Source organism: Rhizobium mulingense (assembly GCF_029194105.1).
GTDB lineage: Bacteria > Pseudomonadota > Alphaproteobacteria > Rhizobiales > Rhizobiaceae > Rhizobium > Rhizobium mulingense.
The window spans coordinates 228884-284874 of the sequence record NZ_JARFVE010000007.1 but is presented as its reverse complement, the minus strand read 5'-3'; the positions used below and the strand labels follow the sequence as shown (position 1 = coordinate 284874).

The 55991-nt window shown below is 61.7% G+C and carries 56 protein-coding genes, 1 other RNA gene and 2 pseudogenes (2 of these 59 running past the window's edge); 36 read left to right on the top strand and 23 right to left on the bottom strand.

Translation table 11 applies throughout. The features are described 5' to 3' along the window. The 8 genes from ybgF to ybgC form a co-directional block, all read right to left on the bottom strand. Window positions 1-882, bottom strand: partial view of a tol-pal system protein YbgF gene (ybgF, locus tag PYR71_RS18625; protein ID WP_183918118.1) — the 5' portion only. It extends 108 nt beyond the left edge of the window; 882 of the gene's 990 nt are visible here — the first part of the coding sequence; its start codon is at window positions 880-882; its stop codon lies beyond the left edge, outside the window. 159 nt (window positions 883-1041) lie between these two features. Further along, window positions 1042-1575: a peptidoglycan-associated lipoprotein Pal gene (gene pal, locus PYR71_RS18620; RefSeq protein WP_064683354.1), complete on the bottom strand. Its 534-nt coding sequence runs from the start codon at window positions 1573-1575 to the stop codon at window positions 1042-1044. 151 nt (window positions 1576-1726) lie between these two features. Beyond that, complete coding sequence (tolB, locus tag PYR71_RS18615) at window positions 1727-3034, bottom strand: Tol-Pal system beta propeller repeat protein TolB (protein ID WP_275620376.1); 1308 nt, start codon at window positions 3032-3034, stop codon at window positions 1727-1729. A gap of 22 nt (window positions 3035-3056) precedes the next feature. Continuing rightward, entirely contained in the window at window positions 3057-3494 is a 438-nt protein-coding gene (locus PYR71_RS18610) for a hypothetical protein (protein WP_275620375.1), read from the bottom strand. After that, window positions 3495-4640 carry a hypothetical protein gene (locus PYR71_RS18605; protein ID WP_275620374.1) on the bottom strand — a complete coding sequence of 382 codons (1146 nt, stop codon included), beginning with the start codon at window positions 4638-4640 and terminating at the stop codon, window positions 3495-3497. It lies immediately after the preceding gene. A gap of 8 nt (window positions 4641-4648) precedes the next feature. Continuing rightward, on the bottom strand, window positions 4649-5104 hold the full coding sequence (gene tolR / locus PYR71_RS18600) for a protein TolR (protein ID WP_003542730.1): 456 nt from the start codon (window positions 5102-5104) through the stop codon (window positions 4649-4651). Window positions 5105-5122: 18 nt separating this feature from the next. Continuing rightward, window positions 5123-5842, bottom strand: a complete 720-nt coding sequence (gene tolQ / locus PYR71_RS18595) for a protein TolQ (RefSeq protein ID WP_004671617.1) — start codon at window positions 5840-5842, stop codon at window positions 5123-5125. A gap of 374 nt (window positions 5843-6216) precedes the next feature. Further along, the gene (gene ybgC / locus PYR71_RS18590) at window positions 6217-6672 is read right to left on the bottom strand and encodes a tol-pal system-associated acyl-CoA thioesterase (RefSeq protein ID WP_275620373.1); all 456 of its coding nucleotides are present in this window, start codon (window positions 6670-6672) and stop codon (window positions 6217-6219) included. Window positions 6673-6812: 140 nt separating this feature from the next. Between ybgC and PYR71_RS18585 the strand changes: the two genes are divergently transcribed. The 6 genes from PYR71_RS18585 to PYR71_RS18560 all read left to right on the top strand — a co-directional run bounded on the left by PYR71_RS18585 (window position 6813) and on the right by PYR71_RS18560 (window position 12594). Next, window positions 6813-8033, top strand: a complete 1221-nt coding sequence (locus PYR71_RS18585) for an NAD-dependent epimerase/dehydratase family protein (RefSeq protein WP_275620372.1) — start codon at window positions 6813-6815, stop codon at window positions 8031-8033. Window positions 8034-8349: 316 nt separating this feature from the next. Further along, window positions 8350-9189 carry a glycosyltransferase gene (locus PYR71_RS18580; protein ID WP_275620371.1) on the top strand — a complete coding sequence of 280 codons (840 nt, stop codon included), beginning with the start codon at window positions 8350-8352 and terminating at the stop codon, window positions 9187-9189. Further along, window positions 9186-10103, top strand: a complete 918-nt coding sequence (locus PYR71_RS18575; RefSeq protein WP_275620370.1) for an NAD-dependent epimerase/dehydratase family protein — start codon at window positions 9186-9188, stop codon at window positions 10101-10103. The genes PYR71_RS18580 and PYR71_RS18575 overlap by 4 nt, the downstream gene beginning before the upstream one ends. Window positions 10104-10230: 127 nt before the next feature. Then, window positions 10231-10818, top strand: a complete 588-nt coding sequence (locus PYR71_RS18570; protein ID WP_183918105.1) for a 5-formyltetrahydrofolate cyclo-ligase — start codon at window positions 10231-10233, stop codon at window positions 10816-10818. A gap of 3 nt (window positions 10819-10821) precedes the next feature. Then, entirely contained in the window at window positions 10822-11646 is an 825-nt protein-coding gene (locus tag PYR71_RS18565) for a TIGR00282 family metallophosphoesterase (RefSeq protein WP_097604023.1), read from the top strand. Window positions 11647-11745: 99 nt separating this feature from the next. Continuing rightward, window positions 11746-12594: an MBL fold metallo-hydrolase gene (locus PYR71_RS18560; protein WP_275620369.1), complete on the top strand. Its 849-nt coding sequence runs from the start codon at window positions 11746-11748 to the stop codon at window positions 12592-12594. Between the two features lie 34 nt (window positions 12595-12628). Here PYR71_RS18560 and PYR71_RS18555 read toward each other — a convergent pair whose 3' ends face one another. Continuing rightward, window positions 12629-13132 (bottom strand): pyridoxamine 5'-phosphate oxidase family protein, encoded by a 504-nt coding sequence (locus PYR71_RS18555; RefSeq protein WP_275620368.1) that lies wholly within the window; start codon window positions 13130-13132, stop codon window positions 12629-12631. Between the two features lie 93 nt (window positions 13133-13225). Here PYR71_RS18555 and PYR71_RS18550 point away from each other — a divergent pair, with 93 nt between their 5' ends. Then, window positions 13226-13705: a DUF6636 domain-containing protein gene (locus tag PYR71_RS18550; protein ID WP_275620367.1), complete on the top strand. Its 480-nt coding sequence runs from the start codon at window positions 13226-13228 to the stop codon at window positions 13703-13705. Window positions 13706-13821: 116 nt separating this feature from the next. Beyond that, window positions 13822-14568, top strand: a complete 747-nt coding sequence (locus PYR71_RS18545; protein ID WP_097664114.1) for a YebC/PmpR family DNA-binding transcriptional regulator — start codon at window positions 13822-13824, stop codon at window positions 14566-14568. Between the two features lie 254 nt (window positions 14569-14822). Here the strand turns inward: PYR71_RS18545 and PYR71_RS18540 are convergent, their stop codons facing one another. Together PYR71_RS18540 and PYR71_RS18535 are read right to left on the bottom strand one after the other, a co-directional pair. Continuing rightward, window positions 14823-15824 carry an LLM class flavin-dependent oxidoreductase gene (locus PYR71_RS18540; RefSeq protein ID WP_275620366.1) on the bottom strand — a complete coding sequence of 334 codons (1002 nt, stop codon included), beginning with the start codon at window positions 15822-15824 and terminating at the stop codon, window positions 14823-14825. A gap of 125 nt (window positions 15825-15949) precedes the next feature. Then, window positions 15950-18265, bottom strand: coding sequence for a methyl-accepting chemotaxis protein (locus tag PYR71_RS18535; protein ID WP_275620365.1), 2316 nt, complete (start codon window positions 18263-18265; stop codon window positions 15950-15952). Window positions 18266-18504: 239 nt separating this feature from the next. Here PYR71_RS18535 and ruvC point away from each other — a divergent pair, with 239 nt between their 5' ends. The 8 genes and pseudogenes from ruvC to PYR71_RS18495 all read left to right on the top strand — a co-directional run bounded on the left by ruvC (window position 18505) and on the right by PYR71_RS18495 (window position 23523). After that, complete coding sequence (ruvC, locus tag PYR71_RS18530) at window positions 18505-19014, top strand: crossover junction endodeoxyribonuclease RuvC (RefSeq protein WP_275620364.1); 510 nt, start codon at window positions 18505-18507, stop codon at window positions 19012-19014. A 57-nt stretch (window positions 19015-19071) separates the two neighbouring features. Further along, complete coding sequence (locus tag PYR71_RS18525) at window positions 19072-19323, top strand: AbrB/MazE/SpoVT family DNA-binding domain-containing protein (protein WP_010004698.1); 252 nt, start codon at window positions 19072-19074, stop codon at window positions 19321-19323. Further along, on the top strand, window positions 19323-19736 hold the full coding sequence (locus PYR71_RS18520) for a type II toxin-antitoxin system VapC family toxin (RefSeq protein WP_064811280.1): 414 nt from the start codon (window positions 19323-19325) through the stop codon (window positions 19734-19736). Before PYR71_RS18525 ends, PYR71_RS18520 begins: the two co-directional genes overlap by 1 nt. A gap of 13 nt (window positions 19737-19749) precedes the next feature. Next, window positions 19750-20364, top strand: coding sequence for a Holliday junction branch migration protein RuvA (ruvA, locus tag PYR71_RS18515; protein WP_004669783.1), 615 nt, complete (start codon window positions 19750-19752; stop codon window positions 20362-20364). A gap of 82 nt (window positions 20365-20446) precedes the next feature. Further along, a complete protein-coding gene (gene ruvB, locus PYR71_RS18510; protein WP_183918093.1) occupies window positions 20447-21487 on the top strand; it encodes a Holliday junction branch migration DNA helicase RuvB in 1041 nt (346 codons plus the stop codon). Continuing rightward, window positions 21488-22390 (top strand): metallophosphoesterase, encoded by a 903-nt coding sequence (locus PYR71_RS18505; protein WP_016737174.1) that lies wholly within the window; start codon window positions 21488-21490, stop codon window positions 22388-22390. 7 nt (window positions 22391-22397) lie between these two features. Then, window positions 22398-22910, top strand: a pseudogene (locus PYR71_RS18500) (NUDIX hydrolase). 49 nt (window positions 22911-22959) lie between these two features. Next, window positions 22960-23523, top strand: coding sequence for a DinB family protein (locus PYR71_RS18495; RefSeq protein WP_275620363.1), 564 nt, complete (start codon window positions 22960-22962; stop codon window positions 23521-23523). Here the strand turns inward: PYR71_RS18495 and PYR71_RS18490 are convergent. Together PYR71_RS18490 and mprF are read right to left on the bottom strand one after the other, a co-directional pair. Continuing rightward, on the bottom strand, window positions 23520-24902 hold the full coding sequence (locus PYR71_RS18490; protein ID WP_275620362.1) for a virulence factor family protein: 1383 nt from the start codon (window positions 24900-24902) through the stop codon (window positions 23520-23522). The two genes, PYR71_RS18495 and PYR71_RS18490, sit on opposite strands and share 4 nt — an antisense overlap. Next, window positions 24899-27502, bottom strand: coding sequence for a bifunctional lysylphosphatidylglycerol flippase/synthetase MprF (mprF, locus tag PYR71_RS18485; RefSeq protein ID WP_275620425.1), 2604 nt, complete (start codon window positions 27500-27502; stop codon window positions 24899-24901). Before mprF ends, PYR71_RS18490 begins: the two co-directional genes overlap by 4 nt. Window positions 27503-27740: 238 nt before the next feature. Here mprF and PYR71_RS18480 point away from each other — a divergent pair, with 238 nt between their 5' ends. After that, on the top strand, window positions 27741-28118 hold the full coding sequence (locus PYR71_RS18480; protein WP_275620361.1) for a DoxX family protein: 378 nt from the start codon (window positions 27741-27743) through the stop codon (window positions 28116-28118). A 4-nt stretch (window positions 28119-28122) separates the two neighbouring features. Here PYR71_RS18480 and PYR71_RS18475 read toward each other — a convergent pair whose 3' ends face one another. The 3 genes from PYR71_RS18475 to PYR71_RS18465 form a co-directional block, all read right to left on the bottom strand. Beyond that, the gene (locus PYR71_RS18475; protein ID WP_275620360.1) at window positions 28123-30234 is read right to left on the bottom strand and encodes a mechanosensitive ion channel family protein; all 2112 of its coding nucleotides are present in this window, start codon (window positions 30232-30234) and stop codon (window positions 28123-28125) included. Between the two features lie 206 nt (window positions 30235-30440). Then, the gene (gnd, locus tag PYR71_RS18470; RefSeq protein ID WP_183918082.1) at window positions 30441-31472 is read right to left on the bottom strand and encodes a phosphogluconate dehydrogenase (NAD(+)-dependent, decarboxylating); all 1032 of its coding nucleotides are present in this window, start codon (window positions 31470-31472) and stop codon (window positions 30441-30443) included. A 153-nt stretch (window positions 31473-31625) separates the two neighbouring features. After that, window positions 31626-32108 (bottom strand): SRPBCC domain-containing protein, encoded by a 483-nt coding sequence (locus tag PYR71_RS18465; RefSeq protein WP_275620359.1) that lies wholly within the window; start codon window positions 32106-32108, stop codon window positions 31626-31628. A gap of 55 nt (window positions 32109-32163) precedes the next feature. On the opposite strand from PYR71_RS18465, the gene PYR71_RS18460 reads away from it, so the two are divergent. The 3 genes and pseudogenes from PYR71_RS18460 to PYR71_RS18450 all read left to right on the top strand — a co-directional run bounded on the left by PYR71_RS18460 (window position 32164) and on the right by PYR71_RS18450 (window position 34186). Further along, the gene (locus PYR71_RS18460) at window positions 32164-32499 is read left to right on the top strand and encodes an ArsR/SmtB family transcription factor (RefSeq protein ID WP_275620358.1); all 336 of its coding nucleotides are present in this window, start codon (window positions 32164-32166) and stop codon (window positions 32497-32499) included. Window positions 32500-32569: 70 nt separating this feature from the next. Next, complete coding sequence (locus tag PYR71_RS18455; RefSeq protein ID WP_275620357.1) at window positions 32570-33136, top strand: helix-turn-helix transcriptional regulator; 567 nt, start codon at window positions 32570-32572, stop codon at window positions 33134-33136. Between the two features lie 67 nt (window positions 33137-33203). After that, window positions 33204-34186 (top strand): annotated as a pseudogene (locus PYR71_RS18450) (NAD-dependent epimerase/dehydratase family protein). A 240-nt stretch (window positions 34187-34426) separates the two neighbouring features. Here the strand turns inward: PYR71_RS18450 and ssrS are convergent. The 3 genes from ssrS to PYR71_RS18435 form a co-directional block, all read right to left on the bottom strand. After that, window positions 34427-34585: non-coding RNA, 6S RNA (gene ssrS, locus PYR71_RS18445), on the bottom strand. Window positions 34586-34654: 69 nt separating this feature from the next. Then, window positions 34655-35032: a cell division protein ZapA gene (locus tag PYR71_RS18440; protein ID WP_275620356.1), complete on the bottom strand. Its 378-nt coding sequence runs from the start codon at window positions 35030-35032 to the stop codon at window positions 34655-34657. A 16-nt stretch (window positions 35033-35048) separates the two neighbouring features. After that, window positions 35049-35324, bottom strand: coding sequence for a DUF4164 domain-containing protein (locus tag PYR71_RS18435; protein WP_009994078.1), 276 nt, complete (start codon window positions 35322-35324; stop codon window positions 35049-35051). 334 nt (window positions 35325-35658) lie between these two features. Here PYR71_RS18435 and tkt point away from each other — a divergent pair, with 334 nt between their 5' ends. The 8 genes from tkt (at window position 35659) to PYR71_RS18395 (ending at window position 45685) form a co-directional block, all read left to right on the top strand. After that, complete coding sequence (gene tkt, locus PYR71_RS18430) at window positions 35659-37632, top strand: transketolase (RefSeq protein ID WP_275620355.1); 1974 nt, start codon at window positions 35659-35661, stop codon at window positions 37630-37632. Window positions 37633-37713: 81 nt separating this feature from the next. After that, a complete protein-coding gene (gene gap / locus PYR71_RS18425) occupies window positions 37714-38724 on the top strand; it encodes a type I glyceraldehyde-3-phosphate dehydrogenase (RefSeq protein WP_183918067.1) in 1011 nt (336 codons plus the stop codon). 146 nt (window positions 38725-38870) lie between these two features. After that, the gene (locus PYR71_RS18420) at window positions 38871-39185 is read left to right on the top strand and encodes a hypothetical protein (RefSeq protein ID WP_183918065.1); all 315 of its coding nucleotides are present in this window, start codon (window positions 38871-38873) and stop codon (window positions 39183-39185) included. 162 nt (window positions 39186-39347) lie between these two features. Continuing rightward, complete coding sequence (locus tag PYR71_RS18415; protein WP_183918063.1) at window positions 39348-39524, top strand: hypothetical protein; 177 nt, start codon at window positions 39348-39350, stop codon at window positions 39522-39524. Window positions 39525-39911: 387 nt separating this feature from the next. Beyond that, entirely contained in the window at window positions 39912-41786 is a 1875-nt protein-coding gene (locus tag PYR71_RS18410) for a potassium/proton antiporter (protein ID WP_275620354.1), read from the top strand. A 70-nt stretch (window positions 41787-41856) separates the two neighbouring features. Continuing rightward, entirely contained in the window at window positions 41857-43059 is a 1203-nt protein-coding gene (locus PYR71_RS18405; RefSeq protein ID WP_275620353.1) for a phosphoglycerate kinase, read from the top strand. 286 nt (window positions 43060-43345) lie between these two features. Continuing rightward, the gene (locus tag PYR71_RS18400; protein ID WP_275620352.1) at window positions 43346-44371 is read left to right on the top strand and encodes a class I fructose-bisphosphate aldolase; all 1026 of its coding nucleotides are present in this window, start codon (window positions 43346-43348) and stop codon (window positions 44369-44371) included. Window positions 44372-44761: 390 nt separating this feature from the next. Continuing rightward, entirely contained in the window at window positions 44762-45685 is a 924-nt protein-coding gene (locus PYR71_RS18395) for a PhzF family phenazine biosynthesis protein (protein WP_275620351.1), read from the top strand. A 22-nt stretch (window positions 45686-45707) separates the two neighbouring features. Here the strand turns inward: PYR71_RS18395 and PYR71_RS18390 are convergent, their stop codons facing one another. Beyond that, on the bottom strand, window positions 45708-45872 hold the full coding sequence (locus PYR71_RS18390) for a hypothetical protein (RefSeq protein WP_097664134.1): 165 nt from the start codon (window positions 45870-45872) through the stop codon (window positions 45708-45710). Between the two features lie 173 nt (window positions 45873-46045). Here PYR71_RS18390 and PYR71_RS18385 point away from each other — a divergent pair, with 173 nt between their 5' ends. The 3 genes from PYR71_RS18385 to rcdA all read left to right on the top strand — a co-directional run bounded on the left by PYR71_RS18385 (window position 46046) and on the right by rcdA (window position 48575). Then, window positions 46046-47326: an MFS transporter gene (locus PYR71_RS18385; protein ID WP_183918054.1), complete on the top strand. Its 1281-nt coding sequence runs from the start codon at window positions 46046-46048 to the stop codon at window positions 47324-47326. A gap of 155 nt (window positions 47327-47481) precedes the next feature. Beyond that, complete coding sequence (locus PYR71_RS18380) at window positions 47482-47673, top strand: DUF1192 domain-containing protein (protein ID WP_183841359.1); 192 nt, start codon at window positions 47482-47484, stop codon at window positions 47671-47673. A 386-nt stretch (window positions 47674-48059) separates the two neighbouring features. Then, window positions 48060-48575 (top strand): protease adaptor protein RcdA, encoded by a 516-nt coding sequence (gene rcdA / locus PYR71_RS18375; RefSeq protein WP_004679442.1) that lies wholly within the window; start codon window positions 48060-48062, stop codon window positions 48573-48575. A 140-nt stretch (window positions 48576-48715) separates the two neighbouring features. Here rcdA and rpmE read toward each other — a convergent pair whose 3' ends face one another. Beyond that, window positions 48716-48937, bottom strand: coding sequence for a 50S ribosomal protein L31 (gene rpmE / locus PYR71_RS18370; RefSeq protein ID WP_003566413.1), 222 nt, complete (start codon window positions 48935-48937; stop codon window positions 48716-48718). Window positions 48938-49128: 191 nt separating this feature from the next. Between rpmE and PYR71_RS18365 the strand changes: the two genes are divergently transcribed. The 5 genes from PYR71_RS18365 (at window position 49129) to PYR71_RS18345 (ending at window position 54299) form a co-directional block, all read left to right on the top strand. Beyond that, window positions 49129-50931 carry an ABC transporter transmembrane domain-containing protein gene (locus PYR71_RS18365; RefSeq protein WP_275620350.1) on the top strand — a complete coding sequence of 601 codons (1803 nt, stop codon included), beginning with the start codon at window positions 49129-49131 and terminating at the stop codon, window positions 50929-50931. Window positions 50932-51071: 140 nt separating this feature from the next. Next, window positions 51072-52064, top strand: a complete 993-nt coding sequence (locus PYR71_RS18360; RefSeq protein WP_275620349.1) for a Bug family tripartite tricarboxylate transporter substrate binding protein — start codon at window positions 51072-51074, stop codon at window positions 52062-52064. 204 nt (window positions 52065-52268) lie between these two features. Then, on the top strand, window positions 52269-52457 hold the full coding sequence (locus PYR71_RS18355; RefSeq protein ID WP_097603990.1) for a YegP family protein: 189 nt from the start codon (window positions 52269-52271) through the stop codon (window positions 52455-52457). 245 nt (window positions 52458-52702) lie between these two features. After that, window positions 52703-53041, top strand: a complete 339-nt coding sequence (locus PYR71_RS18350; RefSeq protein WP_097664136.1) for a YciI family protein — start codon at window positions 52703-52705, stop codon at window positions 53039-53041. Window positions 53042-53048: 7 nt separating this feature from the next. Continuing rightward, a complete protein-coding gene (locus tag PYR71_RS18345) occupies window positions 53049-54299 on the top strand; it encodes an RNA polymerase sigma factor (protein ID WP_275620348.1) in 1251 nt (416 codons plus the stop codon). Here the strand turns inward: PYR71_RS18345 and PYR71_RS18340 are convergent, their stop codons facing one another. Beyond that, window positions 54300-55331, bottom strand: coding sequence for a peptidoglycan -binding protein (locus PYR71_RS18340; protein WP_275620347.1), 1032 nt, complete (start codon window positions 55329-55331; stop codon window positions 54300-54302). Between the two features lie 3 nt (window positions 55332-55334). Next, window positions 55335-55991, bottom strand: partial view of a MotA/TolQ/ExbB proton channel family protein gene (locus PYR71_RS18335; RefSeq protein ID WP_275620346.1) — the 3' portion only. 441 nt of this gene lie beyond the right edge of the window; only the last 657 of its 1098 coding nucleotides appear in the window; the start codon falls outside the window, past its right edge; it ends in the stop codon at window positions 55335-55337.

Genomic DNA, 55991 nt, shown 5'->3' with positions numbered 1-55991 from the left:
ATTATCGAGGGCCGCAAGCGACATGCCAAGTTTCAGCAGCATTTCCGGCGCCTTTTCCGAGCTGCCGTATTTCTGGTGAGCGTTGAGGAAAGTCTTGGCCGCCTCGTTATATTTACCCTGCGAATAGAGCGCTTCGCCGAGCCAGAAATTGGCGTCAGCGGCCCGCGCGCTGCTCGGGTAACGGGCGATGTACTGGTTGAATTCCTGCTCTGCAGTGCCGTAATCGCCTGACAGGACGTGGCCGTACGCTGCCTTGTACTGATCCGCCTCACTGCCGAGCGAGGCCGTCTGCTGGGGTGTGCGGCCATTGGCATCGGGAATGGGGCCGGAGCCGATGGTGGCATTTTCGTCGACGGTTCCGCCGATCGGGTTGCCGTTCTGATCGAAGTCGATCGAGCCGAGCTGCTTCGGCGGCTGGCCGAGGCCGGTATTATCAGGCACATCGGTGGAGGGAGCCGTTTCGGCTCCCTGCGGTGCTTGGATCACTCTCGCGACATCATCGCCACCGGACGCTGCCGGAGCGGCATCAGTCTCGCTCTTCTTGACAGGCGCCTTGGCGCCACCACCGCCGGAACCGGTTTTTTCAAGCTGCTGGAAGCGGAATTCATTGTCTTCCTGCTGCTTGCGGATCGTCTCCTGCATCTGCAGCAGCTGGAAGCTCATCTCCTCGATTCGGCCGTTCAGCTGTCGCAGCTGCTCTTCGAGCTGCTGCACGCGAACCTCGGCGTCGCCGCTCTGCACCTTGATAACGGGCGCCGCCGCCTGGTTTTCCGCGGATCGGCCGCCCAGATGCAGCCCGAAGAACGAGGCCGAATAGGCCGCCCGTTCGCTCCCGGTCACAGCCGCGAGGCACAGCATGCCTGCCACGACAAGTTTCTTCATATGTATCGTCCTGTCCCAGTGATTCTTCGCGCCTTGAGGCACGAACAGGAGACTTTTCCAATTGCTGTCAAAAAGCAACGGAGTCTGGCCAAAGTGTGGTCAAAAAGAAAAGGCGGCCCCTGACGGAACCGCCTTCCAGAAACGAATGATATCGGCAAATTACATGCCGGCACCGCCGAGCACGGTGACCGCGCGGCGGTTCTGCGACCAGCAGGAAATATCGTCGCAGACGGCGACTGGGCGTTCCTTGCCGTAGGAGATCGTCTTCATGCGCTGCGCCGGAACGCCGCGCGAAGCGAGGTAATCCTTGGCGGCGGCAGCACGTCGGGCGCCGAGCGCCAGGTTGTATTCGCGCGTGCCGCGTTCGTCGGCATGACCTTCGACGGTGATCTGGTAGTTCGGGTAACGGGCGAGCCACTGCGCCTGACGGTCGAGCGTCTGCGAGGCATCGGCGCGGATCGACGAGGAGTCGGTATCGAAGAAGATGCGGTCGCCGACATTGACCGTGAAGTCCTGTGCCGAACCTGGCGTTGCGGCACCACCCGCGCCGGCGCCAAGGCCGAGTTCACCAGCGCTGTTCGGCGGCTTCTTGGCGCAGCTTGCGAGCGCGAGACCGGCGAGAAGCGCGATCATGACGGGGTTGCGGGCGAAATTCTGCATGCGGCTCATTGCCGGGGTGTGAATTCGGCTCATGGCCGGGTCTCCTTGCGATTTCAGGGTTTCCGGACAGTAACCGCACTCGGTTAACCGCCCCTCAAAGATTATGGTTAACAATTTACTGATTTGTCCCGTAGTCGCCCGGTTTCCATGATTCTGAGGCGACATGAAGGCATTGCCGCGCCTGCTACTCCAGAAGCGGCGACCAAGCCGGGTCGGAACCGTAGGTTGGTGTCTTCACAAGCTGCTCGTTGTAACCGGTCAGGTCGATCGAATAGAGCTGCGGACCGCCGGCACCTGCCGCCTGGCGGAAGAACATCAGCACGCGGCCGTTCGGCGCCCAAGTCGGGCCCTCATTGTGGAAGCCGGTCGTCAGGATGCGCTCGCCCGAACCGTCCGGCTTCATCACGCCGATCGAGAACTTGCCGCCGGACTGCTTGGTGAAGGCGATGAGATCGCCGCGCGGCGACCAGACCGGCGTCGAATAGGAGCCGTCGCCGAAGGAAATACGGGTCTGGCCGGAACCATCGGCATTCATCACGTAGATCTGCGGCTTGCCGCCGCGGTCGCTTTCGAAGCTGACGCGGGCACCATCGGGCGAATAGGAGGGCGAAGTGTCGATTGCCGCCGTCGAGGTCAGCCGCGTCGTCGTGCGCGAGCGCAGGTCCATCGTATAGATGTTGGAATTGCCTTCCTGCTGCAGGCTCATGATCACCTTCTGCCCATCCGGCGAAAAGCGCGGCGAGAACGTCATGCCCGGGAAGTTGCCGACGACCTCGCGCTGCCCGGTTTCGAGTTGCAGCAGATAGACCCGCGGCTGCTGGTTGGCGAAGGACATGTAAGTGACTTCCTGCCGGTTGGGCGAGAAGCGCGGCGTCAGCACCAGGTCGCTGCCGTCGGTCAGCATGCGCACGTTGAAGCCATCCTGGTCCATGATCGCCAGCTGCCGCTTGCGCTGCTGCTTGGTCCCGGATTCGGAGACGAAGACGACGCGGGTGTCGAAATAGCCTTCTTCACCGGTGATCTGCTTGTAGATCGCATCGGCGATGATGTGGGCGACACGGCGCCAGTTCTCCGGCTGGGTAAAGAACTGCTGACCGGTCATCTGCTGCCCGGCGAACGGGTCCCAGAGTCGGAATTCGGCGCGAAGACGGCCATCTGCTTCCTTGGTAACCCGGCCGGTGACCAGCGCCTGTGCATTGATGACCTTCCAGTCCTCGAACCGCGGCGAAGCGTCCGGATTGGATATTTTCTCGATGAAAGCGCTCTTGTTGATCGGCGCGAACAGACCGGATCGCTGTAAATCGGCGGCGATGACTTGCGAGACCTGCGCGCCCATGTCGCCCTGGAAGTCCGTCACTGCAATCGGCAGCGGCTGGATGTTGCCCTTCCGAAGATCGAGAGTGAGCACCGCATTAGCCGGCGTCGTAAAGGCTGCGACCCCAATCAGGCCTGCAATGACCATCAGAGCGCGGATGAGGGAACACTTGACCATATCAAACAAGCCTTTCAGCATCTTATTGGGTAAAAGCGCTGGTGTCGAAGTTCAAAATGACTTCCTTCCAGGCATCGTATTTGTCTTTTGGGAGCATCACGTAAGGGGCTGCGCCGATAACTGCGCGAAGAGCGGCCTTAGTCATGATATCTCTTGTATGTTCACTGCCACCACTGACATCCACCTCGGGGGCGCGGGCAACGCGACCATTCTGATCGAGGCGCACATGAACTCGCAGTTGAACACTAGCCGCATCCTTCAAGTTACCAGGGAGGATAAAACGATCTGTGACGGCCTCTCTCATCGCATCAATGGCCGCAATACTCAAAACAGGTCTTTTCGATTCGTTTTTTCCTCCGGCCCTCGTCTCCGCATTTCCAGCAGGGGCGAACGCGAAAGCGACCATCAAAAACGTCAGCGTCCCGACAACCTTCGCAATATGGGACAAGTTCCGTTGCATCTAAATTCCTAGGCTGCTCGCATCGAAGTTGAGGACGACCTCACTCCAAGCGTCATATTTGTCCATCGGAAGGGTCGAGGAAAAAGAAGGCGCGGATTTCATCACGGCACGGTAAGCAGCGCTCTCTAGCGCACGGCGGGTGGAATCACTGCTGCTTCCACCAGACGATCCCACCTCCGGCTGACCAATAATGCTACCATCTTTACCCAGTTTGAACTTAACCGTAATCACCAGGCCGGAAAGTCCCTCCATTCCAGGCGTCACGAGCCAATTACTTTCGATCAAACTGCGCATCGCGTCTTCTTCGCTCTGGCTGAGTTTGGAGCCACCATTGCTCTTCTTCGCACCGAGCGATGCCTCCTGGGTCGAGCGCTTGGCGCCGCCGGCCGAAGGATCGGTCTTGTTCAGCAAGATCGAAATCTCATCCGCGTTGAAATCGCTCTTCATTGACGAGGCGGATTTCGCTACTTCCTGTTTCTTGTCGGCCTTTTTCTTGTCCGTCGGTTTTTCCGCAGCCTTCGGCTGGTCTGGAGTCTTTTCCGGCGGCTTTTCAGCAGCCTTCTGCGGCTCCGGCGGCTTTACCTGCGGCTTGACGACCGGCGTCGGCACCTTGTCCGGCAATGCTTCCGCATCCGGCTTCGGCGGCTCCTCAGGCTTGGCCTGTTCTTCCGGCGGCTTTTCCTCGGGCTTCGGCGGCGTCACTTCAACCGGCTTCGGCGGCGGAATGGAAGCAACTTCCTTCGGCTGCTCGACCTCGGTCTCTTCCTTGTTGACTTCCTTGACGTCGTTCGGCTTGGGATCGACCTGCGGCTGCGGCTTTTCGCTGGAATTGGCGGCAGCCGCCTCGCTGTTGCTCGGCTTGGCGTTCGGCACCGGCGGCGTCTTCAGGTCGACATTGTTGTCGCCGGCGTTTTCGGCCGGCTGCGCGATCGGCGGCCGTGTCGTCGGCACTGGCGCAGACGTCTCCTTCTTCGGCGCCTTCTTGTCGCCCTGCTGCATCTGGGTAATGGATTCCACCGGCACGAGATCGACCGGCATCGCCTCGAAATCCTCCACCTTGAAGGATTCCGGGGCGCTCAGCGACACCATCGCCCAGGTGAGCACCAGGCAGTGCAGAACAGCAGATGTGACGACGCTGGTCTTCATCTTGAACGCTATTGGTCCTTCTTCTGCTGCGTCACCAGGCCGATATTCTTGAAGCCGGCGCCTTGGATGCGCGCCATGACGTCGGCGATGACGCCGTAAGGCGCCGTTGCGTCGCCGCGCACGAAGATGCGTTCGTTATAACCGGTGGTGGCGATCGCCTCGAGCTTGGCGGCGATCTCGGCGGCCGGGATCGGGGTTTCCTGCAAGAACACCTCCCCGTCGTTCTTGACGGAAATAGTGATCGGCTGCGTCTCGGAATTCAATGCTTTGGCCTGCGTTTCCGGCAGGTCGATCGGCACGCCGACGGTCATCATCGGTGCGGCGACCATGAAGATGATCAGAAGCACCAGCATGACGTCGACGAGCGGCGTCACGTTGATTTCGGAGATGACGGCCCTATTCCGACCGCCGCGACGGCGGCGTCCACCGCCCCCGCCGCCATTGCCTCCAACAGCCATACCCATGTCAGAATACTCCGTTGGTTACTGAGCGGCAGCACGCGGCTGCAGCTTCTCGTCGATCTGGCGCGAAAGTATGGCGGAGAATTCGTCCGCGAAACCTTCCATGCGCGCCGAGAGCTTGCCGGCATCGGCGGAGAACTTGTTATAGGCGATAACCGCCGGAATAGCGGCGACAAGGCCGATCGCGGTGGCGAGCAGCGCTTCGGCGATACCGGGCGCCACGACCGCGAGATTGGTCGACTTAGAGCCGGCGATCGCCTGGAACGAGGTCATGATACCGACGACCGTGCCGAACAGGCCGATGAACGGACCGGCCGAACCGATCGTCGCAAGCGACCCGAGACGGGCGCCGAGATATTCTGTTTCACGGGCGAGCGTCACGTCCATCGCACGGTCGATACGCATCTGCAGGCCGATCGGCGAGCGGGCGCCGCGTTCGAAGGATTTCTTCCACTCGCGCATGGCCGCGACGAAGATCGACGCCAGGCCGGTGTTGTTGCGCTCCGACAGGGAGCGATAGAGTTCTTCCAGCGACTGTCCCGACCAGAACACCTGTTCGAACTTGTCGAACTGGCGGCGTGCGCGGCCATAGGCCAGGTATTTGTCGATGACGATCGCCCAGGTCCACACAGAGGCTGCGATGAGCCCGAGCATGACGAGCTTGACGACGATGCCGGCCTGCATGAAAAGCGACCAGAGGCTGACGTCCGTCGTGGCTGCTGCCAATCCTACTTGTTCCATTGATCCAAAATCCCCGAATCCAAACGCCCGGTGCTGGACCGGGCGGCACAAAGTGATCTCGCAAGAAGTGTCCGGCGGCCGCCGCCCAAAGCCCTGGTCAAGCTTCCAAGCTCATCTTCCGCCTTCTTGCCGTCAAATTTGGTCAAAGGAAGGCGTGCACCGCACAAACTCCGACTTTCCCAGTAAGACACTATTATGGTTAATAGATCGTTAGTGCCGGACTGTGACAGCAAGCCTGTATTCGCAAGGTTTTATTCCATGGATTACTTGAACAAAGCGAGGTCCGGCTGCCGAAGAGCGCCATCCCGCAGCGGGAGGAATTCCTTCCCATAAAGCTCAAGTTTTGACAAGGCCGAATTTCGAACGATTCGGCGCTATAGCGGCATGCTGCCCTCCAGGAATTTCGCCGCCAGCGTTTCCGGCAGCCTTCTCGGCCGCCCCTTGGCGTTGATGACGGCGATGATCACCTTGGCTGAAATCAGCAGCATCTCGCCGCAACGGATCTGCTGGTTGAGCACCATCTTGGCGCCGCCGGCCTTTTCCGTGTGCGTCAGGATCGTCAGCACGTCGTCCATGCGCGCCGGGCTCTTGAAGTCGATCTCCATGCGATGGACGACGAAGACAAGCCCCTCCTCGTCGGCGCTGACGAGCTCGCGCTGCTCGACGCCGAGGCAGCGCAAATAATCGGTGCGGCCGCGCTCCAGGAAATGCAAATAGCGGGCGTGATAGACCAGGCCGGAGAAATCCGTATCTTCATAATAGACCCGCTGGACGAGGCGGTGTCCGGTCTCGGTCAGCTCTCCCGAGATGGAAAAAGGGCGTTCCGTCATAATTTTCTCCAAACTCCGGTGCCCTCTTTGGCGCAACGCTTCTCGACAGGCAAGCAATGAATGCCCGAGCGACAAGCATTGAATGATTGTCATAATTCCTAACTATTCCCGATAAATGAGATTGATCAGGAGACGATGTGATGAAAATTGCGGTTATGGGCGGAGACGGTTTCATTGGTTGGCCCACCTCGCTCCACCTTTCCGACGCCGGTCATGACATCCATGTCCTCGACAATCTCTCGCGCCGCTGGATCGACACCGAACTTGGCGTTCAATCGCTGACGCCGATGGATTCGATCCAGGAACGCACCCGCATCTGGCATGCGGAGACGGGACGCCGCATCCACTTCAATCTGATCGACCTTGCCAAGGATTATGAGCTCCTGAAGAAATGGCTTTCCGAGCACCGGCCCGATGCCATCATCCATTTCGCCGAGCAGCGCGCCGCTCCCTATTCGATGAAGAGCGACCGCCACAAGAATTACACAGTCAACAACAATGTCAGCGCCACACATAACCTCTTGAACGCACTGACCGAGCTCAGCCTCGACGCCCACCTCATCCATCTCGGCACCATGGGCGTCTACGGCTATTCGACTGTGGGCGCAGCGATTCCCGAAGGCTATCTGCCGGTCGGCATCGAAACAGCGGGCGGCAAGACGGTCAGCCAGGAGATTCTTTATCCCGCCAATCCCGGCTCGATCTATCACATGACCAAGTGCCTGGATCAACTTCTCTTCCAGTTCTACGCCAAGAACGACAGCTTGCGGATCACCGACCTGCACCAGGGCATCGTCTGGGGCACGCATACCGAACAGACGCGACGCCACGCGCAGCTCATCAACCGTTTCGACTACGACGGCGATTACGGCACGGTGCTGAACCGCTTCCTCATTCAGGCGGCGATCGGCTATCCGCTGACCGTGCACGGCACCGGCGGCCAGACCCGCGCCTTCATCCATATCCAGGATTCGGTGCGCTGCATTGAGCTGGCACTGCAGAATCCTCCTGCCCGCGGCGCCCGCGTCGAGATCTTCAATCAGATGACGGAGACCCACCGGGTGCGCGACCTTGCCGAGATGATCGCCAAGATCAGCGGCGCCACGATTGCCTGGCTGCCAAATCCGCGCAAGGAAGTCGCCGAAAACGAGCTGATCGTCCGCAACGAAAAATTCCTCGATCTCGGCCTCGAACCGATCACTCTGGAGGCCGGCCTGCTCGGCGAGATCGTCGACGTCGCGAAGAATTTTGCCTACCGCGTCGACCGCGCCCGCGTGCCGGCCGTCTCCGCCTGGACGAGGGATATTGCCGCGACGATCAACCACGATCCGGAAGGCAAGCGGCTGAAATCGGTGTCATGAGCAGGAGCGAATTCGCATTGAAGGACGCAATAAAACTCCCTCAACAAGTTAGTTTAAGCCGTGACCGGCATTGCCTGGTTTCGCTGGCAGATGGCCTCCGTGATACCGGCGTCTGCGTTGTGAATGACTCCTTCCCCCCACCCCACCCTCCGTCATGCTCGGCCCTGAGCCGAGCATCCACACCGCCTCCGTCAGCAGCAGTCGCAGGGATCCCAGGCTCAAGGCCTGGGATGACGGCGAGTGGGGCTGGCGTTCTCGCCAAACTCGCCGCCGGTGTACAGAGACACACCTCGCCGGATGATTCATTAGGGCGGTGATGGCGCACGTGACCACACAGCCACGCCACCGTTTCGCCTACGTCACCCTTGTCACCAACGCCGACTACGCCATTGGTGCGACTGCGCTTGCCCGATCCTTGCGACGAACCGGCACCACCGCCGATATCGTCGTCCTCCATACCAGTGGCGTCGATGCAGCCGCCCTCGCGCCCTTGGAAGCTCTCGGCTGCCGCCTGATCGAGGTCGAGCATCTGCCGCTCTCCGACGTCTTCAACGAACGCCACGCCCGCGGCCAACTTCATTCCGCAGCGCCTTTCACCAAGGGCCGCAAGCCGGCGTTCCATTCGCCGCTCGACAATTTCTGCAAGCTCAGGCTCTGGCAGCTCGTCGAATACGAGCGCTGCGTCTTCATCGATGCCGATGCCCTGGTGCTGAAAAACGTCGACAGGCTCTTCTTCTATCCGGAATTTTCCGCCGCCCCCAATGTCTACGAAAGCATCGCCGACTTCCGCCGGATGAATTCCGGCGTTTTCGTCGCAACGCCGTCGCATGACACGTTCCGGCACATGCTCGAAAGGCTCGACACGCCGGAAGTCTTCTGGCGCCGCACCGATCAGACCTTTCTTGAGACCTTCTTCCCGGATTGGCACGGCCTGCCGGTCTATTTCAACATGCTGCAATATGTATGGTTCACCATGCCGGCGCTCTGGGACTGGAAGAGAATTTCGATCCTGCACTACCAATATGAAAAACCGTGGGAAAAGGATCACCCCAAGGCAGTACGGTTACAACCCTTGATCGATTTGTGGTATCGCTTCCACAATGATAGCGATGTGCCGGAGATCGCGGCGCTGGACAATCCGGAAGGGGCAGCATGAAGGTATTGGTATCCGGCGGAACGGGTCTCGTCGGCCGCTATGTCGTCGAGGAGCTACTGACCGCCGGCTATCAGGTGGTCGTCGGCGGCCGCCGGGCGCCGCATCCCAGCCTCTTCTCCCGCCCGGTCGAGTTCGCAGCGCTCTCCCTCGATCCCGACCAGGATCAGATCGACATTTTCGACGACGCCTATTTCTTCGTCCACGCCGCCTTCAGCCATGTTCCCGGCAAATATCGCGGCGGCGAAGGCGACGATCCGACGACCTTCCACAGGTTGAACCTCGACGGCACCGTCCGGCTTTTCGAAGCTGCCAAACGTGCCGGCACGCGCCGCTGCGTCTTCCTGTCCAGCCGCGCTGCCTACGGCGAACATCCGCCCGGAACCGAGCTCACAGAAACGACGCTGCCGAAGCCGGAGACGCTCTACGGCCAGATCAAACTCGACGCCGAAGGCGCGCTGACCCACCTCTCGACTCCGGGTTTTGCCGGCGTCAGTCTGAGGACGACCGGCATCTATGGCGATCTCTCGCCAAACAAATGGGACGGCCTCATCGACGATTATCGCGCCGGCCGGCCAGTCGCTCCCCGCGCAGGCACGGAGGTTCACGGCCGTGACCTCGGGCGCGCGGTGCGGCTGATGCTGGAGACGGAAAGCACCCGCATCTCCGGCGAGATCTTCAACGTGTCGGACATCGTCGTCGACACCCGCGACATCCTTGCACCCATCCGCCGTGAGACGGACTGTCGTCATGCGCTGCCAGCTCCGGCCGACAGCAAAGCGCTCACTCCGATGAGCACGGCGAAAATCCGCGCGCTCGGTTGGATGCCGGGCGGAACTCCTCTGTTCGAGGAAACAATGCGGCGAATGGCCGTCGCGCTGCCGACGTCGGCACACGAATCGACGCAGGAGCGATAGGCATCCCCTGACGATCGCGGCCGCGGCTGACACGGCGTGAAACCGCTGCGCTCCTGTCGCACCCTGCATTTGCATCGGACCTCCAGCCGTCTATGCTCGGCCGAACCTTTCACATCTGGCAGATCGAATGACCGCACGAGAACTGAAAGCGCAGTTGCGCAATGAACGGCTGGCCGCCCGGGACGCCATCTCTCCTGAGGAGCGTATCTCCAAAAGCCTTGCAATGGCAGATCATGCCGGCGAGGCTGTCGCCTTTGCGCCGGGCACGATCGTCTCCGGTTTCCTGCCGATCCGGTCCGAGGCCGATCTGCGGCCGCTGATGGCCCGGTTTGCAGCGCGCGGCGCGCGGCTGTGCGTGCCGGCGATCCTCGACAAGCAGACCATCGCCTTTCGGGAACTGACGCAAGACGTGCCTCTCATCGAGACCGGCTTCGGCACAGTGGCTCCCGGCGCGGAGGCCGACATTCTCGATCCCGAGATCATGCTGGTGCCGCTTTCGGCCTTCGATATCCGTGGCCATCGCATCGGCTACGGCGCCGGCTACTACGACCGCGCCATCAGCCGGCTAAGAGAGAAACGCCTGCATCCGAAGCTGATCGGCATTGCATTCGACTGCCAGGAAGTGGCACATGTGCCCGACGAGCCGCATGACATAAGCCTGGATGCCATCCTGACAGAAAGCGGCCTGCGCTTTTTTGCCTCTTGGATTGGATAGGGAATGCGGCTGCTTTTTTTGGGTGACATGGTCGGCAAGACGGGACGCACGGCGGTTTGGGACCGCCTCCCCGGCTTGATCTCCGACCTCCGGCTGGATTTCGTCATCGTCAACGGCGAGAACGCCGCCGGCGGCTTCGGCATCACCGAGGACATTTTTCTGGAGACGATCAATGCCGGCGCAGATGTGGTAACGACCGGCAATCACGTCTGGGACCAGAAGGAAGCGGTCGCCTTTGCGGGGCGCCACGATCAGTTTCTGCGGCCGGCCAACTATCCCCAAGGCACGCCCGGCCGCGGCTCCGGCCTTTTCTATGCCAGGAACGGCGCGCGCGTGCTCGTCGCCAATGTCATGGGCCGGGTCTTCATGCATCCGGAACTCGACGATCCCTTCAAATCGGCGGAGGTGATCCTCGACGCCTGCCCGCTGAAGGAGCAGGCCGATGCAATCATCTTCGATTTCCATGCGGAAGCGACCAGCGAGAAACAGTGTTTCGGCCATTTCGTCGACGGCCGCGCCAGTTTCGTCGTCGGCACGCATACTCATGTGCCGACCGCCGATGCGCAGATCCTGAATGGCGGCACGGCCTATATGTCGGATGCCGGCATGTGCGGCGATTACGATTCCTCGCTCGGCATGGACAAGGAGGAGCCGCTCAACCGCTTCATCTCCAAGATGCCGAAGGGCCGCATGGAAGCGGCGAGCGGCCCGGCGACGATCTGCGGCGTCGGCGTCGAGATTTCCGACGCCACGGGACTGGCCGAAAAGATCGCGCCGCTCCGGCTCGGCCCGCGGCTGGCGGAGACGGTGCCGGAATTCTGGCGGTAGACGCCGCTCCAACACGCAAATGTGAGCAGCCCCGGTCTGGACCCCTGCGACCTCTTGCCGCATTCTCCGGCATTCACGTGAAAGCGCCGGAGGGGTGGCATGAGGCCGCAACATCTTGTCCTCGCGATCGCATGCCTTGCCGCTTTCATCGTGTCGGATCACGAAGCAACGGCGCAGGAACAGCGAGCGCCCGTCAGCCAGTGCCAGGCGATCGCGCAGACAATCCCCAAGGCGACCTTCGCCAGCTTTTCCGGCGCCCAGCCGGTCGCACCTGCCGTCTCCGAGGGCGAGGACGTCAAATTCACCTTCCTCGGCCACTCCACTTTCGAGATCGATACGCCCGCCGGCATCATCATCGCGACCGACTATAACGGCTGGTATCGGCCGGCGGCGCTTCCAGACGTCGTAACGATGAACAAGGCTCATACGACCCACTTCACCTTGACGCCTGAGCCGGGGATCAAGCATGTGCTGCATGGCTGGAGCGATGATCCCGGCGAGGCAGCTAAGATCGATCTTGTGGTCGGCGACGCCCATATCCGCAACATCGCCACGGATATCCGCTTCAGCTATGGCCTCGGCGGCTCGCAGCAGAATGGAAACTCGATTTTCGTCTTCGAAATTGCCGGCCTTTGCATCGGCCATCTCGGCCATCTGCATTACGAGCTGACGGATACGCATTATACCGAAATCGGCCGCCTCGACGTCGTCATGGTGCCGGTCGACGGCGGCCTCACCATGGGCGCCGACAGCATGAGCCGTGTCATCAAACGGCTGCGCTCGTCGCTGATCCTCCCGATGCACCGCCGCGGCCCGCCGGTCAGTGCCTTCGTCGCCATGTTCGGCAAGGACTTCGATGTCGCTTATGCGCCCGATGACAGCATCACCGTCTCCATGCGCACGCTGCCGAAGAAGCCGCTGATCTACGTCATGAAAGGCGTGCAGTAAGAAGGTCCGGGGCGGGTTCCTTCAAGCCCGCGTATCAGGCAAACTGCAGGTGGCGTTTCACGCCGACGTCGGGCATCTTGTCGTCGTCGAGATTGGCCTCGGCGATCTCCCACCCGAATTTCAGGGTGTTGCCGGTGGAAACCCAGATCTCGGCATCATCGACATGCAGGGAAAGCATGGTGAGTTTCGGGTCCTTCTTGCCGCCGTCATACCAGGCCGCTACCATCGAACTCCAATATTCCTCGATCTTGGAAGGGTCGGGGCGTACCTCTATCACGCCGGAGAGGCAGGCGTGATAATCGTGATCCTTACCGATGACGCAAAAATGCGCGCGGCTGCCGGGCTTGATGGCGCGGACGATATCGGCGTCGGTCTTGGTGAAGAACCAGATGGTGTTGGTGGTGGGATCGGCATGCGGCGCCATCGGCTGCATGTGCATATCAAGCCCGGAAATTCCGAGCATGCCGGCATGAACGCCGTTGACCTGATCCCAAAGCTGACGTGCTGGTTGCTCCCGCGCCTCGCTGAGACTTGCCATGACCGTTCCTTTCCGTTGGATGGAGTTCGATTGAAACGTCATCCTTTCGCCTTTGTTCCCCGCGGAGGCAGTGGACGACGCCGTCTTTTCGGCGTGCGGGAATATGCGATAGTGCGCCCTGGCCGAGAAAGGATCACCATGCGAACAAGACATTTGATTCTGGCTTTGGTTTTTTGCGCAGCCTTTGCGCCAACGGTCCTTGCGGCAGAAAAGACCTTCAAGCCCGACGAAAATGGCCAGATCGTCTTCGTCACCCCGACAAGGAATATCGGCTGTGTCTATACGCCAAAGGGCGGCGTCGAAATGTATGTTCCCGAAGACGGTGGTCCGGAGCTTGCCTGCGATCGCAAAGAGCCGCTCTACGTCCGCCTCATCCTGTCGGCAAGCGGCAGCGCCTCCATCTTCAAGATGGTTGGCGATACAGCCTGCTGCAGCGAGGATCATATTCTCGACTATGGCGATACCTGGAGGGGAGGACCCTATTCGTGCGCCTCCGCCACGGAGGGGCTGCGTTGCCGACGCCGCGACGGACATGGTTTCCTGGCCAGCCGTAAGCGATTGACGGTTGAATGAAACGGGCGGCAGGCCCGCGCACCGTGCGGCAAATCCACCGCTTTTTCCTTGAACGGGTACCGTTTCGCTCTTATAAGGCGGCCCATTCCGAACAATGAGACGTGAACAGGGGTGCCATGGCTGGCCATTCACAGTTTAAAAACATCATGCACCGCAAGGGCCGTCAGGATGCCGTGCGGTCGAAAATGTTCTCCAAGCTCGCGCGCGAAATTACCGTTGCCGCCAAAGCCGGCCTGCCCGACCCGACGATGAATGCCCGCCTTCGCTTGGCGATCCAGAACGCCAAGGCCCAGTCCATGCCGAAGGACAATATCGACCGCGCCATCAAGAAGGCAGCCGGCGCCGATGGCGAGAACTACGATGAAGTCCGTTACGAGGGTTACGGCCCGGGCGGCACGGCGATCATCGTCGAAGCCCTGACCGACAACCGCAACCGCACCGCCTCCAACGTCCGCTCGATCTTCACCAAGGCCGGCGGCGCCCTCGGCGAAACCGGCTCCGTGTCCTTCTCCTTCGACCATGTCGGCGAAATCACCTACAAGCTTTCCGTCGGCGATGCCGACAAGGTGATGGAAGCCGCGATCGAAGCCGGCGCCGACGACGTCGAGACCGATGAAGAGGGCCACTATATCACCTGCGCCTTCGAAGCCCTCGGCGAAGTGTCGAAAGCGCTGGAATCCGGCCTCGGCGAAGCCGAAACCGTCAAGGCCGTCTGGCGCGCCCAGAACAACGTGCCGGTGGACGAGGAAAAAGCCCAGTCGTTGATGAAGCTGATCGACAGCCTGGAAGATGACGACGACGTGCAGAACGTCTATTCCAACTTCGAGGTCTCGGAAGAAGTGCTGGCCAAGCTCTCGGCCTGAGTTTTTCGGACATCCCGATAGAAAACCCGGCTGCAGCGCCGGGTTCAGTTGTTGACAAACCTTGCTCTTTACTCGCCGTCATCCTTCGGCCTTGTGCCGAGGATCTACTGCAGCCACGGCAGATGCTCGGGACAAGCCCGAGCATGACGAAAGAGTGGTTGGCCGCCTTTGAACCCGGTTGCGACGCCGGGCTTCTTCTGACGGGTAGCTCATCGCCTCGCGGATGTTCCGCTCTTAAGACGGCCGTTGCGAACCTATGCGGCCACCCGCATGAAATTTCCCAGGCCCGCGAATAACTCCACCGATCTCAGCCGTGTCTCGATATCATGGATCGGCATGGAAATGATCACCTCGTCGGCCTGCGTTTCCTTGAGAAACGCTGTCAGTTTCGCCTCCGCCGTCTCCGGCGAGCCGACCACGGCATAACGCAGCGTGTGTTCGACGTTCATCTTCTCCATCGGCGACCAGAACGCCTCCATATCAGCCACCGGACGCGGGAACGGACCGCGGACATTGCGGCGCAGATTGACGAACTGCTGCTCGGCGGAAGTGAAATGATAGTGCGCCTCCTCATCCGTCGCCGCCACCGCGCCCATGACGCCGACCATCACATAGGGCTTGTCGAGCGTTGCCGAGGGCTGGAAGCGGTCGCGGTAGATTGCGATCGCATCGAGCAGCATGTCGGGCGCAAAATGCGAGGCGAAGGCATAGGGAAGCCCGAGCATGGCGGCGAGCTGGGCGCTGTAGAGGCTGGAGCCGAGCAGCCAGATCGGAACATGTGAGCCGTTGCCGGGGACGGCAAGGATCGCCTGATTCTCGACCGGCGCGCCGAGCAGCTGCTGCAGCTCGACCACGTCGTTCGGAAAGCTGTTGGCACCGGCCTCGAGGTTGCGCCGCAGCGCCTGCGCCGTGCGCATATCCGTCCCCGGCGCACGCCCGAGGCCGAGATCGACGCGGCCGGGGAAGAGCGCCTCCAACGTGCCGAACTGCTCGGCGATGACGAGCGGCGAATGGTTGGGCAGCATGATGCCGCCGGAACCGATCCGGATGTGCTTGGTCGCGGCCCCGACATGAGCGATGACGACGGCGGTGGCCGCGCTGGCGATCCCCGGCATGCCGTGATGTTCGGCGAGCCAGAAGCGTTTGTAGCCGAATTCCTCGGCCTTGCGGGCCATCCGCGCCGAACTCTCGAGCGACTCGCTGACAGTGCTGCCTTCGGCAACGGGAGAAAGGTCGAGGATGGAAAAGGGAACCATGAGAAACCTGCCGGCCAGTTGAAGGATGCAGCCTATGTAGGTTCGCGCCCGCACCTTTCCAAACCATGCAGGCAAACAAAAGGGCCGCGCGGACGCGACCCCTTATTCGGGTTGAAAGCGACGCCTCAGCGGTGACGGCGCAGCACATGTACTTCGGCGCTTGGCCTGTGATCGCCGTGCGGCAGCGTGAAATTGCCGAGCTGGCGATCCATTTCCAGGGCTTCCGTCGCCAGCCGGTGGATCGCTGCCGTCGTTTCCTCGACCATCGCGGCATTCTGCTGCGTCATCGCGTCGAGTTCGGCGACGGCGCTGTTGATCTCGCGCAGCGTATTGGCCTCCTCGCGAGTCGCATCCATGATCTCATTGATCTGCCCGTTGATCGCCTCAACATGCGCGCCGATGCCGGTCAGCGCGACCCCTGCCCTTTCCACAAGCGACACGCCGCTTTCGACCTCATGCGTCGATTTCTGCAGCAGGCTGGAGATCTCCTTGGCGGCGCTCGACGAGCGCTGAGCGAGTTCACGCACTTCCATCGCGACGACAGCAAAACCTTTGCCCGATTCGCCGGCGCGCGCCGCCTCGACACCGGCATTGAGGGCCAAAAGATTGGTCTGGAAAGCGATATCATCGATGACAGAGATGATCGTGTTGATCTGGCGTGAGGAGGTCTGGATCGCCTCCATCGCTGCGATCGTCTCGCGCATGATCTGGCCGGAGCCGGTCGTCTCCTTCTTGGCGTCGCGGGCGATGCGCTCGGCCTGTTCGGCCCGCTCGATCTGCCGGCGGACGGACTGGGTGATGGCGCTGATTGCATTCGCCGTCTCGGTGATCGAGCCGGCCTGGCGCTCGGTGCGCCCGGCAAGCTCGTCGGCGCCGGTGCGCATCTCCTCGGAGCCCGCCCGCACCGCCATCGAGTTACCGCCGATGGCCGTCATGGTTTCGCTCAGCGTCGCGAGCGCTTCGTTGAAATTGATGCGCAGGCTTTCGAGCTCGTTCGGGAAGCGCCGCTCGATCTGATAGGCGAGATCCCCGTTCGCCAGATGATGCAGGCCCTCATCGATCGCCTCCACCACCTGCTGCAGCGTCTTCGCCTCTGCGTCGCGCTCGGCAAGGTTCTGCTGGCGGTCCTGCTCGGCCTGTAGGCGTGTCTCTTCGTTGGCGGCTTCCAGTTCGCGGCCTTCGATCAGCGACTGCCGGAAGCGGGCAAGCGCGTTGGCCATCGTGCCGATCTCATCTTTTCGGCTCAGGCTGCCGATCTCGGTGTTGAGCTTGCCATCGGCGACATCGCGCGTGACGCCGGCAAGCCGCGCAAGCGGCGAGAACAGAAAATTGGTGACGAGGCCGGTGGCGATCGCCATGACGACGAGCACGCCGATGCCGATCATCGTCAGCAAAGTGGCGATCTCCAGCGAGCCGGCATTGAGTTCGCTGAGCAGCACGCTTTCGACCACGAGGAAGCGGTCGCCGCGATAATCGATGCCGCGGACATAGGCGCGCGCGGAGCCGTCCGTCCTGTTGAAGTCGGCCACCGTCATCGCTGAACTGGCGAGCGCGTCCTTGATGAAGGTGAAGGGAGCGGCATCGAGCGTCGCAAGTTTGCCGTTCGCATCGAGACCGATCGCGGAACCATCGGCAGAGACGATCGCCGCCCGCGCGGTGCTGCCCTGAACAATCCCCTTTGCCAGGATGCTGGCGACGATATCGTCACGCACCTTGAACAGGATGATGCCCTTGGCCGCACCGAGCTTGACGATCGGCACGGCATAGAAGATCGCCGACCTGCCGCTGGCCGCATCGACGCGGAGCCCGGAAAAGCCTGTCGGTGCGGCATCATCGGTCGCCTTGGCGGTATTCTCGATCGCCTTGGCGAAGGCGATGCCAGCGCCGGTCGTCTTCCAGGCGTCCGACTTCAGATTCTCGGCGAAGTCGTCTTCCTTCTTGTAGGAATAGAGAACGGAACCGTCGAGATCGGCGATCAAGAGATCGCTGAAAGCAGTGTCTTCGAGGTCGCGGGCGACTTCGCCCTGCGTCTTCTCATGGTTCGAATAATAAAAGCCGCTCGGCGCTTCCGGCTTCATCAGCTTCTCGCGCTGATCGGCCGGGTTGGGATTGGCCGTGATGAAGACTTTCTTCAGCTCGGCGCGGGCATTGCCGGAGGTCTTCTCGATGGTCTTCCAGCCGCTCTTCAGGCTGGTGATCGACATCTGCAGCGCCTCGATGCGGGCAATGGAATTGGCCTGGTTCTCGAGCTGCGCCAGCTGGTCCTGCAGCATGTCGCCGCGGAAGATCAGCACGCTCTCCTTGGCCTTTAGCGCCTGCTCGTCTGAGATGCGGCTGCTGGCGAAATAGGCGAGCACGTCGATCACCGCGATCGACAGCACGGTCATCAGGATGAATGTGGCAATGACCTTGAAGGACAGGGATTGAAATCTCTGAGCCATGTACGACGAACCCCTTCTGAACGCGTCTGCCGGCGCGGGCAGGCGGCGTGAGCCAGATCGACCATCTTAAAACAGAACCTCGGGGGCTTATCTCTTGCGACACGAGACCCCCTTCGTATTCGACACTAGAATTCAAGCATCTGTTTTAATTCGCGGTAAATGGAGCAGCTTATTCGAGAAGGTTTTTGTTTTGTTCACATATCGATGGCAGTTATTTCGCAGTCGCTATAGGTTAAACCATGCAAAATACGATTCGCATCGTCGGCATCGATCCAGGACTTCGCCGCACCGGCTGGGGAATCATCGACACGCTGGGCAATTCCCTGCGGTTTGTGGCCTCGGGAACCGTGACCTCCGACGGAGACATGGATCTCGCCTCCCGCCTGTGCCAGCTGCATGACGGCCTGGCGGAGGTCGTCCACGCTTACAAGCCGGATGAGGCCGCCGTCGAACAGACCTTCGTCAACAAGGATGCGGTGGCGACCCTCAAGCTTGGCCAGGCCCGCGGCATCGCCATGCTGGTGCCGGCGCGCGCCGGTCTGCAGGTCTCCGAATATGCGCCGAACGCCGTCAAGAAGGCCGTCATCGGCGTCGGCCATGGCGAAAAACATCAGATTCACATGATGTTGAAGATCCTGATGCCGAAAGTCGAATTCAAGGGCGACGATGCCGCCGACGCCCTGGCGATCGCCATCTGCCATGCGCACAATCGCGGCATCAATCGGATGCGGCAGGCACTGGCAGGCTAATCTGTTCTTGACTTGTTCTATCAGTAAGGATAATTCTTACTTCGAAGGAGCAGCAAGATGCGCGTCACGTCCAAAGGCCAGGTCACCATCCCTCGCGATCTCAGAGAGCTCGCCGGCATCGAGGCCAACAGCGAGGTCATCTTCTCGATCGAGAACGGCAAGCTGGTTCTCTCGCCGAAGAACTGCAAGCAGGAGATCGAGGATCGGGGCCGGCTCGACCGTTTCCTGCAGACGATCCGCCGTCTCGAAGGCACCGGCGATCAGGCGATTGATGCCGAAGACCTCATGTCGATGACCCGTGATCGCTGATGGCAACGCTTGTCGATACAAACATCCTTGTCGATCTGGCTGTGGCCGGTTCGGACTGGCACGGTTGGTCTCGTCGAAAAATGCTCGATGTCTTCCGAGATGGCCCGGTCCTCATAAATCCGATCATCTATTCCGAATTTTCCGTTCGCTACGACGATATGGATGAAGTCGAGCAACTGCTTCCGCAGGATGAGTTCCGCCGCGAGAACCTGCCTTGGCCGGCTGTCTTCGCCGCAGCTCAAGCCTTCCGGCTTTACCGTCGCGCCGGCGGACGGCGCGAACAGATATTGCCCGACTTCCTCATCGGCGCACATGCGGCGATAAGGGGCTACAAGATTTTGACCCGCGACCCCGGCGGATACCGATCTTATTTCCCCTCCGTTGAACTTATCACGCCCGAAACGCACCCTTGAGAGACCACGCCCCATGATCGGCAAGCTGAAAGGCACCATAGACGAGATCGGCGAAGACTATGTGCTCGTCGATGTGCACGGCGTCTGCTACGTCGCCCACTGCTCGGCCCGCACTCTGTCCAAACTCGGCTCGGCTGGCGAGGCCTGCGTGCTGTTCATCGAGACCTATGTGCGCGAGGATCAGTTGAAGCTCTTCGGCTTCATGACTGCATTGGAGCGGGAGTGGTTCAACCTGCTGCAAAGCGTTCAAGGGGTGGGCGCCAAGGTCGCGCTTGCCGTGCTCTCGACCTTGACGCCGGGCGAACTCGCCAATGCGATTGCACTGCAGGACCGCGCCGCCGTTTCCCGCGCGCCGGGCGTCGGCCCGAAAGTGGCGATGCGCCTCGTCACCGAGCTCAAGAACCGGGCGCCGGCCTTTGCCGGGGAAGCGATCAATATCGCCCTCAAGCAGGAACTCGGCGAAGGTGTCGCGGCGGCGCCGGTCGCCGATGCGGTCTCCGCGCTGACCAACCTCGGCTACAGCAGAGACCAGGCGGCCAATGCAGTTGCGGCGGCGATGAAGACGGCCGGCGACGGCGCAGACAGCGCTAAGCTGATCAGGCTGGGATTGAAGGAGTTGGCGCGGTGAAGCCCGGAAAAACGACGGTTGGATATCGAGACGACCGTTTTTTGGTGTATTGCTGTGACAGGTTTCAAAACGGAATAAGAGCATGAGCGAACCCGCCCGCCTGATATCGCCGGAAAAGCGGGGCGAAGATCTCGACATTACCCTGCGCCCGCAATCGCTGGACGAATTCACCGGTCAGGCGGAAGCGCGCGCCAATCTGAAGGTCTTCATCGAGGCTGCGAAGAACCGCGGCGAGGCGCTGGACCATGTGCTTTTCGTCGGTCCGCCCGGTCTCGGCAAGACGACGCTCGCGCAGATCATGGCGAAGGAACTCGGCGTCAATTTCCGCTCGACGTCAGGTCCTGTCATCGCCAAGGCCGGCGATCTCGCCGCACTGCTCACCAATCTCGAGGAGCGCGATGTGCTCTTCATCGACGAAATCCATCGCCTCAATCCGGCGGTGGAGGAAATCCTTTATCCGGCCATGGAAGATTTCCAATTGGACCTCATCATCGGTGAGGGCCCTGCCGCCCGCTCGGTGAAAATCGATCTGTCGAAATTCACCCTGGTGGCGGCGACCACCCGCCTCGGCCTGCTGACGACGCCGTTGCGCGACCGCTTCGGCATCCCGGTGCGCCTGAGCTTCTATACCGTCGAGGAGCTAGAACTGATCGTGCGCCGCGGCGCGCGGCTGATGAACCTGCCGATGACCGAAGAAGGTGCGCGCGAGATCGCCAGACGCGCCCGCGGCACGCCACGCATCGCCGGCCGGCTGCTGCGGCGCGTGCGCGATTTCGCCGAGGTGGCAAGGGCGGAAGCCGTCACCCGCGAGATCGCCGACGAGGCGCTGACCCGCTTGCTCGTCGACAATGTCGGCTTCGATCAGCTCGACAAGCGTTACCTCAACATGATCGCCGTCAATTTCGGCGGCGGCCCGGTCGGTATCGAAACCATCGCCGCCGGCCTGTCGGAACCGCGCGACGCAATCGAGGACATCATCGAGCCTTACATGATCCAGCAGGGTTTCATTCAGCGCACGCCGCGCGGCCGTGTTCTGACCGCAATCGCGTGGAAACATCTCGGAATGCAACCGCCCAAGGACATGGAGGCTGCGCAGTTCCGGCTGTTCCAGGAGGACGACTGAGTGATCACCCGCCGCGGATTTTTCAAGCTTGTCGGCGGCGGGATCGCAGGCGTCATGTCGCTTGGTGGTTACGCCTTCGCCTATGAACCGCTGGCGCGGCTCGGCATCGCTCGTTACCGGCTGACGCCGCCGGGATGGACGCCGGGACTGAAGCTCCGCGTCGTCGCGCTCGCCGATATTCATGCTTGCGAACCCTGGATGTCGGCAAACCGCATCACAGCGATCTGCCACAGGGCGAATGAACTCGAAGGCGACGTCACCGTCCTGCTCGGCGATTACGCCTCGGGCATGAACATGGTGACGCAATACGTGCATTCGAGCCAGTGGTCGAAGGCGCTGGCCACTCTGCAGGCCCCTCTCGGCGTCCATGCGATCATGGGCAATCATGACTGGTGGGAGGACAGGACTGCCCAGAAGAACGGCGGGATGGAAACATTCGGACACCGGGCGCTTGCCGACGTCGGCATCCCGGTCTACGGCAATCGCGCCGTTCGGCTCGAAAAGGACGGCCGCGGCTTCTGGTTCGCGGGCCTCGAAGACCAGCTGGCGCTGCTGCCCGGCAGGAAATGGGGGCGCACACGCATGCTTGGCCTCGACGACCTCGACGGCACGATGGCGCAGGTGACCGACGATGCGCCCGTCATCCTGCTTGCTCATGAGCCCGATATCTTCCCGCGCGTGCCCGAGCGCGTCTCGCTGACGCTGTCCGGCCACACCCATGGCGGGCAGATCCGTTTCCTCGGCCGTTCGCCGATCGTCCCCTCGCGTTACGGCAATCGCTACGCCTATGGCCATATCGTCGAGGAGGGGCGCAATATCATCGTGTCCGGCGGCCTCGGCTGCTCCATCGCGCCAGTCCGCTTCGGCGTACCGCCGGAAATCGTCGTCATCGATCTCGGATAAGAACGTCATGAGCAAGCGTACCCTCATCCGCCTGACCGCGGGGGCCGAGCGTTTCAACTATCGCATCGCCGGCCTAGGTTTTCGTGATGGCCATGTGCTCGTCCATCGCGCCGTGCACGAGCCCTTCTAGACTTTTCCCGGTGGCAGGGCAGAGATCGGCGAGACGTCGGAGGAGACGCTGAAACGGGAGATGGTGGAGGAACTCGGCGTCGAGGTCACCGTTTCCCGCCTGCTCTGGGTCGTCGAGAATTTTTTCCACTATGAGCAGCGTGACTGGCATGAACTCGGCCTCTATTATCTGATGGAGATCCCGCCCGAATTCCCCTTTCAGTCGCACGAAATCATCCATCGGGTCGAAGACGGCGACAACCATCTCGAGTTCAAATGGGTGCGGGCGACGCGCGAGGCTCTGACTGCGCTCGACATCCCGCCCTATTTCATCGCTGATGACATCGAGAAGCTGCCGGCAGCACCCCGTCACCTCGTCTGGCGCGACGGCAATCTCGACGACAAGAACTGACGTCGTAACGTCATGCGTATGGCCGCAACGCAGAAGAGGAGATGTCTCGATGCCGACCTTCGATCCCGTTCGGGCGTTTCGCAAACTTGCCTATAACAACGCTCTTGCCAACCGCCGCCTGCTTCACGCCTGCGCCGCCTTGAAGCCCGGCGAGTTCGAAGCGCCGCGCACGAGCTTCTTCCCGTCGATCAAGGAAACCTTGAACCACATCATCACCGTCGACTGGTTTTATGTCGATGGCTTGGAAGGTGGCACGCTTGGCTACCAGGCCTTCGAGGTCGAAGAGCCCTTCGACGACATAGCGGCGCTCGGCGCTGGGCAGGCGGAGGTCGATCAGCGCCTGACGGCGCTCTGCGAGGCTTTGACCCCGGAAAAACTCGTCTCCATCGTCAAACTCCATCGCGGCGACCGCATCCAGGAGGAGCGCATGGAGGACGTGCTTGCTCACCTCTTCCAGCACCAGACCCACCATCGCGGCCAGGTGCATGCCATGCTTGCCGGCACCAGCGTCGCCCCGCCGCAGCTCGACGAATTCATCGTCGCCGATGATGCACGGCTTCGCGGCAAGGAACTCGGCGAACTCGGCTGGAGCGAGGAAAAACTGATACGTTAATCCTGCAGCCGCCTCTTCAGCCCGTCGATGATCGTCTTGGTGAGAAGGTCGTAATTCTCATCGAAGTGATGATCGCCGGGCAGCTCGATGACCTCGGCGCCGCTGTCCTTCAGCGCCGGACAGGCGACGTCGTCGTCATCGTCCTTGCCGTAGACGCATTGCACGAGTTTGGGATCGACGTTCTTCAGATCGGCGACCGGATCGCCTCCCGCCCCTTCCGTCTTCTGGCCGAGCCAACCGAGAACGGAGATGACGTAGTCGACTTGGTGGGAGAGCGACAGCAGCGACAATTGCGCCACCGCGGACTTCTCGGCCGGTTTCAGCAGCTGATAGGTCGCGGGCACGACATCGGCGCCGAAGGAATAACCGACGAGCAGCACATGCTTCACCTTCCACTGTTTGCGGTAGAAATCGATGATCTTCGAAAGATCGCCGGCGGTCTCCTCCGGCTTGCGCTCCGACCAGAAATAATGAAGCGAATCGACACCGACGACGGGAATACCTTCCTTCTGCAGGGTGCCGCCGACTTCCTTGTCGATGTCTCGCCAGCCTCCGTCGCCGGAATAGATCACCGCCATCGTATCGAGGGTGGGGGTGGCCTCGAGGATCGCCAGCGGCAAGCCGAGCGGATTGCCGAAGGCGCCCGAGGCGGTGACGAGGTCATCGAGCGTATCGGCAAAGACCGTCTGCGCGTCGTCGGTGGAATCGCGGATCTCGATCGCGGAATGGACTTTCTTCAGCGCTTCGGCATGCGCCCTGCCATCCTTGTCAGCGTTGGGCGTGAAGACCGATATAACGGGGTCCGGCAGCGCGCCGTCACTCAGCCCGTAGACCATGCGGCCGCCAACCGCCTTCTTCGAAGCCGGCGTGCAAAGTTCCTTGGTCAGCGGGATGCCGGCCTTCGGATCGACGGCAAGCGTCTGACCGATCGTCGCATCCGGTGTCTGCGCTGCAATTGCCAGCGCCAAGGCCCCGCCCTCGCCGATGCCGGCGACAATCGGCAGATGATAGGCGTTGTTGCCGGTCGCACGCTGCACCTGCTGGCTCAGCGATTCGATATCCGAGACCGTGTAGAGGCAGCCGTCATTGAGGCTGACATCGTAGCGGTCAAGCGCCTGGATATAGGAAGGAAAGTCGACACCGATCACGACGGCGCCTTCAGAAACCAGCCTGTCGGCCTCGGCCTTCTCGTAATCGCCCCAGCCGGCGGCATCCGAGATCAGCATCACCGTGCCCTTCACCTCGCCTTCCGGCAAGAAGATGTGCGGCGACGGAATGAGCCCGCTTTCGAAGCTCTGCGTGGTTTCCTCGGCAGCATGAGCCGGTGCGGCCGCGAGCATGCAGGCGCATGCCGTGGCAAGAAGGATTGTCCTGATCATTTTCTCACTACCCCTTTCAACCCGCCCCCAATCAGCAACGTCGCGTCCATCAACGCGATCATCGGATTGCCCCCTCCGGAGACCGCAAGATAGCGCGGTTGCCAGTGCGGATGAAACTTGGATTTGAATGCCCGAAGGCCTTTGAAGTTATAGAAGCGCTCGCCGTGCTCAAAGACGGTGCTGCCGATGCGGTCCCAGACCGGTGCCGCCTCGCGTTTCGACATGCCGGAAAGAGGCGCCATGCCGAGATTGAAGTGGGTGAAACCCTGACCTCGCAGATATTCCATGATCTGCACGAACAGAAAGTCCATCGAGCCCTTCGGCGCATCCGGCGAGAAGCGCATGAGATCGATCGTGCCCTCCTCCCGGGATTCGGTGACGAGGATATTGGCAAAGGCAACGATCTTGCCGTCCTTCTTCAGAATACCGACCGGTTGAGAGGAGACATAATCGGGATCGAAGGCGCCGAGCGAGAAACCCTTTTCCTTGGCGTTGTGGTGCTCGAGCCAGGCCGAGGAAACCGCGGCGAGATCATCGATGACCACGGGCACATCCTGCGGTTCGATAACGGCGAATTCCAACCCGTCGCGCTGCGCCCGGCTTGCCGTCTGCCGGAGATTCGCCCATTTGCCGCCCTTCATCTCGAAGGTCCTGAGATCGGCCACCGCCAGTTCGCCGAGCTTGAAGGCGCGCAGGCCGGCATCGGCGCAATGGGAAAGCAAGGCCGGCGAGATCTGGTAAAAAACGGCGCGGCAGCCCGCCGCCCGCGCCGCCTCGACGAAGCGCCAGACGAGTTCCTGCACGGCGCGATGATCGCCAACCGGATCGAAGAGCGCGATCCACGAGCGGCCCTGCCGGCCGTACATGATGAAGGCATCGCTTTTCTCTGAAAACATGATGCTCTTGTCGCCCATCCGCACCAGATTGGCGTCGGCATTGCCCTGCTTTCTGACGATGTCGACGGCGCGCGCCAGCGCCTCCTCCGTCGCCGGCTCCGGCCGGAAGGCCGCCGGCCGGAGCAGGCTGAAAATGGCAATCGCCGAGGAGATGATGGTGATACCGAGCACCGCGCGTAAGCCGCGCGGCGCTTCGGCGGTGAATTCGAACTGCCACCAGAGCTGGTTGCTGTATTCTACATCGCGATAGACGAAGAGCAGGATGACGACGGCGCCAACGACGATGACGGCGATCGCCGTTAACCAGGATGCCGTCATTGCCTGGTTGAGCAGCGACGCATGGCGGGTAAAGAGCCGGCGGCTGACGAAGAGCCCGAAGATGAGGAAGGCGAGAAAAGCAGCTTCGACCAGCGCAATCGCCTTCAACAGCGACAAGGTCAATGCCGCAACGGCTGAGAACACCGCCACCCACCAAGCGCCGTCTAGCCTCTGACCAAGGCCGCGCGCGGCGACCACCAGCGCCAATCCGAGCAGGCTGGAGAGGAAGTGCGCGCCTTCGACCATTGGCAGCGGCAGATAGTTGGACAGAAATTCCAGATTCTGATCCGGCGTCGGTGTGACGCTCGAAAACACCAGCATGACACCGAGCAGCAGCGCTAAGGTCGACAGCAGCTGCGGCATCAGCCGTCCGCCGATGCGCCGGACGCTGGAGGCGGCCGGGTGATCGACAAAACGACGCAGCTCCGTCGCGGAGACCGCGAGCACGGCGATCAACAGCGGCAACACATGATAGATCAGCCGGTAGAGCACCAGCGATCCGAGCACCGCATCGATATTCACCGCGCTGCCGAGCGAGGCGATAATCACGGTCTCGAACACGCCGAGCCCGGCTGGAACGTGGCTGAGCACGCCGAGACCGACGGCGATCGCATAGACGGCCAGGAAGGCCGGCCAGCCGATCGCTGTCTGCGGCAAGAGCACATAGAGCACCGAGGCCGAGGCGGCGATATCGAAGGCCGTGACTAGGAATTGACGCGACCAGGTGCGCGAATCCGGCAATCGGATCGCCACCGCACCGAGGTCGAGCACGCGGCCTTCGCGGCCGATGATCATGACAGCCCCGAGAATGGCGATGATCGTGCCGGCAATCAGCCGAAGAAGGAACGCGCTGACACCGATCAGCGGCCCGATCTCGCTGGCGATGATAATGAGGGCGATCGCCGCGACCCCTGCAAGCCCAAGACCGAAGGACAGGGTGACGAAGGCGATGATCCGGCCGATATCTTCCGGCGAGAGACCGAGGCGTGTATAGGCGCGGTAACGGATCGCGCCGCCCGAAAGGGCGCCGAAACCGGCGGTATTGCCGACGGCGTACGCACTGAAGGCCGTCAGCGCCACATGCGGAAACGGCAACTTCTTGCCGATATACTCGATGGCGTTGAGATCATAAAAGACCAGGGATAGGAAGCTGAGCGCGGTGAAGAACAGCGCAAGCAGGATCGCGCTCGGCCTGGTCGCCGCCAGCGCACCGACGACATCATCATACCGAACCTCGTTGGTGAGCTGCATGATCGCATAGCCGACGAGACAGAAGACGACGAGTGTCGCGGCTGCCGTCAGTGGCGTCCTGTACCGCCTGAAAAGCGCGCGAAAAGAAAACCCGTCCGTCGCTTCCATCTCTTCCAAATTGCCGTGACCCGACATCTCGTACCTGCGCAATTTCCAAACTCGGCGGGAATCATTTTTCGAAGACGTAACATGACGGGCATATAAGCTCTATGAAGCCATGCCGCCGCTACCCCAGCCGCGCCGCCTGCGCCTCAATTATCCTCAATTGGGGCGAATTTGCGCAGGCAAACTGTATTGGTACATTGCATTTTCGTAAGCTTGCGAAGAGTTTGCCGTCATGACGAAGATTTGAGACGCGAGCGAAGGACTGGACATGCAGGATGACTTGGCCTTCCTGATCCTCATCATCGGCAGATTGCTGCTCGGCGGTCTTTTCGTTGCCGGCGGCATCCATCATTTTTTCGTCGTCGTGCCGATTACCGACGCCATCGAAGCCCGCGGCATACCTTTTGCGAAATGGGTGCTGCTTTCCGGCAGCGCCTTTCAAATTGCTGCCGGCCTCCTGCTGACGCTGGGTTTCTTCGTCGTCGCGGCAGCGTTCGGCCTCATCATCTTCACGCTTGCCGCCTCGGTGATGCTGCTGAATTTCTGGGACATGGAAGGCACAGCCCGCGACAGCGCCATCAACAGCTGGAAAAGCAACATGGCCATTATCGGCGGTCTGCTCACCGCAGCCGCTGCGGCGATGTGAGACGTCAGGTGGCCGGCTCACCGCCGGCCCGCGCATGCGCAGCATAGCGCGCCGCGGCGGCATCCACGTCCACTGCGCGATCGCCGGCCACCTGCACCGTCGGCACGGCGAATTCGATGCCGTTTTCCTTGAAGGCATTGCGGATCATCGCCAGTGCATTGCGGCGGATAACGAACTGTTCGCCAGGCTTCGTCATCATCGACAGGCGGATCTCGATCGCGAATTCACCGAACTGCTCGACGCCTTTCATCTTCAGCGTTTCGATGATATGCGGGCCGAATTCCGGGTTTTCGAGCAACGTCTGGCCGATCTGCTTGATCACCTTCTTCGCTTTGACGAGATCGGTGTCGTATGTGACGTTGAGGCTGATCTTGTCGATCGTCCAATCGCGGTTCAGGTTCTTTACCGCGCCAAGTTCGCCAAACGGAACCGTCGTCAGCGGACCGCGATGATGCCGGAGCTTCACCGAGCGCAGGCTGAAGGCCTCGACCACGCCTTTGTGACTGCCGCTTTCGATATATTCCCCGACGCGGAAGGCATCGTCCCAGAGATAGAACATGCCGCTGATGACGTCCTTGACGATCGTCTGGGCGCCGAAACCCACCGCAACGCCGACGACGCCGGCGCCGGCAATCAATGGCCCGATCTCGATGCCGAGGCCCGAGAGCACCATGAGAACCGCAATGACGGCGATGACCACGGCAAGGATATTGCGGAAGATCGGCAGCAGCGTCTGAAACCGTGCATGTTTGGCCTTCTCCTCGTCCGTCGCGCCGCCGTCCAAGGGCGAGCCGAGCAGCTTGCCGTCGATATAGGCTTTAACGACGTGCCAGAGCAGATCGGCAGCAAGCAGGATGATGATTCCGCCGATGACGCCGCGGGCGATCTTATCGACCATTTTGTCGCCGGCCGCCATTGTGTCGGCGCCGACGCCGAGCAGATGGCCGAGCCAGATGGCCGCGAATCCGATAATCAGCGCCCGCACGCCGCGGTCTAGCAATACGGCCGCAATGCGGCGCGTGGCAAGGAAGCTTGCCTCGGTCTGCTGCAACGATTTCACCGCAATCGTCGAGACGGCGAGCACCCGCGGCAGCATCAGCACATAGATGCCGAGCCAGAGCAGCCAGTTGAACCCCGTGACCCACAGCCCCCAGAGCAATAGGAAATAAATGGTGAGCGCCCAGGAAATCCCATGACCGCGCTTCTCGTCCTTCTGAGGCCGCGACCAGACAGCTTCGATCGCGATCAGCAGCAGCCCGATGCCGAGGATGTAGCCGACGAAGAGCCGGGCGCTCGGGGAAAAGCCGAGCGGCTCCATCGACTGGATAGCCGCCCAGCCAAGCATAAAATAAATCACGAAGATCGCAGAGCGGCGATACCAGAAGTGCGCGACGGCGCGTGACGGCATGGTCGGCACGTTCACGCCTTGCCGCTCTTCCTCGGCCCGCGCCAGCCCGATGAGATCGACCAAGACGCCGCCCAGGCAAATCGTGAAACGCTGGACGATGAGCGCGATGGCGCAGAGGATTGCGACGCTCTGGCTGAGCGGCGGCCAGCTGAGACTGAAAAGCGCGAGCATGGTTGCCGCGGCGAAAATGAGAGCCGGCACGACGCGCGGCGTCAGATGCATGCCCGCCATTTGAGCCAGGCGCCGCCGACGACGGCGGAAGGCATAGCGGGCCATGCTTTCGACGATGGCTCCGAGCAGGAAGATCGCCAGGAATTGCGCGATCATTCGACTCCAGCCGGTGGCGGCGAGCTCACCGACGAACAGCGAGGACGCATTGCCGATCTGCGAGGGCAAGATCATTGCCGCGTCGGACACCATCGAGACATGCCGGCGGGCATGCTGCAGCAGGCCCGAGAGAACCGACATCTGGTTCTGGGTCGCCAATTCGGCCGCAGAGGGTGCCGCCATCTGCGTCGCCATCCACTGCTTGACCTCCGGTGCCTGCATGAGCTGCATCATCTCACGCACCTGAGCCGGCGGGGTATTTGAAGCCGGCGCCTGCACAGGCGTTTGGGAAAAACCAGGCGAAGCCGCCGAGAAAAGCGCAACGAATGCCAAGATGCCGAATATGGCGGCTTTTAAGCCCGCCGCCGTGCCGCGTCCCATGACCGCCCTCCAATGGAGTGTCGGCCGCGTGGATTGAAGCAGCCCCGACATCTCCCTTTCCGCAATGGATACTCGTGACCGCAGCCGCCAGCAAGGCGGCAGGAAAACCATACCAATGGCTAGTCATGATGCCGAAAAATGTCAGCAATTTTCGAAGGACATCGTGCTCTAACAGTTAATTTAAAACAGGATTCAGCTGCGGCCCCTTAAGATTTCGGCGCCGCCTTTTCCACATGGCCGCCGAAGCCAGCGCGCATCGCCGACAGAATCTTGTTGGCGAACTCGTCATTGTCGCGCGAGGCGAAGCGGCCGTAGAGAGCCGCACTCAGCACCGGCGTCGGCACGCTTTCATCGATTGCCGCCATGATCGTCCAGCGGCCCTCGCCGCTATCTGAGACGCGGCCGGCAAACTTCGAAAGTGCCGGATCGGCATGCAGCGCATCGGCGGTGAGATCGAGCAGCCACGAGGTGATGACGCTGCCGCGGCGCCAGACTTCGGCGACATCCTGCAGATTGAAATCGTATTGGAAATGTTCGGGATGGGCGAGCGGCGCGGTCTCCGCATCGGCCTCATGCGAGGCGGCGCCGATATTGGCGTGTTTCAGGATGTTGATGCCCTCGGCATAGGCGGCCATCAGGCCGTATTCGATGCCGTTATGGACCATCTTGACGAAATGGCCGGCGCCATGCGGGCCGCAATGCAGGTAGCCCTGTTCCGCGGTGCTGGCCGCAGCCGCTTCGGCGGTGCGATTGGGCGATGCTTCCGTCTTGCCGACGCCGGGGGCGAGTGTTGCGAAGATTGGCGAAAGATGCGCGACGGCGCTCTTTTCGCCGCCGATCATCAGGCAATAGCCGCGTTCCAGGCCGAAGACGCCGCCGCTGGTGCCGACATCGACATAATGAATGCCTTTGGTGATCAGTTCGGCGCCGCGGCGGATATCGTCGTGATAATAGGAATTGCCGCCATCGATGACGATATCGCCGTTCTGAAGCAGCGGCACCAGGCTCGAAAGCACCTTATCGACGATCGCCGCCGGCAGCATCAGCCAGATCGCCCTGGGATGCTGCAGCTTCGAGACGAATTCCTCGAGCGACGCGCTTCCGATCGCGCCGAGGCCCGCGAGCTCGGCAACGCTTTCGGGTCTTGCGTCATAGACGACGCATTCGTGACCGCCCCGCATCAGGCGCTGGACCATGTAGTTGCCCATGCGGCCCAAACCAATCATGCCAAGCTGCATATGAATCTCCTGGAAACCAAAATGAAGTATCGACTCCGGAAACTAGCACCCGCAGTGTGACAGGCAAGCGAAGTCTCGGCCGTATCCGCGCCTGCGACGATCGCGCCCCGGCGAGATGGCGTCGGACCGAAGAACCCGACGCCGGCTCATTCATCACTCATCGGGCGCGCTGGCCGGTTCACCCTTCATCTCACTGAGGAACATGCCTTCGCGCAGGTTGATACCGTACTCGACGAAGGCCTTCATGCAGCAAAGCATCTGCGTCCAGCCTTCGCAATTGAGATAGGTGCCGCGCCGGCCGGCTTCGTCCTCGCGCCAGCCGTTCTCGGCAATCGTCACCAGCGTACCGCCATCCTCCAGCGGTTTGAAATTCATCTCCACCAGCGTCTTGTACCTCGTCTTGTCCTCGCCGGTGCCGCCATCCCACCGGAGCACGATGCGACTTTCCGGCACGAGTTCGACGACCTCGACCGGCGCTTCCTTCCACCAGGTTACGGTCGTGCCTTGGACGAGCGGGGCGCTCGCCCCACCGATTGTGGTGAAATAGCTGCTGAGCTTCTTCGGATTGACGACGGCGTCGAACACCTCTGCGACGGGACGGCCGATGCGGCCGGAAATGCGGATTCCGAGTGACATAGCATTGCTCCTCTTCTCCATTGTGTCTGCGCTCATTATGTTATAAAAATATAACATGTCAAGCGAATCAACCGACGATCCTGTTTTCAAGGCACTGGCGCATCATCGCCGCCGCGAGATTCTCGATCTGCTCAAGGATGGCCCCCGCACCACAGGGACCCTTTGCGAGATGTTTCATGACATGGACCGCTGCACGGTGATGCAGCATCTGAAAGTGCTGGAGGAAGCCGATCTGGTCATCGCCAGGAAGGAGGGGCGCGAACGCTGGAACCACCTGAACAGCCTGCCGATCAAGCAGATCTACGATCGCTGGATCAGCGCCTATGCCGGTCATGCACTGTCGATCCTCGATCGGCTGAGAAGCGATCTCGAAGGCCCGCCGCAACAATGACCGGGGCACCCCACCTTGCCTCCCGGCCGGCCGCAATCCTATGCTGGCCAAAAGACAAGAGGCGGGACAAATGACGATATCGGGGGCCGGCATACGCCGCATGCGGCTGCTGCGCAGCATGAAGCAGCAACACCTCGCCGAACTCCTCGGCGTCAATCAGGCGACCGTCTCGCGCTGGGAGCGAGATCAACTTGCCCTCTCGCCGGAGCAGGCCGTCAAGCTGGAACGAATTTTCGCCTCGCCGCACCATGCCGCAGCCGATGCCGCTTTGAAACGGCTGGTCGAGGATTGCCTCCGGCCTTTGCATCTGATCTGCGACAGTACCCTCCGGTTGCTGTCCGCCTCCCGTCCACGGCAGTCGGAATGGCGTGCACCGATCGACGCTTTTCTCGGCCGCTCTCTTTTCCCCTACGCTTCCGCCGAGATCGCCGCCGCCGAACAATCGCTGGAGGCCTGCGGCTGGCATGAGGGCAGGCTCATGTCGTTGACATTCGATACCGGCGCCAACGGCAATGCGCGCCTGCCGATTGTCGCCGGCCGCGTCACCTGGGAACGGATCATGCTTTCCGACGGCGGCGCCGGGCGCCTCGTCACCACCGTCGCCGAGCCTGCAGCTTTCCTGCATCCCCATGCATAATTTATGCGTTGTCCGAAAATGCCGGTCTCAATAGCCTTCGCCGCGGAAACGGTCTGGAGAAAATGGGATGACGATACTGGTGACGGAAAGCGCCGGCCATCTCGGCGAGGCGCTGATGCGCGTCCTGAAGGCGCAAAGCCGATCGGCGCGCGGCATCGACATCAAGCCTTCGGATTTCACCGACGCAGTCGGCTCCATCGGCGACCGCGGCTTCGTCCGGCAGGCGATGTCGGGAATCAGCCGCGTCATCCATGCCGCCACGCTGCACAAGCCGCATGTGGCCACTCACGGCAACCAGGATTTCGTCGACACCAATATCGGCGGCACGCTCAACCTGCTTGAAGAGGCGGCCGCCGCACGCGTTGCGAGTTTCGTCTTCACCAGCACCACCAGCACCTTCGGCGCGGCATTGACGCCGGCCGCCGGCCAACCGGCCGCATGGATTACCGAGGACGTGCTTCCGGTCGCGAGGAACATTTACGGCGTGACCAAACTCGCTGCCGACAGTATGTGCGAACTCTTCGCTCGCAAATTCGCATTGCCGGTCGCTATTCTGAGGACGTCGCGTTTCTTTCCCGAGAGCGACAACGATCTGACATTCGCAACGCCTATTCGCCGGCAAATGCCCAGGCCAACGAGTTGCTCCATCGCCGCGTCGATATCGCCGATGTGGTCGGCGCCCATCTCCTCGCCCTCGAAAAGGCGCGTCCGATCGGCTCCAGTCGCTACATCATCTCGGCCACCACGCCGTTCTCACCAGACGATCTCGCCGAGATCAGGCGCGACGCGCCTGCGGCCGTCGAGCGGCTCTTTCCAGGAGCCCGCGGCCTCTATGCCGAACATGGCTGGAAGATGTTCCCGGCGCTGGACCGCGTCTACGCGAACGAGCGCGCACGGCGCGAACTCGGCTGGCAGCCGCGCTATGATTTCCGCTTCGTGCTCGATTGCCTGCGGCAGAAACGCGAATGGCGCAGCCCATTGTCACTCGAGGTCGGCTCCAAAGGCTATCACGACGAAAATTTCGCCGAAGGGCCCTATCCGGTCGATTAATGCATGTCGCCCGGACGTGTGCAGCTGTTCCGGACAATGACATGCATAAAACAAAGGGCTAAAGCGCATGAATCAAATTTTGATGCGACGCGTTTTAGGGTGCTGAATCGCAGAAGCGAGAATGCGTCATCCAGATATCACGATACCGTCATAAAGGAGGTAGTCGCACCTGCGCAAAAAAGGCCGACGCACGAGCCGCGTTCGCCTATCGATCGCCGCCTTTGCCGGCGATGGAGAGAAGTGCGATCCACGACGACCGATGGATGTTTACGATCCTGGGCGCCTACAAACGTAGGTGGGCACCGTGTGTCCAGGCCCACGGGCCTGGCCAGGGACAGCTCCCTTTGGATCGAGTATGGCCCCAGGGATTGTGGTTCCTGTCGAGAGGCGCAGACCGCATCGCGATATATAAGGGCGTTTGCATCGACGCGCCAGTGGCGACGGCAGGCCGGACCGATTTAATTGAAGTCAATTGAGCTCGGGGGCGGAGCGGCCGTTTAGCTTGTCGGTGATGCCGCGGATGCGGCTCGACACCTCGCTGAGCGCTGCCGCCAGCGTTTCCTCGGTGCGGGCGGTCGCGGCAAGCACCGTGTCGCGGTTGCCGTGCAGCGACTCGAGCTCGGATTCCAGGCCGGCAACGCGGCGCGTCAGTTCGGCAATTTCGTCCATGATCATGATGCCGGCCATGACGGTGATCCTGAGATCGCCGATCTCACCGAACTGACCCTTGAGATGGCCGACATAGCGATCGAAACGCGTGGCAAGATCAGTCAGATGATCTTCCTGCCCTTCCTCGCATGCCATGCGATAGGCCTTGCCGTCGATCGTTACCGTCACCTGCGCCATGTCATGTTCTTTCTTATCAGCGATCCAGAACCGCGCGGATCGTTTCCATGGCCGTCACCAGCCGCCGCGATACTTCGCGATTGACCTCTTCCAGCCGATTGGCGCGGAATTCGGCCTGGTCGAGCTCCTGCGCCAGCCGGGAGCGGTCAGCATGCACGCGCCGCACCTCGCCCTCGATCTCCCCTTGCTCGCGCTGCCGCTCGATGCGCATGTCGACGGCGTTTTCGAGGCTCGAAATCGCCTGTCTCAGCTCGTTCAGCGCTGCTTCCATGGTTTTGCCTGTGGGCATCATGCCTTTCCGATTCCCGCGCAGGATCCGCGAATCGGCATTCTGCACCGATCCTGTGATTTCAAAAAGGATATGCAGCTCGCCAACGGCCCGTCAATAAATCCCCCTACCTGTCCGCCGACCTATCTTGTGGATGAGCGTTTTATCGGTGCCTGCAGCATAAAATTTGTCATTTGTATAATCGCACGAGCAAATGTCAAAAATCGCCGCAGCCCCGCCGGATTCGGCCCGCCATTTATTGACTTGCCCGTTCCAACTGCTATGTCTCTGCCGCTTTCATTCGATGGTCTTGGAGGCTCGAGGCCATCCCCCGACACTCGGAGCTTGCGGAAAAGCCATGACCTCTCCCGAACAAAACGACCGGATGGCGAATGCGATCCGTTTCCTCGCCATGGACGCCGTTGAAAAGGCGAATTCCGGCCACCCGGGCATGCCGATGGGCATGGCTGACGTGGCAACGGTCCTGTTCACCAAATATCTGCGCTTTGATCCGAAGAAGCCACACTGGCCGAACCGTGACCGCTTCGTGCTCTCTGCCGGCCACGGCTCGATGCTCCTCTACTCGCTGCTCTATTTGACCGGCTATCCCGACATGACGGTCGAGGATCTGAAGCAGTTCCGCCAGGTCGGCTCCAAGACCGCCGGCCACCCGGAATACGGCCATGCGACCGGAATCGAAACCACGACCGGCCCGCTCGGCCAGGGCATCGCCAACGCCGTCGGCATGGCGATCGCCGAGCGCAAGCTGCGCGAGGAATTCGGTGCGGACTTGCAGGATCACTATACCTACGTCATCAATGGCGACGGCTGCCTGATGGAAGGCATCAGCCATGAGGCGATCGCGCTTGCCGGTCATCTGAAGCTGAACAAGTTGATCCTCTTCTGGGACAATAACTCGATCACCATTGACGGCGCCGTCTCGCTGTCGGATTCGACCGATCAGATCGCCCGCTTCAAGGCCGTCCACTGGAACACCATCGAGATCGACGGTCACGATCAGGCCGCCATCGCCGATGCGATCGAGGCCGCCCACAAGTCCGATCGCCCGACCTTCATCGCCTGCAAGACGGTCATCGGCTTTGGTGCTCCGAACAAGGCCGGCAGCCACAAGGTTCACGGCAGTCCGCTCGGCGCCGATGAAATCGCCGCCACCCGCAAGGCTCTGAACTGGGATTACGAGCCCTTCGTCGTCCCTTCCGACATTCTCGAGGCATGGCGTTCGGCCGGCACCCGCTGCGACAATATCGTCAAGGCATGGGAAGAAACTCTATCCAGATCGCCGGCCAGAGCGGAATTCTCCCGCCGTATGGCAGGCGACCTGCCGGAAGGTTTCGATGCTGCGATCAGCGCGTACAAGAAGAAGCTCGCCGAGACCAGGCCGACGGTTGCAACCCGCAAGGCATCCGAGGATGCACTCGAAATCATCAACGGCTTCGTGCCGGAAACCCTCGGCGGCTCCGCCGACCTGACGCCGTCGAACAACACCAAGACCAGCCAGATGCACTCGATCACGCCGACGGATTTCGCCGGCCGTTACGTGCATTGGGGCATCCGCGAGCACGGCATGGCGTCCGCCATGAACGGCATCGCGCTGCATGGCGGCCTCATTCCCTATAGCGGCGGCTTCCTGATCTTCTCGGATTATTGCCGCCCGCCGATCCGCCTCGCAGCACTGATGGGCATCCGCGTCATCCACGTCCTGACGCACGACTCGATCGGCGTCGGCGAAGACGGCCCGACGCACCAGCCGGTCGAACAGCTCGCCGGCCTGCGCGCCATCCCGAACCTGCTGGTCTTCCGGCCGGCCGACGCCACGGAAACGGCGGAATGCTGGCAGATCGCCATCAAGACGCACAACCGTCCGTCGGGTCTTGCCCTGACGCGGCAGAACCTCAGCCCGGCCCGCACCGAATACAGCGAAAAGAACCTTTGCGAACAGGGCGCTTATACGCTCGCCGGCAATGCCGACGCCAAGGTGACGATCTTCGCCTCCGGCTCGGAAGTCGAAATCGCCGTCGCCGCTCGCGCCATTCTCGAAGCCAAGGGTGTTTCGGTGCGCGTAGTCTCGGTGCCCTGCACGGAACTGTTCTTCGAGCAGCCGGACGCCTACCGGAAGGATGTTCTCGGCAACTCGCCGGTCAAGATCGCCGTCGAAGCAGCCGTCCGCGAGGGCTGGGACGCCTTCATCGGACCGGAAGGCACTTTCATCGGCATGAAGGGCTTTGGCGCGTCCGGCCCGGTCAAGGACGTTTACAAGCATTTCGGCATCACCGCCGACGCCGTCGTTGCGGCTGCCGAAGCAAAGCTTTAAAGAGGGCGCCTTGAGGCGCTCTCCATCTCCTCAATTCCAGGCCCTCTCCATGGGGCCCTATTCTATCGGGAGTGAATGAACATGACAGTCAAGGTTGCCATCAATGGTTTCGGCCGCATCGGCCGTAACGTCCTTCGCGCTATCGTCGAATCCGGTCGCACCGACATCGAAGTCGTCGCCATCAACGACCTCGGCCCGGTCGAGACCAACGCCCATCTGCTGCGCTACGACTCGATCCACGGCAAGTTCCCGGCAAACGTGAAGGTCGAAGGTGACACGATCACCGTCGGCAACGGCAAGCCGATCAAGGTTACGGCGATCAAGGATCCGGCAACGCTTCCGCACCGCGAACTCGGCGTCGACATTGCCATGGAATGCACGGGCATCTTCACCGCCCGCGACAAGGCCGCTGCCCATCTGACGGCCGGCGCCAAGCGCGTCATCGTCTCGGCCCCTGCCGACGGCGCCGACCTCACCGTCGTCTACGGCGTCAACCATGACCAGCTCACCAAGGAGCACATGGTCATCTCCAACGCCTCCTGCACCACCAACTGCCTGGTGCCGGTCGTCAAGGTTCTCGACGACGCCGTCGGCATCGACCACGGCTTCATGACGACCATCCACTCCTACACCGGCGACCAGCCGACGCTCGACACGATGCACAAGGACCTGTATCGCGCCCGCGCGGCCGCCCTTTCAATGATCCCGACCTCGACCGGCGCAGCCAAGGCCGTCGGCCTCGTGCTGCCGCACCTCAAGGGCAAGCTCGACGGCACCTCGATCCGCGTTCCCACCCCGAACGTTTCGGTCGTCGACTTCAAGTTCGTCTCCAAGAAGGCGACCACGGTCGGCGAAATCAACGAAGCCATCAAGGCCGCCTCCAATGGCGCGCTGAAGGGCATCCTCGGCTACACCGACGAGCCGCTGGTCTCCCGCGACTTCAACCACGACAGCCACTCCTCGATCTTCGCGACCGATCAGACGAAGGTCATGGAAGGCAACTTTGTGCGCGTCCTGTCCTGGTATGACAACGAATGGGGCTTCTCCAGCCGCATGTCCGACACGGCCGTCGCCTTCGCCAAGCTCATCTGAGAGCCTGACGATTGAATCTTCGAAAGCGGCCCGGGAAACCGGGCCGTTTTGTTATAGGCCTCACGCCAGATCGGTTCGAAACCGGGCACGGCGCCGTTGATAGCGCTGCAGCCGCATCGCGTCCCTGGGCAGATAAAGAGAGATGGATGGATTACTTTACCGTTGAAATCGCCGGCCGTGCCGTTGCCAGCTTTCGTTCGAAAAACCATGAAGAAGCCACGCATTTCTTCGAGGCGGAAGATTTTCGCGACGACCTGACCGTCCTGAAATCCGAAGGCAAGCCCCTGTGGGACCGCAAGGCGACGCTCAGCCTGCGCAAGGCGACCGCCGAGGAAGCCAGCGAAGTCGAGCACGCCTATGAATTCGACGACGATCCGCAAAGAACCATCGACGACGAATTCGTCGTTTTCCTGGTTCCGGTCGAGGATCTGACCGACGACGGCGAGGACCCCCAAGACTGACAGTCCATCTGCATCATCTTCCTTTTTGGAAGTGCCTCCGAGCGATGGATTCCGTATGCCGCAACGAATGGAATCACGATTGGCAATCCGCTGGCCAAGCGTGATAGATTGGGAAATGCATAACGCTGCACAACGGCTGAAATGATCCAGCGGAGGCGATAAATGGCAGAGGCGCACAAACGCTTGTCCCACACCACCCTCAAGCGGCGGCAGCGGTTTCACCCGAAGCGGGACGTCAGACCTGCCGTGCTGGCAAAGGCTGATCGTCTGGTCATCCGGGTTGCCGCGGTCATCGGTGTTTCGTTTCTCGCCGTGATCATACTTCAGGCAGTGTTGTGAGAGCACTCGCCCGATCCGCGGCTGCGATCCCTTCTTCCCGTTACCAAGCTAAACGGGCCGCGTTGGACGCAGGAGCGGGCCTTATCCTGCCGCCGTTCGCTGGTATCGGCAGGAAAAATTGATCTCCGTGCCTTTTGCCCTGCTCTTGCCTGATTTGATTATACATTCCTTGTAGAGAGTTTCTCCCGTAGCATTTCCGTGTCGGTGGCCGTCCGGCAGCCGTTCAGCAGCATGATGCAGCACGAGACGAGGTTAAGCCGCAAGGCCTACCTTTCTCTGCCGTTTTGCCGTTTACTGATGCATCGACGCGCGTAGTGGAGGGGTTGAGACAAGGCAGATCGGCCGGGGGTGGCCGCATCTGCAAGCATTCGATGGAAAGGGGTGGGCATGGAAGCGTTCTATATCGTAGTGCTGGTCGCGACGGCGCTCGTGCTTCTTGCCGCTTTTTCGAGCCTGATCGCCTTCCGCTTCGGCGCCCCGTTGCTGCTGCTGTTTCTGATGATCGGCCTTGCCGCCGGCGTCGACGGCCTCGGCATCGAATTCAGCAACAACTATCTGGCCTATATTCTCGGCTCCATCGCGCTGGCCGTCATCCTGTTCGATTCCGGCTTCGGCACGCCGATGCAGGCCTTCCGGCTGGCAGCCGTGCCCTCTCTCACGCTCGCCTCCGTGGGCGTGCTGATCACCGCCTCGCTCTTTGCCTTCGCCGCCATGTGGCTTTTGAACTTCACTTGGCTCGAAGGTCTGCTGCTCGGCTCGATCGTGGCGTCGACGGATGCCGCCGCCGTCTTCTTCCTCTTGCGCATCGGCGGCATCAATATTCGCGACAAGGTGCGCTCGACGCTCGAAGTCGAATCCGGCACCAACGACCCGATGGCGATCTTCCTCACCATTGCTCTCGTCGAAGTCCTGGCGAGTGGCGAGCGTTACGCCGGCATCAACATCGGCATGCTCGCCATGTTTGTGCAGCAGATGGGCCTCGGGGTCATCCTCGGCCTGCTCGGCGGCATGATGATCGTGCTGATTGTCAGCAAACTCGACACCGACCGCGGCCTGACCCCGATCTTCGTGCTGGCTCTCGCCCTGCTCGTCTTCTCCTTCGCCGGCGCGGTCGGCGGCAGCGGCTTCCTCGCGGTCTATGTTGCCGGTATCTATGCCGGAAACCGCAAGATGCAGGCGATCGGCACCATCAAGCGCTTCCAGGACGGCATGACGTGGCTGGCGCAGATCATCATGTTCCTGGTGCTCGGCCTGCTCGCCACCCCGTCGCAATTCCCCGTCATCATCGTGCCCGCCATCCTGCTCGCCTTCTTCCTGATCTTTGTCGCCCGGCCGCTGGCGATCTGGCTGTCGCTGCTTCCCTTCGATTACACGCAGCAGGAAATCGGCTTCGTCGCCTGGGTCGGCCTGCGCGGCGCCGTCTCCATCCTGCTTGCCATCATGCCGATCCTCGGCGGGCTGGAGAACGGCCAGCTCTATTTCAATACCGCCTTCATCATCGTGCTAGTCTCCCTGCTCGTCCAGGGCTGGACGATCAAGCCCGTCGCCAAGAAGCTCGGCCTCATCATTCCGCCGCGCATCGGCGCCGTCGACAAGGTCGAGGTCGACCTGCCGGGCGCCGCCAACCACGAACTGCTCTCCTATCGCGTCATCAAGGATAGTCCGGTGCTGCGCGGCGAGCGCATCCCGCGTTGGGCGACGCCCTCGCTCGTCATCCGCGACGGCAAGTCGATGCGTTATCAATATGCCGGGCGCCTGCGCGAAAACGATCTCGTCTACCTCTTCATCGTGCCAAGCTACTCCCGCCTGCTCGACCGGCTCTTCGCCAGCCGTGCGCCCGTGGACGAAGACGATGCAGAATTCTTCGGCGCCTTCGCGCTCTCGCCTGCCCGCCCCGCCGCCGATCTTGACGCCGCTTACGGTCCCGGCCTGCTCAACGAGTCCGAAAAAGGCCTCACGATCGCCGAATTGATGCGGCAGCGCCTCGGCGGCAAGGCCGATTATGCCGACCGCGTCCGCCTCGGCTCGATCATTCTCATCGTCCGCGATCTCGACGAACACGACCACGTCACCTCCGTCGGCATGTCGCTCGAAGCGGTCGAACCAGCAATCACCCTGCCGATCTTCATCAATCTCAAGGACATCATCCAGCGCATCCGCGAGCGACTGAAGGGACGCCGGAATCGCGAAGCGGCGGCCTCCGAAGGCTCGCCGAAAGCATCGGCAGGAGGCGACGAAGCCAGACGCGAAAACGGCCGTTGAACGCCTTGCGTCTCGAATGATCCTTGCTATGGTCGGCGCAACTTCCGCCAACCAAGACTGGAACCTCCCCATGCCTGCTTTCAAGACCCTCGACGATCTCACCGACATCAGCGGCAAGCGCGTTCTCGTCCGCGTCGACCTCAACGTTCCGGTCAAGGATGGCAAGGTCACCGATACGACGCGCATCGAGCGTGTGGCGCCGACGATCCTCGAATTGTCCGACAAGGGCGCCAAGGTGATCCTGCTTGCCCATTTCGGCCGGCCGAAGGACGGTCCTTCGCCGGATCTGTCGCTGTCGCTGATCGCCCCTTCCGTCGAGGAAGTGCTCGATCACGCCGTGGCGACGGCTTCCGACTGCATTGGAGAGACTGCCGCTTCCGCCGTCGCCGCGATGAACGACGGTGATATCCTGCTTCTGGAAAACACCCGCTTTCACAAGGGCGAGGAAAAGAACGACCCCGACTTTACCAAGGCGCTTGCCGCCAACGGCGATATTTATGTCAACGACGCCTTCTCCGCCGCCCACCGCGCCCATGCCTCGACCGAGGGCCTTGCCCATCACCTGCCGGCCTATGCCGGCCGCACCATGCAGGCCGAGCTGGAAGCGTTGGAAAAGGGCCTCGGCGCCCCTGCCCGCCCGGTGGTCGCAATTGTCGGCGGCGCCAAGGTTTCGACCAAGATCGACCTCCTGATGAATCTCGTGAAGAAGGTCGATGCCCTCGTCATCGGCGGCGGCATGGCCAACACCTTCATCGCCGCGCGCGGCACGAATGTCGGCAAGTCGCTCTGCGAGCATGACCTCGCCGATACCGCCAAGCAGATCATGATCGAGGCCGCGACATCAGGCTGCGCCATCATCCTGCCGGAAGACGGCGTCATTGCCCGCGAATTCAAGGCGGGTGCGGAAAACGAGACGGTCGACATCAACGCCATTCCCGCCGATGCCATGGTGCTCGACGTCGGCCCGAGATCGGTCGAGGCCATCAACGCCTGGATCGAGCGCGCCGCAACGCTCGTCTGGAACGGTCCGCTCGGCGCCTTCGAAATCGAGCCCTTCGATACCGCAACGGTCGCTGCCGCGAAATACGCCGCCGATCGCACGGCAGCCGGCAAGCTCACCTCGGTTGCCGGCGGCGGCGACACCGTCTCGGCGCTCAACCATGCGGGCGTTGCCGACGATTTCACCTATGTCTCGACCGCCGGCGGCGCCTTCCTCGAATGGATGGAAGGCAAGGAACTTCCCGGCGTCGCCGTCCTTAACGCTGCCAGATAAGAAGGAGCGCCTAGGCGCGAAAAAACGCATTCGGCGTCGCATCTTGCAATAGTCGGTACGGCGCCGCAAAACGCAATTTTGCAGGTTTTACATGTGGATAGACCGCAGTGGAGAGACCCCTTCCGCGGTCTTTTGCTCAAGGGGCGAAAAAAATCTCATTTTTTCAAACGATTGAACTGATTTCAATCGTTTCAGTGACTTAGCCTTCCATTTTCCTCACTATAAACTTCTGTTATCGCCGTCCTATATTCTTAAACCGCCGATGTTAACGCTGTGGAGAGATCGAATGAGCGAACGACTGGAAGACATTGCAGTGCAGATGGTTGCAGGTGGCCGGGGACTGCTTGCGGCTGACGAATCGACCTCCACCATCAAGAAGCGTTTTGACACGATCAACCTCGAATCGACCGAAACTAGCCGTCGCGACTACCGCGAGATGCTCTTCCGCTCCGACGAGGCGATGAAGAAATGTATCTCCGGCGTCATTCTTTTCGAAGAGACGCTCTACCAGAAGGCCGCCGACGGCACGCCTTTCGTCGACATCATCCGCGCTGCCGGTTCGATTCCCGGCATCAAGGTCGATACCGGCGCCAAGCCGATGGCCAAATTTCCCGGCGAAACCATCACCGAGGGCCTCGATGGCCTCGGCGAGCGCCTTGCCCGCTATTATGAAGCCGGCGCCCGTTTCGCCAAGTGGCGCGGCGTCATCGCCATCTCGTCCTCGCTGCCGACCCGCGGCTCGGTCCGTGCCAACGCTCAGGCGCTCGCCCGCTATGCGGCTCTCTGCCAGGAAGCCAAGATCGTGCCGATCGTCGAGCCGGAATGCCTGATGGACGGCAAGCCGGGCGACCATAACATCGACCGTTGCGCCGAAGTCACCGAATCCACGCTGCGCATCGTCTTCGAGGAATTGGCCGAAGCCCGCGTCAGCCTCGAAGGCATGATCCTGAAGCCGAACATGGTGATCGACGGCAAGAACGCCCGCAAGGCATCTGTCGAAGAAGTTGCCGAACGCACCGTCAAGGTTCTGAAGGCGACCGTTCCCTCTGCCGTTCCCGGCATCGCCTTCCTCTCCGGCGGCCAGACGACCGAAGAGGCGACCGCCCATCTTTCCGCCATCAATGCCACCGGCGACCTGCCCTGGCTTGTCACCTTCTCCTACGGCCGCGCCCTGCAGGACAGCGCCCTCAAGGCCTGGAACGGCAAGCCGGAAAACGTCGCCGCCGGCCAGCGCGAATTCACCCACCGCGCCGAGATGAACAGCCTCGCCGCCAAGGGCAGCTGGAAGAAGGATTTGGAAAAGGCCGCCTGATTTTTGGACTTGGGATTGGGTGGGGGCGGCAATCACAACGTTGCCGCTCCCGCTAATCCCCTCGGCCTCCCTCATTCCCGTGCTCGTCACAGGAATCCAGTGCGCCCAGGTCCTTGGGCGCGAAAGACTCTTTTCCCTGAAATATTGATTCACTCACGGCGCGGACGCGCCGTAGCTGGATTCCTGTGACATCCCTTGGGCGAAGCCCTGAGGAACACAGGAATGAGGGGCTGGAGAGACGCCGTCCTCCCCATTGCCACCGGCGAAGTTGCGTGGACAATAAGTTCGGCGCGTAAGACGCTCCGCTCTCATTGTCACGGCGACAAGAAACCGCTTCATTCCCTAAAAAACCATGCTTACTCATGACGGCCTGCCACAACAGGAGCCGCCATGAACACTATCTCCTACGTCACCGTCGACGTCTTCACCTCCACCCGCTTCGAGGGCAATCCGCTTGCCGTCATTTCCGATGCCCGGGGCTTGAGCGATGCGGCGATGCAGAAGATCGCCACCGAGTTCAACTATTCCGAAGTCACCTTCGTTCTGCCGCCCGAAGACGATCGGAATTCCGCCCGCGTGCGCATCTTCACTCCGACGATGGAGATCCCTTTCGCCGGCCATCCGAATGTCGGCACCGCCTACGTGCTCGGCCAGCAGGCCGAGATCTTCGGCAAGCCGGTCGGCGACAGGCTGCGCTTCGAGGAAAAGGCCGGCATCGTCGAAGTCGACCTGAAACGCAACGGCGGACAGATCGAGGCCACCGCCATCCGCGCGCCGCAGCCGCTGACGATCGGCGACACCATTGCCGAGGAAACCGTCGCCCGTTGCATCTCGCTCGATCCGGGCCTCATCATCACCACCACCCACGCGCCGGTCTTTGCCTCCGTCGGCCTGAACTTCGCCGTCGCCGAATTGAACGGGCTCGAAACCCTCGCCGCCGCTCGCCCGAACCTCGCCGGCTTCCAGGTAGCCGCAGGCCGCCAGACGACGAGCGGCCACGATTTCTCGCTCTTTGTCTATGCCAGGTCGGCCGAGAATCCGTGGAACATTCGCGCCCGCATGTTTGCCCCCCTCGATAACGTGCCCGAGGATCCGGCGACCGGCAGCGCTTCGGCAGCACTCGGCGCCTATCTTGTCTCGCTTGCGCCGGACGCCGATATGGACGTCCGCATCATCATCGAACAAGGCGTTGAAATGGGCCGCCGCAGTATCATTGCCCTCGATGTCGTGAAATCCGGCGGGATCGTCACCGATGTCGTCATCTCGGGACGCTGCGTTTCCGTCATGCGCGGAGAAATCATCCTGCGGGACTGACGATCCGGGAGGACGTGCGGGCTTACATCAGGAAGTCGCGCGATAAGAGCGCCACGGCCCAGACACCGAAGGCGATGAGCGCGATCTTCCAGAAATCCATGCGCCGCCGGAGGCCGGGGAGCCCGAGCGGCTTGATCACCTGTATCGCCATGGCAAGCATGAGCAGCAAGGCTATCAGCTTTGTCATGCTTTATTTTTTCCATTTTTCGGAATGTCACAGGACGGACATTTTTCCGCGCGAACAAGAGCATCTCGACACGCCGTAAAGATATTCCGGGGCACAATCAATCATCTTGAGGCTGGCCAGGCGCATGTCTTGCCTTATGTCCGTTTACAATCGCTGAGACCGAGTCTGGGGAAATGAAGAGAAATCTGCTGTCCGTCGCCGCGTTGCTCTTTGGCACGCTCTTCCTTTTCATGGGCAACGGCCTGCAGGGCATCCTGCTTCCCGTGCGCGGCAATCTCGAAGGCTACGCCACCACGACGCTCGGCCTGCTCGGCACCTCATGGGCCGGAGGCTTCGTCATCGGCTGCCTGGTGGCGCCGAAACTGGTGCGCCGCGTCGGTCATGTCAGAGCCTTCTCCGGCTTCATCTCGATCATCGCCATCATCGCGCTCGTCAGCGGCATCATCATCGATCCCATCTGGTGGGTGGTCCTGCGCGCCGTCACCGGCTTCTCCACTGCCGGCACGTCGATGATCATCGAAAGCTGGCTGAACGAGCGCGCCAGCAATGAAAGCCGCGGTGCGATCTTCTCGCTCTACATCGGCATCACACTGCTCGGCGTCGTCGGCGGCCAGATGATGATCCCGCTCGAGGATGTGCGCACGCCGGTGCTGTTCATGATCTGCGGCATCTTCTATTGCATCGCCATGCTGCCGACGACGCTTTCGACCGCCGCCTCGCCGCAGCCGCTGAAGGCCGTGCGTCTCGACCTGCCGGCGCTCTACCGCAATTCGCCCGTCTCCTGCCTCGGCATCCTGCTCGTCGGCATCGCCAACGGCGCCTACGGCACGTTAGGCGCCGTCTTCGGCGCCGGCGCCGGCCTTTCCGACACCAGCATCGCCGTTATGATGAGCGCCACCATCTTCGCCGGCGCCATGATGCAGTTGCCGGCCGGCCGACTGTCTGATCGTATCGACCGGCGCTACGTGCTCGCCGCCATGTCGGCGATCGCCGCCCTCGCCGGCCTGCTGATCTTCATGCTCCACCCGACATCGCCCGCCTTGCTGATCGGTTTGGTTGTCCTTTACGGCGCGGTGGCCAATACGCTCTACCCGATCGCGGTCGCTCACGCCAACGACTTCGCGGCATCGGAGGATTTCGTCAAGGTCTCCGGCGGCCTGCTGCTCCTCTACGGCATCGGCACGGTCATCGGCCCGACGCTCGGCGGCCCCGTCATGTCGGCGATCACCCCGCATGCGCTTTTCCTGGTCACCGCGGTCGCCCATGTGCTGATCACCGGTTATGCCATTATAAGAAGCCGCATCCGCGCCGCCGTCCCGGCCAGCGATCGCGACGCCTATACGACGATCCCGACCGGCACTTCGCCGATGCTGACGCCGGAAAGCATGTCGCTTGCCGATCGCGGCACCGGCAAGTCTCCCGAAAGCGGCGATCCTGCTGTAAAGTTCGGATAGAGCGTCCCGCAGAACTGCGCTGCGGTTTTTTCCGTAACTCATGAACGGGAAGCTCAGGACGAGGGTGGGTTTAGGCCGGATCGGCCTATATTCTTCCTTCCGCATCGCCCGTATTTTTCGCCATCATGCTGCCTGCAGCAAAAGGAGGAGAACCGATGAGCTTTATCGATGACGACCGGCCGCAGAAGAAAACCGCCCACGAGATCGGCGCCGATCTCTCCATGCTTTCTGTGGACGAGCTGAAGGCTCGAGTGGAGTTGCTGAAGACCGAGATCACCCGCCTGGAAGCCGAGGCCGCCCGCAAGGCCTCCGGACGACAGGCGGCGGAAAGCTTCTTCCGATCGTGACTGGCAAAAACCTCAGCAAGACCATGGCAGGCAAAACGCGCCAGCCTCAAGTCTTAATTCAGCACAATGTTAATAAAATATTAAGCTTTATAAGGTATTACTATATTCATCCAGATTTCCTCTGGGTCTCAGACAGTTTTCCACGCGGTGAATTGGTCTGATTTTTCTCCCTGTTTTACCTTGAGAGCCGCATTTGCGGCTCTTCTTTTTGCTGCGTCCAGCGCGTTTTCCATGAAACTGTGGAGATTAACCCTTTCTTAAGAAACGGCTTGCGCATTTGCGCTAATGATACCATCTTAAAGTCATAAAAACCGGCTCGGGAAACTTTTCCGTCGGCGCCGGCGATACCTGACCATAAGTAGCTGCGTGCAACAGGGACTATCGCGATGTCGGAAGTTGGATTGAACACGATTAGTTTTGCAGGCCGCGCGGCTGCATCCTCGCAGTTCAAGGCGCTTTATGCCGAAGGCATGTCGCTGGTCGAGGAGACCGCCGCCTATCTCGACGGCCAGGGCCGCGCAGCCTCCAAGGTCCTGCCGCGCATGGCTTCCGTCCTCTACGCCGCGGAATCGATGCGGCTGACCACCCGCCTGATGCAGATGGCTTCCTGGCTGCTGCTGCAGCGCGCCGTCAACAACGGCGAAATGTCCCGCGATCAGGTGCTGGCCGAGAAGAACAAGGTCCGCCTGGACGGCTTCAACGTCGACCGCGCCGCACCGGGCTGGGGCGATCTGCCGGAATCCTTCCGCGATCTCGTCGAGCGCTCGCTACGCCTGCAGAACCGCATCGCCCTGCTTGATCGCGAAATCTATCGCCCGGCCGAAGCCGTCATCGTTCACGACAATCAGAACAGCGTGCAGGCCCAGCTTTCCCTGCTGCAGACGGCCTTCGGCAACAACTGACCGATCTGACAAATTCCGTTTGAACCGGCTGCGCATTGCGCGGCCGGGTTTTCATTTGCTGCGCTACCGCGCCAGCCTGCGAACGCAAAAAAGCCCGGCAGAACCGGGCCTTTTTTTCAAATTCCGTTGAGCAGAGGCGATTAGAGGCCGAGGCCGCCGAAACGCTTGTTGAACTTGGAAACGCGGCCACCGCGGTCCATCAGCTGCTGGTTGCCGCCGGTCCAGGCCGGATGCGATTTGGAATCGATTTCGAGGTTCATGACAGCACCTTCCGAACCCCAGGTCGAGCGGGTTTCGTATTCGGTGCCATCGGTCATGACTACCTTGATCATGTGATAGTCGGGATGGATGCCTGCCTTCATAACAATCTTCCTGCGATACCGGAGTTCAATTTGCCGCATGCAGTTGCGGCCACCGAACCGATTGAATAAATGAAGCCGCAGTCGTGATGGCTACGGCTTCCCATTAGGATGGCGTGCCTATACATGAAGGACGCCGGGATAACAAGAGCCAACAGGCCGCATTAGCGGGTCCTCAGGCGATCGGAGATGATTTGGCAGAACAGGGACGGGCTGAAGAAAACAAAAGGCGGTCGTTGCGGCCGCTCGGCAGACTGACGCCTTATCTCATGCGCTATCGCGGCCTGGTGGCCGGGGCGCTGATTTCGCTGACGCTTGCTGCCGTCACTTCGCTGGCGCTGCCGCTCGCCGTGCGCCGCATGATCGATCATGGCTTCACCCAGTCGGACGGCCGCTTCATCAACAGCTACTTCGCCATGCTGATGGTTATGGCCGTCGTGCTCGCGATCGCCAGCGCGCTGCGCTATTATTTCGTCATCACCATCGGCGAACGCATCGTTGCCGATCTTCGCCGCGACGTCTTTGCCCATGTGACGCGGCTGTCGCCCTCCTTCTTCGACGTCAACCAGTCCGGCGAAATCATCTCGCGTCTGACCGCCGACACGACGCAGATCAAGTCTGCCGTCGGCGCCACTGCTTCCGTGGCGCTCAGGAACCTCATCCTCTGCCTCGGCGCCATGGGGATGATGGTCGTCACCTCGCCGAAGCTTTCCAGCCTCGTCATCGGGGCGATCCCGCTGATCGTCTTCCCGCTCGTTGCCTTCGGCCGCTCGGTGCGGAGGCGCTCCCGCGCCGCGCAGGACACGCTTGCCGAAGCGTCCGCCTTTGCCAACGAGACGATCGCCGCAACCCGCACGGTCCAGGCCTTCAACGGCGAAGATGCCGCAGCGACGCGCTACGGCGGCGCCGTTGAATCCGCCTACGAGGCCGCCCGCGCCGCCATCCGCTCGCGCGCCTTGCTGACCGGCATCGCCATCACGCTGATCTTCGGCAGCGTCGTCGCCGTGCTCTGGGTCGGCGCCCACAGCGTGCTTGCCGGCACGCTTTCGGCCGGCACGCTCGGTCAGTTCTTGCTCTATGCCGTGATTTCGGCCGGATCGCTTGGCGCACTGTCGGAGGTCTGGGGCGAACTCTCGCAGGCGGCCGGCGCTGCCGACCGTCTGACCGAGCTTCTCGACGAGGTCTCGCCGATCGCCGCCCCTGCCAGCCCCGAAGCCCTGCCCTCGCCCAGCCGCGGCCGCGTCGAATTTACCGACGTGCATTTCGCCTATCCCTCGCGTCCCGGCAAATCGGCGCTGCATGGCTTGAACTTCGCCATCGCGCCGGGAGAAACCGTCGCCATCGTCGGCGCCTCCGGTGCCGGCAAGAGCACCGTCTTTTCGCTGCTGCTACGCTTCTACGATCCGCAACAGGGCAGCGTGACGATCGACGGTGTCGACGCCCGGCTGACGACACCGGACGAGTTGCGCCGGCGCATTGCCATCGTGCCGCAGGACGTCACCATCTTTGCCGCTTCGATCCATGACAACATCGCCTTCGGCCGCCCCGGTGCCTCGCGTGAGGAGGTCCGCGCCGCAGCGCTTGCCGCCCAGGCCAACGAGTTCATCGCCCGGCTGGAAAGCGGCTATGAGACCGAGGTCGGCGAACGCGGCGTCACCCTCTCGGGCGGCCAGCGCCAGCGCATCGCCATTGCTCGCGCCATCCTGAAGAACGCGCCCGTACTGCTGCTCGACGAGGCGACGTCTGCCCTTGACGCCGAAAGCGAGACCCTGGTGCAGAAGGCGCTCGACGGCTTGGTCGACGGCCGCACGACGCTCGTCATCGCCCATCGCCTCGCCACCGTCCTGAAGGCCGACCGCATCCTCGTCATGGATCAGGGCCGCATCGTCGAGGAGGGCACGCATCAGAGCCTCATCCGCCACGGCGGCATCTATGCGCGCCTCGCCCGGCTGCAGTTCGACGCCGCCAACGAGGACGTACTCGCTTCCGCGAAATGACCGGCATCCGCTTTTCCCAGGACAGCAACTAAAGTCTGACCTCTCCTGCACTTTCTCGCGGTTGTCTTTCCCGCCTCCTGCCCTACCCTCTTCATTCCCCGGGTAGGGGGTTGCTGTTGAAATCGTGGGAGGAGATAGGAATGGCGCTTTCCAACATGACGCGACGCACGGGCCTTGCGCTCGTTTTCGGCCTGGCTGCGACGCTCGGTCTCGGCACGGCTTCCGTTGCCGCGGATTTTCCGGATCGTGCGATCACCATGGTCGTGCCCTTCGCCGCCGGCGGCTCGACCGATGTCGTCGCCCGCATCGTCGCGCAGAAGATGTCGGAAGATCTCGGCCAGCAGGTGATCGTCCAGAACGTCGCCGGCGCCGGCGGCAATCTCGGCGCCGGCAACGTCGCCCGCGCCGACCCCGACGGCTACACCATCCTGATGGGCACGGTCGCGACCCACGCCCTCAATCCGCTGATCCTCAAATCGACCCCCTATGATCCCGAGAAGGATTTCGCGCCGATCTCGCTGCTCGTCGTCGTGCCGAACGTGCTGGTCGTCAATCCGGAATTGCCGGTAAAGACAGTGCCGGAATTGATCACGCTGCTGAAGGCGGAACCCGACAAATACAGTTACGCTTCGTCGGGCAACGGCACGCCGCTGCATCTTTCCGGCGAACTCTTCAAATCCATGGCCGGCGTCAGCATGCAGCATATCCCCTATAAGGGCGCCGGCCCGGCTTTGAACGATGTCATCGGCAACCAGGTGCCGATCATGTTCGACAACCTGCCCTCCTCATCCAGCCACATCAAGGGGGGCACGCTGAGGGCGCTGGCAGTGACGACGGCTGAGCGCGCACCCTCCTTCCCCGACGTGCCGACGGTCGCGGAATCCGGCATTCCAGGTTATGAGACCTATACCTGGAACGCACTCTTCGCGCCGGCAAAGACGCCGAACGAGGTGGTAATGCGCCTCAATGCCGCAGCCAAGAAGGCGCTCGCCGATCCCGCCGTTGCCGAACGGATGAAGGAGTTCAGCGCCACCATTGTCGGCTCGACCCCGGAGGAACTCGCAGCGCATGTGAAAGCCGAGCTCACCAAATGGGGGCCGGTCGTCAAGGGCGCGAACATCCAGATGGAATGACGGCGGCATCCGACCGGATATCCATCCGCTTGCGCCCAATGGATTGGTGACGATGGGACGCGGCAAGCCGCGTCCACAGGATGACTCGATCACACCAGGAGAGGCTCCAGGCATCTCAATTCTCATTAAGGCAGTGGAAAAGCTCGCCATTTTGATCTAGCCTCTCAATGCTGATGGTACAATTCAGCGTTTCGGGAGACATCCATGTACAAATTCGAAGTTTACAAGGATAAATCAGGCGAATTCCGCTTCCGCTTCAAGGCATCGAACGGGGAAACCATGTTCCTGTCCGAAGGCTACAAGGCGAAGGCCTCGGCCATGAGTGCCATCGAATCCATCAAGAAGAACTCGCCCGGCGCCGATGTCGTCGATCAGACGAAGGCAGAAGCCTGAGCACCACGGCACGGGCGGCGTGAGCGCCGCCCTGCTTTCCTTCGCGCCTTGGGCGGCGCTGGCGCCCTCTGAGCTTGGCTCACCTAATTCCGGCGCCGTTTCTTTTTCAAGTATTTGTCAAAGCCATGTCGAAACGACCACCGGTCGCGCCTCGTTGTCTCGGAACGGCAGAGCCGCTCCACCAGGCATAACGGCTTTCGTCGGCCTGCCTGGAGCAACGCCAACAACGAGATCAGGAGTTTTCCATGCAATATGCTCTCATCATTCGCGAAGCCCCCGAAGATTTCGCCCGCCGCAGCGATCCTGCCTATCGCGACGGTTGGGTCGCCTACAGCAAGGCGCTCGCGCAGGCAGGAATCATGACTGGCGGCGCCGGCCTGACTGCCCCCGAGACCGGCACGATCTTGCGCCGCAAAGGCGAGGATCACGATGTCCAGGACGGTCCCTATCCGGAAGGCAAGGAACAGCTCGGCGGCTTCTATCTGATCGAAGTCCCCGATATCGACACCGCGCTGGAATGGGCGACCCGCGTTCCGATCTCCGACAAGGGTTCGGTCGAGGTGCGCCCGCGCCTGCAGATGTGAGACGGGAATGTCCGCCGATGCCCGACGCGCCGCTGAACAGGTGGCGCGTCAGTCCTATGGCAAGCTGATCGCCTTTCTCGCCGCCCGCTCGCGTGACGTGCCGGCGGCGGAAGACGCATTGTCGGAGGCGCTGGCTTCGGCCTTGCGCGTCTGGCCGGAGCGCGGCATTCCTGTCAATCCCGAAGCCTGGCTGCTGGTCGCCGCTCGGCGCAACCTCATGCAGGCGGCCCGCCACCGCACCGTCGAGGCTAACGCACGAACGACGATATCGCTCGCCCTTGAGGAAGCGGAGGAGCGCATGAACGAGGCCGGCAATTCCGTTTTTCCCGATGAGCGGCTGAAGCTGCTCTTTGCCTGTACCCACCCTGCCATCGACAGCTCCGTGCATACGGCGCTGATGCTGCAGACGGTTCTCGGCATCGAGGCGAAAACTATCGCACAGGCCTTCGTCGCTTCGCCGCAAGCGACAAGCCAGCGGCTGGTGCGGGCCAAGACGAAGATCCGCAATGCCGGTATTCCCTTCACCGTTCCGCCTCGGCCCACCCTGCCGGAGCGGCTGGCCGCCGTGCTTTCGGCGATCTACGCCGCCTATGGCATCGGATGGGATGGCCTTGACGGCGAGGAGGCGCGCCAGTCGCTTGCCGCCGAAGCGATCTGGCTCGGCCGGGCGCTTCTGACGGTGCTGCCGGACGAGCCGGAAGCGATCGGCCTCCTCTCACTGATGCTTCACTGCGAAGCCCGCCGTAAGGCCCGACGCCGCGGCGATGGTCGATATGTGCCGCTGGACGAGCAGGATACGGCGGTCTGGAACGCGAACATGATCGCCGAGGCAGACGCGCTGCTGCGCAAGGCTGGGAGCTTCGAGCGTTTCGGCCCTTTTCAGTGTCAGGCGGCAATTCAATCCGTGCATGCGGCGCGCCGGCTTTCCGGGACGACCGACTGGCAGGCGCTGACGACGCTCTATGCCGCGCTGCTGCTGATGAAGCCGACGCTCGGCGCCCGCGTCGCCGAGGCGGCGGTGATCGGCAGGGCCTCAAGCGCCGCCGAAGGCCTCGACCGGCTCGACAGGATCGATCCGCGCGCCATCGCGGCCTATCAGCCCTACTGGGCCGTGCGTGCCTTTCTTCTGGCACGGGCCGGCGACAATACCGCCGCGGCTGACTCTTACGTGATGGCGATTGGACTCAGCGACAGTCCCGCCGTTCGCCCCTTTCTCGCCGAGAGGCTCGAGGAGTCGCGGCGGACAATATCAAGCTGATTATTTCTCGGTCAGCTTCAGCTCTATGCGACGGTTGGTGGCGCGCGCGTCCGGCGAATCGCCGGGCGCGATCGGCTGGAACTCGCCGAAGCCGGCGGCAACGAGCCGGTCGGCCGGCACGCCTTGGCCGATCAGGAACTTGACGACCGACGTCGCGCGCGCCGAGGAAAGCTCCCAATTGTCGCGATAGCGGCCCGTTCCGCCCAGCGGCACGTTGTCGGTATGGCCGTCGACACGCAGCACCCAGTTGATTTCCGGGGGAATTTCCTTGGCGAGGTCGAGCAGGGCGGTCGCAAGCTTTGCCATCTCCGTCTGCCCCTCCGGATTGAGATCGGCGCCGCCCGAGGGAAACAGCACTTCCGATTGGAAGACAAATCGGTCGCCGACGATGCGGATATTCTCGCGGTCCGAAAGGATCTCGCGCAAGCGGCCGAAGAAATCGGAGCGGTAACGGTTCAACTCCTGCACGCGAGCGGCAAGCGCCACGTTCAGGCGGCTGCCGAGATCGGCGATCTTGGTCTGCGAGACCCGATCCTTCTCCTCAGAGGCTTGAAGGGCCGCTTCGACGGCGGCGATCTGACTGCGAAGTGCTGATATCTGCTGGTTCAGCAGCTCGACCTGGCTGAGGGCCCGTTGGCTCACTTGCTTCTGCTCGTCGAGCTCGTGCGTCATCGCACCGATCCGCTTCTGCGCCGCGTCCTGGCCACCTGAACCGGCATTCAGCAGCGCCTGGAGCCGCGAGCGCTCGCCTTCGGCGTTGGCAAGCGAAGCCTGCAGGTTGGCGACCGAGTCCTGGAGATCCTGATTGCTGCCTTTTTCAAGCGCGAGAAGCTGCGTCAGCTCGTTGATCTGGCTGTTGAGGCGATTGAGCACCTCGTCTCGCCCTGTAATCTCGCGGCTGAGAATGAACTGCCCGACGACGAAGACCGTCAGCACGAACATGATCGAGATCAGCAGCGTCGATAGCGCATCGACGAAACCCGGCCAATAGTCGACCGCGCGTTCGCGGCGGCGGTTGCGGGCAAGAGCCATGGCTTACTTGCCCTCGCTCTTCTCTGTGTGGCTTGCGCGGTGGCGTTCGGCCTTGTCACCGGCCCGCTCCTGCAGGCCGATGCGTTCGGCCAGCCGGTCGAGCGTCCGGCGCATTGCTTTGGCCTCGTCCTGCTGTGCCTCGATCCAGTCGCGCAGCATCTGCTGCTCGTTGCGCATGTTCTTGACGAGCCCCTGGATGCCTTCGGCAAGGCTCGCCATTGCGGCGACCGAGCGCTGGCTGCCGACGCCCCCCTCTTCGGAGGCCTTGCGCAGATATTCGGAGAGCGCACGCATGTCCTCCGAGGACGAGCCGGACACTGCGTCGAACGCCGGCGCAAGATCGGAACCGACATCGGTAACCGAGGAGAGCCAGTTCTCCAGCTCCATGTAGAAGCGGTTCTGCGCGCGGCCGGCCTGCAGGTCGAGGAAGCCGAGAATGAGCGAACCGGAAAGGCCGAGCAGTGACGACGAGAAGGCCTGGCCCATGCCCGAAAGCGGCGTGGACAGCCCTTCCTTCAGTGCCGAAAGCACGTCCCCGGTGCCGTTCGAGCTGGCATCGAGCGATTGGATGACGCCGCTGATCGAACCGATCGTGCCGATGAGGCCCCAGAACGTGCCGAGCAGGCCGAGGAACACCAGGAGGCCGATTAGGTAGCGCGA

Bases quoted from the DNA above. Each gene is read 5' to 3' on its own strand.
- pal (WP_064683354.1), bottom strand. From the start codon at position 1,575: ATGAGCCGAATTCACACCCCGGCAATGAGCCGCATGCAGAATTTCGCC.
- tolB (WP_275620376.1), bottom strand. From the start codon at position 3,034: ATGGTCAAGTGTTCCCTCATCCGCGCTCTGATGGTCATTGCAGGCCTG.
- PYR71_RS18610 (WP_275620375.1), bottom strand. From the start codon at position 3,494: ATGCAACGGAACTTGTCCCATATTGCGAAGGTTGTCGGGACGCTGACG.
- PYR71_RS18605 (WP_275620374.1), bottom strand. From the start codon at position 4,640: ATGAAGACCAGCGTCGTCACATCTGCTGTTCTGCACTGCCTGGTGCTC.
- tolR (WP_003542730.1), bottom strand. From the start codon at position 5,104: ATGGGTATGGCTGTTGGAGGCAATGGCGGCGGGGGCGGTGGACGCCGC.
- tolQ (WP_004671617.1), bottom strand. From the start codon at position 5,842: ATGGAACAAGTAGGATTGGCAGCAGCCACGACGGACGTCAGCCTCTGG.
- ybgC (WP_275620373.1), bottom strand. From the start codon at position 6,672: ATGACGGAACGCCCTTTTTCCATCTCGGGAGAGCTGACCGAGACCGGA.
- PYR71_RS18585 (WP_275620372.1), top strand. From the start codon at position 6,813: ATGAAAATTGCGGTTATGGGCGGAGACGGTTTCATTGGTTGGCCCACC.
- PYR71_RS18580 (WP_275620371.1), top strand. From the start codon at position 8,350: ATGGCGCACGTGACCACACAGCCACGCCACCGTTTCGCCTACGTCACC.
- PYR71_RS18575 (WP_275620370.1), top strand. From the start codon at position 9,186: ATGAAGGTATTGGTATCCGGCGGAACGGGTCTCGTCGGCCGCTATGTC.
- PYR71_RS18570 (WP_183918105.1), top strand. From the start codon at position 10,231: ATGACCGCACGAGAACTGAAAGCGCAGTTGCGCAATGAACGGCTGGCC.
- PYR71_RS18565 (WP_097604023.1), top strand. From the start codon at position 10,822: ATGCGGCTGCTTTTTTTGGGTGACATGGTCGGCAAGACGGGACGCACG.
- PYR71_RS18560 (WP_275620369.1), top strand. From the start codon at position 11,746: ATGAGGCCGCAACATCTTGTCCTCGCGATCGCATGCCTTGCCGCTTTC.
- PYR71_RS18555 (WP_275620368.1), bottom strand. From the start codon at position 13,132: ATGGCAAGTCTCAGCGAGGCGCGGGAGCAACCAGCACGTCAGCTTTGG.
- PYR71_RS18545 (WP_097664114.1), top strand. From the start codon at position 13,822: ATGGCTGGCCATTCACAGTTTAAAAACATCATGCACCGCAAGGGCCGT.
- PYR71_RS18540 (WP_275620366.1), bottom strand. From the start codon at position 15,824: ATGGTTCCCTTTTCCATCCTCGACCTTTCTCCCGTTGCCGAAGGCAGC.
- PYR71_RS18535 (WP_275620365.1), bottom strand. From the start codon at position 18,265: ATGGCTCAGAGATTTCAATCCCTGTCCTTCAAGGTCATTGCCACATTC.
- ruvC (WP_275620364.1), top strand. From the start codon at position 18,505: ATGCAAAATACGATTCGCATCGTCGGCATCGATCCAGGACTTCGCCGC.
- PYR71_RS18525 (WP_010004698.1), top strand. From the start codon at position 19,072: ATGCGCGTCACGTCCAAAGGCCAGGTCACCATCCCTCGCGATCTCAGA.
- PYR71_RS18520 (WP_064811280.1), top strand. From the start codon at position 19,323: ATGGCAACGCTTGTCGATACAAACATCCTTGTCGATCTGGCTGTGGCC.
- ruvA (WP_004669783.1), top strand. From the start codon at position 19,750: ATGATCGGCAAGCTGAAAGGCACCATAGACGAGATCGGCGAAGACTAT.
- ruvB (WP_183918093.1), top strand. From the start codon at position 20,447: ATGAGCGAACCCGCCCGCCTGATATCGCCGGAAAAGCGGGGCGAAGAT.
- PYR71_RS18495 (WP_275620363.1), top strand. From the start codon at position 22,960: ATGCCGACCTTCGATCCCGTTCGGGCGTTTCGCAAACTTGCCTATAAC.
- PYR71_RS18490 (WP_275620362.1), bottom strand. From the start codon at position 24,902: ATGATCAGGACAATCCTTCTTGCCACGGCATGCGCCTGCATGCTCGCG.
- mprF (WP_275620425.1), bottom strand. From the start codon at position 27,502: ATGTCGGGTCACGGCAATTTGGAAGAGATGGAAGCGACGGACGGGTTT.
- PYR71_RS18480 (WP_275620361.1), top strand. From the start codon at position 27,741: ATGCAGGATGACTTGGCCTTCCTGATCCTCATCATCGGCAGATTGCTG.
- PYR71_RS18475 (WP_275620360.1), bottom strand. From the start codon at position 30,234: ATGGGACGCGGCACGGCGGCGGGCTTAAAAGCCGCCATATTCGGCATC.
- gnd (WP_183918082.1), bottom strand. From the start codon at position 31,472: ATGCAGCTTGGCATGATTGGTTTGGGCCGCATGGGCAACTACATGGTC.
- PYR71_RS18465 (WP_275620359.1), bottom strand. From the start codon at position 32,108: ATGTCACTCGGAATCCGCATTTCCGGCCGCATCGGCCGTCCCGTCGCA.
- PYR71_RS18460 (WP_275620358.1), top strand. From the start codon at position 32,164: ATGTCAAGCGAATCAACCGACGATCCTGTTTTCAAGGCACTGGCGCAT.
- PYR71_RS18455 (WP_275620357.1), top strand. From the start codon at position 32,570: ATGACGATATCGGGGGCCGGCATACGCCGCATGCGGCTGCTGCGCAGC.
- PYR71_RS18440 (WP_275620356.1), bottom strand. From the start codon at position 35,032: ATGGCGCAGGTGACGGTAACGATCGACGGCAAGGCCTATCGCATGGCA.
- PYR71_RS18435 (WP_009994078.1), bottom strand. From the start codon at position 35,324: ATGATGCCCACAGGCAAAACCATGGAAGCAGCGCTGAACGAGCTGAGA.
- tkt (WP_275620355.1), top strand. From the start codon at position 35,659: ATGACCTCTCCCGAACAAAACGACCGGATGGCGAATGCGATCCGTTTC.
- gap (WP_183918067.1), top strand. From the start codon at position 37,714: ATGACAGTCAAGGTTGCCATCAATGGTTTCGGCCGCATCGGCCGTAAC.
- PYR71_RS18420 (WP_183918065.1), top strand. From the start codon at position 38,871: ATGGATTACTTTACCGTTGAAATCGCCGGCCGTGCCGTTGCCAGCTTT.
- PYR71_RS18415 (WP_183918063.1), top strand. From the start codon at position 39,348: ATGGCAGAGGCGCACAAACGCTTGTCCCACACCACCCTCAAGCGGCGG.
- PYR71_RS18410 (WP_275620354.1), top strand. From the start codon at position 39,912: ATGGAAGCGTTCTATATCGTAGTGCTGGTCGCGACGGCGCTCGTGCTT.
- PYR71_RS18405 (WP_275620353.1), top strand. From the start codon at position 41,857: ATGCCTGCTTTCAAGACCCTCGACGATCTCACCGACATCAGCGGCAAG.
- PYR71_RS18400 (WP_275620352.1), top strand. From the start codon at position 43,346: ATGAGCGAACGACTGGAAGACATTGCAGTGCAGATGGTTGCAGGTGGC.
- PYR71_RS18395 (WP_275620351.1), top strand. From the start codon at position 44,762: ATGAACACTATCTCCTACGTCACCGTCGACGTCTTCACCTCCACCCGC.
- PYR71_RS18390 (WP_097664134.1), bottom strand. From the start codon at position 45,872: ATGACAAAGCTGATAGCCTTGCTGCTCATGCTTGCCATGGCGATACAG.
- PYR71_RS18385 (WP_183918054.1), top strand. From the start codon at position 46,046: ATGAAGAGAAATCTGCTGTCCGTCGCCGCGTTGCTCTTTGGCACGCTC.
- PYR71_RS18380 (WP_183841359.1), top strand. From the start codon at position 47,482: ATGAGCTTTATCGATGACGACCGGCCGCAGAAGAAAACCGCCCACGAG.
- rcdA (WP_004679442.1), top strand. From the start codon at position 48,060: ATGTCGGAAGTTGGATTGAACACGATTAGTTTTGCAGGCCGCGCGGCT.
- rpmE (WP_003566413.1), bottom strand. From the start codon at position 48,937: ATGAAGGCAGGCATCCATCCCGACTATCACATGATCAAGGTAGTCATG.
- PYR71_RS18360 (WP_275620349.1), top strand. From the start codon at position 51,072: ATGGCGCTTTCCAACATGACGCGACGCACGGGCCTTGCGCTCGTTTTC.
- PYR71_RS18355 (WP_097603990.1), top strand. From the start codon at position 52,269: ATGTACAAATTCGAAGTTTACAAGGATAAATCAGGCGAATTCCGCTTC.
- PYR71_RS18350 (WP_097664136.1), top strand. From the start codon at position 52,703: ATGCAATATGCTCTCATCATTCGCGAAGCCCCCGAAGATTTCGCCCGC.
- PYR71_RS18345 (WP_275620348.1), top strand. From the start codon at position 53,049: ATGTCCGCCGATGCCCGACGCGCCGCTGAACAGGTGGCGCGTCAGTCC.
- PYR71_RS18340 (WP_275620347.1), bottom strand. From the start codon at position 55,331: ATGGCTCTTGCCCGCAACCGCCGCCGCGAACGCGCGGTCGACTATTGG.